The organism is Yinghuangia soli (assembly GCF_021502675.1).
In the GTDB taxonomy this organism is placed as follows: domain Bacteria; phylum Actinomycetota; class Actinomycetes; order Streptomycetales; family Streptomycetaceae; genus Yinghuangia; species Yinghuangia soli.
Genome location: NZ_JAKFHA010000019.1, coordinates 102,320 through 153,178, shown reverse-complemented (window position 1 = coordinate 153,178; position 50,859 = coordinate 102,320). Strand labels below are relative to the sequence as shown.

Here is a 50,859-nt window from a genome sequence, read left to right as displayed (position 1 = left end):
CTCGACCAAGGCCCACAACTCGTCCGAGACGACCCACGGACGCAACTCCCCTTTGCGCACGAACCGTTCAACGACCCAAGCCGCCGAACGTCACACTGCCAAAGATCGTTCTGTTAGGACCACTAAGACAGGCCCCGTCCGCGCCCACCCCCCCCGGAGGCGCGGACGGGGTACGTCGATTCGTTCGGCGGGATGTCGACTACGAACGTGCCTGGTGGCTCGTCCCCGCGTCTGCGGTGGTGCTTCGCGGCTGACCGAATACGCGCGAATATTCTGCTAGTTCCCCTTGGACCACTGGTGGGTCGTCACGTAGTTCAGCGGGGCAGAGAAAGCCGTGTGGGCGAGGGAGGCCTCCAGGCGCTCCCAGCCCGCGAGGGTGAAGTGGCCCAGCAGCCAGAACACCAGGAAGCGGTCGTCGCACTGCCAGATCGGGCGGGGGCCGCGAAGGGTGGCGAACGTATGGGCCTGGGGAGCCTCGCCGCGGGCCATCCGCGCAGCGTCCTCGGGGCAGCACAGCACCGGCCGCGGGAGCAGGTCCGGGGACGGCTGCCACAGTGCGCTGACGGTCGCCGGACCGTGGTGCGGGTCGAACAGGCACGGTGCGGTGTACCGGCCCGAGGCGTCCGGGCCGAAGCCCTGGCCCGGTCCGGCGGGCAGGCATGCGGAGGCCTGGGCGAGCTGCGCGGTGAACCAGCCGACCGGAGTGGGGTCCAGGAAGAGATCGGTCGGATCGCCGGCCCGCAATCCGTCGCGGATGCGTGCGGCGTCCGCGGTACGGGCCACCGCGGCGGCCGGCGAGCCCGCCCTCGCCACGCGCTCCTCGACGGCGGCCAACTCGGCGTCGAAGCCGTCGAATATGCGGAGCAGCACGCCACGGGTCTGCGCTGCTTCTCGGTCATGCGAGGGCACGGCACGGTCTCCTTCGGGGGGCAGGCACGGCAAGCGGGCGAAAGCCCGAAGTGATCATGCCGTGCGCCCGTGCCTCGCGGGGTGACTTTGCCGTGGTCAGTGCGTCCTGCTGCGGTGCCGCGGACCGGGCCGTCCGGTGCGCTTGCGGTAGCGGCGCGAAGGTCGGCCGGTGGATCCGCGGCGGCAAGCCTGCTTCGTCTTGCCGGACACCGTCAGGGCGGTGGCGGCTCGTTCCGGCGTGTGAGGTGGGACTCCGCGGTCGGCCGCAGCACGCAGGTTCACGTCACCGGGGCTGCGGCAGGGCCTCCTGACGCGGTCAGAAATCTCGGCGTGAGCCGGCCTCGGTCGCGGAAGGCGTTCACGACCGCGGCCCGGATGCCGGGGAGCAGCGATCCCGGGACGAACGCCGCGACTGCCGAGCCTCCGCCGCCTGCCAGTCGGGCGCCCACCGCGCCGGCCAACTTCACGGCGTCGACCGTGGCATCGGCTTCGGCCCAGCCGGTGCCGTACCCGGGTACCCGGGAGAGGTGGGAGGCGGTCAGCAGGCTTAGGCCGCGGGGGAGTTCGCGATCCCGTAGGAACGCTTCCATGCGTTGGGCGCGTTCCGTCTCGTCGCGGGCACCGCGCAGGGATTCCACGACGGAGGCCATCGGGGTGTGGGGTACGCCCTTGTCGCGGGGGATCACCAGCATCACGCGCAGGCCTGCGGCGTTCAGTTCGAGGGGGACCTCGCCCGTGGGGCCGGCCGGGCCGACCAGGAGGGCACGCTCGTCGCCGCCGTACAGCACCGCGCTGCGCAAGGCGTCCGCGTCGGCGGTGTCGGACGGGGGCGGCACCACGTTCCGCAGCAGGGCGTCGAGTGCGGCGACCGCGAGTTGCGGGCCGTGGAACGCCGTCCACGCCAGCGCGGTGGCGCAGGACAGCGGTGCCGACGGGGCCAGACCGGCAGCCTCGGGCAGGTCGGCGTGCAGGACGATGTCGATGCCCGCTTGCGGTCCGGCGACGCGCCCGAGGGCGTGTGCGGTGTCGACGATGGGCGCTGCCCAGGACGGTACTTCGTGGCCCGTCTCGTGGATCGCGATCTCGACCGCGTCGCCCGGCCGGTTCAGTGAGCCGACGCGCAGCAGCCCGTCGGTGCGCGGGGCGGCGGCGATCACCGCCTGCCAGCCGACCGCGGTGACGATCCCGTTGCGGCCGGGCACCCCCGACAAGCGCAGCGCGTACGGCGCGGCCCAGACGCCCGCAGGGGCGTACCCGAACGCCTGCGCGAAGGTGTACGGCACCACTCTCAAGACCGGTGCTGCGTCGCGCTGGTCCATCAAGGACATCAGGGACGTTCCTCTCGTGGGGAGGGATGGGTGGGTCGACAGATGGAGTCGGACCGGGTGAAGGCCGATACGGACTCGCCTGGAAGGGCTTGCTCTTGCTCGCGCAGACCTGGCACGTGCCGGTGGGGCGGCCGAGCTTGTCCCGGGTCCATGCCGGCTCGGTTCGTTTCGGTCGGGCCGGGCCCGGCTGGAGCCCATGCCGACTCGGGTCGCGCCGCTGCAGCCCGGCTCAGCCCGGGTCCTTGCGGGCCAACAAGCGGTACGCGTCACTGCCGCCCGCCCGGCCGAAGCGGCCCGCGACCTTCCCGCCGACCGCATCCAGCACCGCGGCGGCGATGTACGCCGGGATCAGCAGCACGATGACGCCCACCCGCCGGGTCCGTCCGAGCACCCCGGCCGGTCGCGGCCGCCACGGGGCCTGCGGGTCCGGGGCCAGGCCGGTGGCCACATGGGTGAGCGCGGCGGTGAGCAGCCCGCCCTGGTGGGACGGGCCGCGTTCGACCTCGACCACCGTGAACCCGCGTGCCGCCAGCGCGTCGCTCAGGTTTCCGACCGGGATGAAGTGCTGGTGCTGAGGCTGGAACCACGGGTGCCAGTGCCGGCCCAGCAGCCTGGCGTACCAGCACTCCGGGTCGGGGATCTCGACCAGCAGGTGCCCGCCCGGCTGCACGACCTTCGCGGCCGCGTCGAGTTCCGCGAACGGGTCGCGGGCGTGCTCCAGGTAGTGGTTCATGCTCACCACGTCGTACGCCCCGGCCAAGGTGTCCGCGTGGTCCGGGAATTGCCCCACGTACGCATGGTCGACCCAGCCGCGCCGGGCCGCCTCTTCGACGCCCGCCCCCAGGTCCAGGCCGTCGAAGACGGTGTCGGGCAGGGCCGACTTCCCGATCAGGCACATGTGCGCGTGCCCAGTGCCCACGTCGAGCCAACGCCCGGGCGACGCATGCCGCTTCACCAGCGTGGTACGCCCGTTGTACTGGCGCCGCATGGTGGCGAACATCGCCTCCGCGCCCCGCGCGCCGTACCCGTCGTAGAAGTCCCGGTAGTAGTAATCGAGTCCGGCAAGCGACAGCCGCGGGTTCTGGAAGATGTGCCCGCACGTGCGGCACTGCTCCAGGGAGAACCGGCCCGGCTTCGCCTGCAGGCGGTCCCTGAGGCGCACCCGTACGCGCAGATCCCCGGACCCGCACCAGGGGCAGTCGTCGCGGCGCTCCTCGAAGAAGTGCTCGATCCCGCCCGCCACCGCCTCGGCGTACCCCGCGCGCTTCACGGCCAATTCGGCCTTGTCCATCGCGGGCGGCGCGGCCGGACCGGAGACCGCCCGCACCCAACGCCACACCGCCAGGAACGGCCGTAGCAGCGTCGAGAAATGCGCCCCGCGCGGCCGGACTGCAGTCTGCCCGGTGAGGACGGCGTACGGCTGCAGCCACCACGTTGCCAAGGCCAGCAGGCCCCAGAACGGCGTCGTGTACGTCGCGCCCGCAAACGCGCCCGCCTCGCCGACGTACCCGGCCAGCACCGCGGCCGGCGGAGCGCCCAGCGCCCGCATCCGGGCCTTCACCATGCGCGGGTCGGGCGCGATCGCCGCGAGTCCGGGGGCCACCGCGTGGCCCGTCCCGCGCGCTGCGTACCGCTTCAACTTCGCTGTCATGGCGATCAGTTCGACGGTCGAGAGGCCTTCAAGGCGGTCGACCTCGGCCCGCGCCAAGACGCTCTCGTGCACCAGCAGCGCATGCCCCGCCCCGCGCCCCGCCGCGACCGGATCCGTGCGGAAGGCCACCGGATCCACATCGTGCAGCAGGTCCATGAGCGGCTCGACCGGCATATCTCCCGGCACCAGGTCGAGGACGAGCAGTCCCTCGCGCCGCGCGTACGCAGCCGCGGCGCCGACGAGTTCCGCCTCCAACCGCACCCCGACGGCGGTCACGGCACGGAATTCCGAGGAATCACCGTCGGCCGGCGCAGCGGAAACGGAGAGCACAGGCAGCCGACGCAGCCGCCCCCGCGACTTCAAGCTGCCGAAGAACAGCACCAGCAGCACGATCAGCGCCAGCCACGGGAAGGGCGTGAAACCAAAGCTCATGACGCCTCCAGCCATTCCAGCGCGTTCGCCGCCGCAGTCGCGCCGCCGGCCGCCGCGAACGAATCGCGCACCCGCAACGCCCCCGCGCGGTAATCCGGCTGATCCAGGACCGCGGTGATGGCGTCCCGGATCTCCGGCACGCTGGCCCGCCCGAACCGCACCCGTACGCCCGCCCCGACCGCCACCACCTGCTGGGCCACCAGCGGCTGGTCGTCCCGGATCGGCGCGACCACCAGCGGCAGCCCGAACGCCAGCGCCTCGCACACGGTGTTGTGCCCGCCGTGTGTGACCACCGCGTCCAGGTGCGGCAGCAGGTCGAGTTGCGGCACGAACTCACGTGCCAGCACATGCTCGTCGCCGGACCCGACCAGGTGTTCCGGGGCCGCCAGGACCACCTGCACGCGGTCCGCCAGCTCCCGGGTCGCCGCCACCACCGCCGGGTAGAACCGCGTCCCGGCCTCTCTGTTGAGGGTGCCCAGAGAGACCAGGACGCGGCGGCGGTCGGCGGCGAGCCGCTCCCAGGGGAAGTGGACGGGAGCGGGCCGCGCGCCGAACGCCGGACCCACGTACCGGTGGTGCGCCGGCGGTTCGGACTCCGTGCCGGCCAGGACCGGCGTGGAGAAGATCAGCACCAAGTGCCGGGAGAAGCGCGGGTCCCAGCCGTCGTCGAGACCGGCGTCGGCAGCCACCGCGCAGATCCGGTCGCGCACCCACGCATGCACCTTCGGGAAGCCCTCGAAGGGACGGCTGAACTCCACCGACGTGGTCGCCGACGTGGCCCAGGGCAGCCCGTGCAGCTCCGCCCCGATCGCGCCCGCGAACGCCTGCTGGTCGCTCAGCACCACATGCGGGCGCACCGCCTGGATCGCGTCGTCCACGCCCACCCGCATCGAGTACGCGAGCGGCACCAGGACGTCCTCCACCAGGAAGCGCAGCGCGGCCACCCCGCGCAGCCCCTGCCACCGGGCGTGCAGCGCACCGAACCCGCCGTCCGGCGCCTCCGCGGTCGGATGCAGGACGGCGTCCGGCGGCAGCAGCCGGCGTACCTCGGGCGGGCCGCACCAGGCCACCGTGTGGCCCCGCGCGGTCAGTTCGGCGGCCACCGCGACCGCGGGGTTCACGTGCCCCGCGAACGGCGGCACGACGAACAGGCATCTCACGGGGCGCCCTCGCCGCCGGACGCGGGCAGCCGGTAGCCCCCCGCACTGCCGGTGAACTGCGGCGCCGCGGGGGAGTGCGTCTCCAGCCACCGCAGCACCGACGCCAGCAGCTCCTTGGGCGCGTCGCGCAGCAGCGCGTGCGCCGCCCCCGGGAAGATCTCCAGGGTGCAGTCCGGCAGTTGCCCGGCCAGCATCGGCCCCGAGTCGACCAGGTCGGACGCCCCGCCGTACAGCGCGAGCGTCGGGCACTTCACCTGCGCCAGCTCGCCCGGGGTGAGCAGCCGTACGGTCGAGATGTCCTCGATGAGCGTCGTCTGGTTGAGCAGCGTGTCCGCGCCCGCCCGCATGCGGGCCGCCTTGCGCGCGCCGCGCGACCCCAGGTCGCCGCCCAGCGGGTTGCACTCCAGGCCGATCGCGATCAGGTTCAAGGTGTTGGCGACGTCCTCCACCCAGCCGCCCGGGTACCCGCCGGCCGCGGGCCGCAGCCCGCTGTGCGCCGGGTCCAGGCACTGCCCTTCCACCAGGATCAGGCTGGCCACCGACTCCGGGTGCAGGTACGCCGCATGCAGCGCGATCAGGCCGCCGTAGCTGTTGCCCAGCAGGTGCACCGGCCCGGTGACCCCGCAGGCTTTGAGCACCGCGGCCAGGTCGTCGACCGCGGTGTCCACGTCGTACCCGGTCGGCGCGCCGTCCGACATGCCGTGCCCGCGCTGGTCGTACAGCAGGACGTCGAAGCCGGCGCGCGCGATCGGCGGGGCGAGCGTGTAGTAGAGGCTGGACAGGTTGTCGAGGACCAGCCCGTGCAGCAGCACCACGGTCGGCCGGTCGGTCGACGCGCGGCCGCCGCGCAGGTGCTGGACGTGGAAGCGCAGGCCGTTCGCCTGGACGTCGGCCATCTCAGACCTCCCCGCCCGGTTCGCCGGCCGGCTGCGCGGCGATGTAGTCGACGAGCGTGCCCACCGTCATGGTGAGGATCTCGTCCATCTCCATCTCGGAGAGGAACGCCATGAAGTCCACCCGCGCGCCGTAGCGCGCCTCCAACTTCTCGGCCAGCGCCACGAACTCGATGCTCTCCACAGCCAGGTCCTCGTTGAACGACGAGTCCCGGTCGATCTCGGTGGCGATGAGGATCTCGTCCCCGACGACCTCGACGAGCAGGCCGACCACCTCGGTGAGCACGGCGTCGGCGGCGTACGCCGCGGTCGGGGGTACTGCGGTCTCGGCGGTCACGGCGACTCCAGGGGGCTCGGGGGGACGGTGACAGAGGAGGGGATCGTCAGGTGGCCGCCCGCGGCCGGCGGGGCGGACGGGGACGAGGCCGGGGAGGAGGACGTCCAGGCGACGACGTAGCGGTCCGCGCCGTCGGCGACGGTCCTGGTCCGCACCTCGCGGTCCGGGCCGCCGGGCACCGCGACGACCAGGCCGTCCTCGTCGGCGCGCACGACCCGGCGCTGCGCCGGCCGGCCGGCCAGCCCGGTGCCGTCCGCCTTGCCGGCGGCTTCCTTGGCGCACCAGAACCGGACCAGCCATTCCTGCCGGGCGTCCGGGTCCCCGGCGGCCAGCCGGTCCAGGAGGCTGCGCTCGTCCGGGGCCAGCGCCACCTGCTCCAGGGACTCCGGATGCCCGGTCAGCGCCTCGATGTCGATGCCGACCGGCACCCGGTCCGCGAACGCCACCGCGAGGCGGTGCTTGTGCGCGAGCGACACGTGCAGTTTGTCCCGGCGGACCGGGAACTCCTCGCCGGGGAAAACGCGTTCCGCGAGCGGACGCCCGTTCTCGTCGTTGGCCACGCGCACCTCCGCCGGATAGATCGGCCCTTCGCCGCGGGCCCAGAGCGCGCGCCGCACCGCGTCCTTGACCGCGATGCGGCCCAGCAGCCACCCCGACCGGGTACGCGGCGGCCGGGTCGCGAACTCGGCCCGCTCGGCGGCACCCAGATAGCGGCGCATCACCAGCTCCTGCGAAGCGGCGTCCGGCCAGCGGGTGCGCACGAGCACCCAGCCCTCCGGCTGCGGCTCGCCCACACCGGTGGTGTGCGGGGTGAACTTCATCGGCCACACGCGCTCGTCCGCCGCGAAGCGCCGGTACGTCCAGCCGAGGAGCCGGGCCCGGACCATCCCGTCCCGGGCATCGCACAGCTCGACGTCGCCGCGCACGGTCGTGGCCGTCACGTGCCGGATCCGGGCGGTGGCCAGCAGCCGGTCGCCGTTGCGCGGTGGCGGCCCGTACAAGCGCACTCGGTCGACCGACACCGGGAACACCAGCCGGTCCGTGGGCAGCCGCAACTGCATCCAGTGGCCGAAGAGTTGGCCCGCGGCATCGAGCAGCGCGCCGGGCGCCGGCAGCGTGCGCAGCACACCGCGGATCCCGTCGTCGCCGACCGCGGTCACCTCGTCGACCCCCGCGAACCCCGGGCCGTGGAACATCCAGCGGTCCGCGTACAGCGCCGCGGCCCGCACCGGGGCCGGCACCTCGCCGGTCAGCGGGGTCCGGTCCGGTTTCGGCGGTGCTTCGGCGGCCTCGGCGAGGCGGACCACCGTGGACGTGAACCCGGCGATCTCCACCCGCACCCGGTCCGCGTCCAGCCGCGTCGCGGTCATCTCGGCATCGGTCGCGGGTGCGACCGGCAGCCAGCGCAGCGCGCGGACCTCGTCGTACCCGGACACCACGCGCCCGGGCACCAGCGCACGGGCTGCCTCGCCGGTCAGATCGAGCAGCGTGGTCATCGGGACCACCGGGAACCGGTCGGAGTCGTCCGCCCAGTCGTCATGCTGCTCGTAGATGCAGTGGTCGGCTACGTAGGGGAGATTGCGGAGCGAGAACTCGCGGCGCTGCGACAAGCGCAGCGGCGGCTCCTCTGCGGCGGCCGGCTGCGGCGACGCCGCACCCGCCCCGGCGGCTGCCCCCGGCAAAGGCAAAGCCAAAGGCGCGGGCGCGGGTACGGCTGCGGCTCCCGGGCCGGCGAGCTGCCACGCGTCCATCGTCCGCGCCGCCGCATCGCCGGCCTCGTCCAGGATCGCCGCGAACGCCGCGAGCACCGGGCTCGGTGTTGGGAATCCGCGCAGGTCCGGCACGGACCGCAGCACCGGCGCGGAGGCCGGGGGAGCGGCCGGAACCGCGTCGGCGTCCAGGCGCACGATCGGCGACCCGAGGTCGAGCCGCACCGCCGGACCGGTACGCCGGACCGGAGCCTTGCCGCCGCCGCCCGGAGCGGAACTGCCGCTGCCACCAACGGCACTGCCCCTACCGGTCTGCACCTCGGCAGGCCCGTCCGAGCCGTCCCGCTGCGAAGCCGCCGCCAGTCCTTCGGCCCACAACGCCGCCTGGACCCGCACCAGCCCCGCGAGGCCCGGCTGCCGCGCCCCGTGCGCGGCCACCGTCAGGACGTCCGCGCCGCGCAGCGCATCGTCCACGAACCCGCCCAGGCTGCCCGCGCCCACCTGCACGAAGGCGCGGACCCCGGACTCGTACAAGCGCTCCGCCAGCGCCCCGAAGCGCACCGGCTCCAGCAGGTGCCGGATGGTCAGGTCGCGCACCTCCGCGGCACCGCCCGGGTACGGGGCGACACTGGTCGCCGACCACACCGGCACCTCCGCCGCACGCAGCGGCAGCCGCCCGAACGCGTCCCTGACCTGGTCCAGGTACGGCTCCCACATCGGCGTGTGGAACCCGGACCGGAACGGGAGCTCCTGCCCCAGCACGCCGTCCGTGCGCAGTACCTCCAGCACGCGGCGCACCGCGTCCGCGGGACCGCACACCACGCACTGATGCGGGCAGTTCTCGTGCGAGACGACGACTCCGCCCACCGCTTGGCAGGCCGCGGCGGCCCGGGGCGCACCGCAGGCGACCGCGGCATACACCAGGTCGGGCACCGCGAGCGAACCCGGCCGCAGCGAGTCGAGGAAGACGTCGACCGCGCTGGTCGGGTACATGCCCGCGACCACCATTGCGGTCCACTCGCCCAGGCTGTGCCCGGCCAGGACGTCGGCACGGACGCCGAGCCGGTCGAGCGCGGCGGCCAGCAGGCGTCCGCTGCCCAGCGCTTCCAGGGCCCGTCCGACGATGTCGTTGGTGTCCTGCGCGGGCAGCCGGGCCATCCCGAACGCGTCCGCGACGTCGTGCAGCGGCGGCTGCGTCTCCGGCTCCAGGCCCGGGAAGAGGAACGCGACCCGCCCGGGAACCGCGGCATGCGGCCCGAGCAGCGGACGCGGCGTGAACCACAAGTCGCTGCGCCCGCGCCACGGTTCGCCGCGGGCCACGACCCGCGCGGCAAGTTCCAGGCGCCGCGGGGTCGGGTCGACCAGCGCGAGCCGGCACGGCCCGTCGGCCCGGCCGAGACCGGCCGCCGCGCGGACCCGGGCCGCCGGATCGCCCTCGGCAAGCCGCGGGTCGGCCAGCAGCGCCGCCATCTCGGCAGCGTCGGCCGCGGTGAGCATGAGGAGATCGGGCGACCGGACGTCGGACAGGTCGGGGACCGGCGGTTCGGACGTCGCGGTACGCGCAGGTCCGACGGCGTCGGGCGACGTATCACCCGCGGCGGCCGCCGCCGGTTCCGCCGCCAGGCCGATCCGCAGGCGGTCCACCGGCAGCGGCACCACCCTGGCCCCGACCGGCGGTTCCTCGACGATGACGTGCGTGTTCACGCCGCCGAAGCCGAAGGCGTTCACCGCCGCGCGGCGGACCTCGCCCGGCCCGGCCTCCCACGGCTCGGACTCGCCGATCAGCCGCATCCGGGTACGCGCCAGCCCCGGGTGCGGATCGTCCACGTTGAGGGTCGGCGGCAGCGTGGCGTGGTGCACCGCGTACACCGCCTTGAGCAGCCCGGCCATGCCGCTGGCCTGCATCGCGTGCCCGATCATCGACTTGACCGAACCGAGCACCACATCCGGTCCACCGCCGCCACCCGGCCCGAAGACCCTTGCCAACGTGTCGAGTTCGACCTCGTCGCCGAGCGGCGTCCCGGTCCCGTGCGCCTCCAGCAGCCCGAGCGCCCCGGCCGGGCGCGGGTCCAGGCCCGCGGCCTGCCAGGCCCGGTCGAGTGCCCGCTGCTGACCGTCCGCGAGCGGACTCATCAGGCTCGCCGCCCGGCCGTCGCTGGCCACCCCGACCCCGCGCACCACCGCGTACACCCGGTCCCCGTCGCGCAGCGCGTCCGCCCAGCGCTTCAGGACCACCGCGCCGGTGCCCTCGGAGATCAGCGTGCCGTCCGCGGCCCGGTCGAACGGCCGGATCCGCATCGCCGGGCTGAGCGCCCGCAACTGCGTGAACACGCTCCACAACGTCGCGATATGGCAGTGGTGCACGGCCCCCGCGATCACCGCATCGCAGCGCCCGGAAGCCAGTTCGGCCACCGCGTGGTCGATCGCGAGCAGCGACGTCGCACAGGCCGCGTCCACGGTGTACGCCGGCCCGCCCAGGTCCAACCGGTTCGCGATGCGCGACGCGGTGAAGCTGGGCACCAGGCCGATCGACGCGTCCGGCCGCTCCGGGCCCAGCGCCGACTGGAACGCCTCGCGGATCGCGCCGAGCCTGGCCTCGTCGAACTCCGGCGCCACCTGCCGCAGAACCGACACCAACTGATGTGCGGTACGGACGCGTTGGTCCAGCCGTGCGGTGGCCACGCCCATGTAGCCGCCGCGCCCGAACACCACCCCGATACGGCTGCGGTCCGGCAGCCGGTCCTCGCCGCCCGCGTCCGCGATCGCCTCCGCGGTGGTGCGCAGCGCGAGCAACTGGTCCGGCTCGGCGCCGTCCACCGCGGCCGGCATGATGCCGAACCGGGTCGGGTCGAACGTCGCGTACTCGTCGACGAACCCGCCCTTGCGGCAGTAGAACCGGTCGGCGTGCACCGGGCCGGTCGCCGCCTCCGGTGCGAAGTAGACGTCAGGGTCCCAGCGGTTCGGCGGGACGTCCGTGATGGCGTCCACGCCCTTCTCGATGTTGGTCCAGAACGCGGGCGCGTCGGGTGCGGACGGGAACACCGCGCCGATGCCGACGATCGCCGCATCGGTGGGCCGCGGGCCCTGGTCGCCGCCGCCGCGGCCGCTGCCGCGGGTTCCGGTCATCGCCCGGCCTCCGGAGCCGGCGCAGCGTCGCCCGCGTCGGCGGCCGCGGCGGTCCGCGGCGGGCACAGGTACACGGCCTGCGCGCCGGTGCCCGAGCCGAGCTCGGCCAGCATCGCCGCCACGCCCGCGTCCGGGGCGATCAGCGGCATGCCCAGCCGCTCGTAGTGGCGCTCCAGTTCCGCGGTCACCATCCCGCCGCCGGCCGCCGCCCAAGGACCCCAGTCCAGTCCGAGCACGCGGTCCGCGGGCGACTCCGCACCGGGCGCGTGCCGCCACAGGTGGGCCAGCGTGTCGAGGGCGTCGTTGGCGGCCGCGTAGTCGGCCTGGCCGCGGTTCCCGAACACGCCCGCGACGCTGCCGAACAGCACCATGAACCCGGGCCGCGCCGGCACCGGACGCCCCAGCACCGCATCGGCAAGCGCCTGCGCACCCACCACCTTGGTGGTGAAGACCTGCGCGAACGACTCCTCGGACTTGTCCTTCAGCAGCCGGTCGTCCAGCATCCCGGCGCCGTGCACGATGCCGTCCAGCCGCCCGTGCCGGGCGTACACATCGGCCACCACGTCCCGCACGGCCGCCGCATCGCGCACATCGGCGGCGTGGATCCGCACCGACGCGGCATGCCGGCCCAGGGCGTCGAGCGTGGCGCGGACCTCGCGCCGGGCCAGCACTTGCGCGATCTCGGCCTCGATGGCGGCCGGCTTGCGCAGCCCGGCCGCGATGAGCGCAGCCCGCAGCGCGGCCTTGTCCGTCACCGCGGCGATCGCCGGGTCCTCGGGCCCGGTGTCCGCGGTACGCCCGACCAGTTCGATGTGGCAGCCGTACGCCGCGGCCAGCCCGACCGCGATCCGCGCGGTGATCCCGCGCGCCCCGCCGGTCAGCAGCACCACCGAGTCGCGGCCCAGACCGGGCACCGGCGCCGCGGCGGGCATCTCGGTCACCCGCACGTCCAGCGCCCGGCGCACCAGGGGAGCACCGGGTGCCGCGGGCACGGCGGAACCCAGCCCGACGACCACCGGGGAGCCGTCGCCCGGCACCTCGGCCAGCATGCCGAGCAGCTGCGCGGCGATCGCGCCCGGCTCCTCCTTGGGGTCGACGTCCACGACCCGCACGACGGTGTCCGGGTACTCGTGCGCCGCGGTCCGGCCGAAGCCGGCCAGGCCGATCCCGGCGTACGCGCCCTCCGCGGTCTGCCCGGGGTCGCGGCCGAACGCGCCGCCGCAGCCGGTGGCCAGGACCAGATGCCGGGCACCGCCCGTCAAGGCATCGCGGATCAGTCCGAAGTCATCCAGCAGAACCGGGAGTTCGTCGGGACGCAGGGCACCGAGGTGCACCAGCGCATCGGCCTGCGCGTCGGGCAGCGCCTGGCCGGGCTCGGCGATGCGCACGGAGGCGCCGTGCCGCTCCAGCAGATCGGCGAGCGCGAGCGCGATGCCGTGCGCGTCGGCGATCAGGACCACCGACTTGGCGTAGACCGCCCGGGCGATCTGCTCGGCGGTGTACGGCGCGACGGTGTATTCGACGAGGTCGACGACGTGCCGCAGCGGCACCCCGTCGGGCTGCGCGGCGGCGCTGCCCGATGCGGTTATCCCGCCGAACACGGCCCGCTCCGCCGCCGCACCGACGCCCGCGCCCACGCCCACGCCCGCGCTCGCGCCCGGGTCGGCCGGTGCCCCCGCGCCCGCGTCCGGCCCGGCACCCGCACCGCGCTCGAACCAGCGGCTCCGGGAGTCCGGTTCGTCCGCGGAAACAGCCCCGGCATCGGCTGCTGCCGCGGACGCAGCCGCCGATCCGGCAACCGCTCCGCGGCCGACTGCGGACGCGTCGTCCGGGTCGGGCGTCGGCGCGGTCTCGTCGGCGCCGCCGGGGCGGGCGAACCAGCCCGACGCCGCCTCGGCCGCCTCCATCACCGCTCCGGATCCGCCGGCTTCGGACGACCCGTCCGCGGCCGGCGCCGACTCCGTTGCTTCGCCGCCGCCCGCCCGGCCCGCGGCGTGCTCCACCAGGCCCTCGACGATCGCACTGATCGTCTTGACCCGGGCCAGCCGCTCCACGAGCGCCTCGTCCAGCATGTCCAGCCGCATGGCGAGTTCGCCGATGATCTCGGTGCGCTTGATCGAGTCGATCGACAGGTCGGCCTCCAGGTCCAGGCCGGTGTCGAGCATGTCGCGCGGGTAGCCGGTGCGCGTGCCGATCACGTCCAGGACGGCATCCAGCGCGCGCTCCGCATCCAGCAACTCCACTACGGCGGCGACCGGTTCGGCCTGCGCCGCGGCCGCCTGCCGATCGGCTGCGGCCGGAGCCGCAGCCGCCGTCTGCGCTGCGGGCGCCGGAGCCTGCTGAGCCGAGTACGCGGCGGCAGGCACCGCCGGTGCCGGCACGTACTGCGGCGCCGGACCCGTCCCCAGGAACCCGAGCAGTACGTCGCGCTGCGCCGCGACCAACTCCCGTGCCCCCGCGAGGTACTGCAGTACCGCGGTCTCGCGCGGGTCCGGTGCGGTCGCCGCCGCCGCGGTCCCGCCTCCGGCGGCCTGCACGACCACCGGAGGCCGGACCGGCTCGGCGGGCCGCAGCCCGCCCGCGACCGGCGTGCCGTCGGCCATCCGGACCAGATGCCCGTCCACCTGCCACGCGGGCAGCTTGGCGGGCTGCGTGTCGGCGCTGCCGAACCGGCCCCGGGTCAGCTCGCCGACCGCCACCGGCACACCGGCGACCGCGAGTTCGGCCAGCGCCGCCAGCAGGCGGCGCAGGCCGGACTCGCCGGGCACGTCGCACGCCACCGCGGTGTGCGGGCGGTCCCCGAGGATCGCCCGGACCATCCCGGTCAGCGCCCGGCCGGGCCCCGCCTCGACGAAGACGCGGGCCCCGGCCGCGTACATCGCCTCGATCTGCTCGACGAACCGCACCGGCTCGGCCACCTGCCGGGCCAGCAGCCCGCGCACCGCTTCCGCATCGCGCGGGTAGGCCGCTGCGGTGCCGTTCGACCAGACCGGGAACTGCGGTGCGTCGACCGGGAGATCGGCCAGCACCCGGGCCAGTTCGCCGGACGCGCCGGCCACCACCGCGCTGTGGAACGCGCACGCCACCGGGAGCCGCCGGGCCTGGATGCCCTCGGCCTCCAGCGCGGCCACCGCGGCCTCCAGCGCCGGGGTCGGCCCGGAGATCACGGTCTGCGCGGGGGTGTTCAGGTTCGCCGCGACCACCCCGCCGCGCGGCCCGGAGCCGTTGCTGCCCGGCATCAGGTTGTTGTTGAGGTTGAGCAGCGTCAGCAGCGGGCCGAGCCGTTCGGCCGGAGCCGCGACCGCGGCCATCGCCCCCGGATCGGTGCCCGCGGCCCCGAGGATGGCCGCCGCGCGGGCGCTGCTCAGCCGCAGCAGCGTCGCACTGTCGTACGCACCGGCCGCCCACAGCGCGGCCAGCTCGCCGTAGCTGTGGCCCGCGGCGAGGTCGGGCCGTACGCCGAGCTTCGCCAGCAGGCGCGTCATGGCCACCTCGGCCACGCCGAGCGCGGGCTGCGCGGTGCGCGTGTCGGTGATGCGGGTGTGCGCGGCCTCGCGGTCCGCGGCGGTGAACGCGGCGGGCGGGAACATCGCCTCGACGGTCGCGGGCAGGGCCTCGCCCAGCACATCGCGCAGCCCGGGGAACGCCACGAACAGGTCGGCGAGCATGCCGGGTCGCTGGCTGCCCTGGCCCGGGTAGAGGAACGCGACCTGCCCGGGCGCCGCCCGGTCCGCGCCGGCCCCGGCCGGGCGCCGGTGGAACACCTCGCCCGCCGGGTCGTCCACGCCGTCCCGGGCCCGGGCCAGCTTGACCCGCAGGTCCTCGAGATCGGCGGCGACCAGGGCGACCTGCACGGGCGCCCCGGCCGCCGCCGCGACCGTCTCCGCCGCCAGGGCGGCGAGCCCGCGCAGGGTGCGCGGGGCACGGTCGTCCAGCAGTGCGGCGAGCTTGTCGAGCGCGCGCACCGCCTCGGTGTGGTCCTCGCCCGCGAAGCAGAACAGCTCCGCAGGCCACTCGGCCAGCGCCGCGCTGCCCAGCACGTCGGCCTCGCATTCCCGGACCGGAGCCGCGTGCCCGGCAAGCACCGCATGGAAGTTGGTGCCGCCGAACCCGAACGCGCTCACTCCCGCGCGGCGCAGCGCCGGGTCCTCCTCGGCCCACGGGCGGGCCTGACCGTCGAAGAAGAACGGGCTGGTCCCCGGGTCCCACGCGGCATTGGGCTCGCGCACGTGCAGGGTCGGCGGGCGTACGCCGTGGTGCAGCGCCAGCGTGGCCTTGATCAGCCCGGCCAGGCCCGCCGCGCACTTGGTGTGCCCGATCTGCGACTTGACCGAGCCCAGCGCGCAGCCCCCGGCCGCCGCGCCGTGCGCGGTGAACACCTCGGTCAGCGTCTCCAGTTCGGCGCGGTCGCCGACCACGGTCCCGGTGCCGTGCGCCTCCACGAGGCCGATCTGCGCGGGCGAGACGCCGGCCCGGGCGTACGCGCGTTCCAGCGCCCGGCGCTGGCCTTCGGGCCGCGGCGCGGTCAGGCCGAGCGAGCGGCCGTCGCTGGACCCGCCGACGCCCTTGACCACCGCGTACACCCGGTCGCCGTCGCGCTCCGCGTCCTCGAGGCGCTTGAGGACCAGGCAGGCGGCACCCTCGCCGAGGGCGATGCCGTCCGCCGCGGAGTCGAAGGTCGCGCACCTCCCCGACGGGGAAAGCGCGTGCACCGAGGAGAACATCAGGAAGTCGTTGATGCCGTTGTGGGTGTCCACACCGCCGCACAGCACCACGTCGCTGCTGCCCTGCACGAGCTCCTTGCAGGCCAGGTCGAGCGCGGCGAGCGAGGCCGCGCAGGCGGCGTCCACGGTGTAATTCACGCCGCCCAGGTCGAGGCGGTTGGCGATGCGCCCGGCGATGACGTTGGCCAGTACGCCGGGGAAGGAGTCCTCGGTGGGCTTGGGAAGCTGCGCGTCCAGGTCGGCGGGCAGGTCGCCGAAGTAGGCCGGGTACAGCGACCGGAAGCCGTACGCCCCGGCCAGGTCGGTGCCCGCCTCGGCGCCGAAGATGACCGAGGTGCGGCCGCGGTCGAACTCGCGGCCGTCGCCGTACCCGGCGTCGTCCAGCGCGCGCGAGGCGACGTGCAGGGCGAGCAACTGCGCGGGCTCGATCGAGGCCAGCGACGCCGGCGGGATGCCGTATGCGGGCGCGTCGAACGGGATCGGCGGGACGAACCCGCCCCACTTGGACGGCGTTTTCCCCAGCGGGTCCTTGACCGCCGCCGGATCGAAGTACTTGTCGTGGTCCCAGCGTTCCCGCGGCACCTCGGTCACCGCGTCCGCGCCGGTCACCACATTGCGCCAGAACGCCTCCAGGTCCGCGGCCCCGGGCAGCACGCACGCCATGCCCACGATCGCCACGTCCAGCGGTTCGGCCTCGGCCACCGGCTCCTCCTCCACGATCCCCAACACCTGGGCGCGCGCCGCCAGATACGCGGTCGCCCCTTCGGTCACCTCGCCGTGCAGCTCGGCCACCGTGGTCGGCGCACCCCGCAGGGCGGCGACCTGGCCGAGCATGAACATCCCTTCGCGGTGCTGCGTCTCCTCGTCGACCTGCACCAGCGCCGCACCGTCGCGCACCACGCCCTTGCTCGCGATGCGCAGCCGGCCCAGGTTCAGCTCCTCCAGCTGCGCCCACATCTCGCGGTGCGGAACGCCGCGCGCCTCCAGGTCCGCTCGGGCCTCGGCGAACGCGGACACGAACGGGGTCCCCGCGCAGCGCGTGGCGTGCCCCGGTGCGGTCTGCAGCAGCTCGGTGGCCCGGCAGTCGACCGCGGCCTGCTGGAAGCCGGGCAGGATCGCCCCGGCCGCCACGGCCTCCTCGGTGAACAGATACGCGGTCCCCATCAAAACCCCGATGCGGGCGCCCAGTTCGGCCAGCGGCGCGGCCGCGGCGGCGGCCATCGCGGCGGAGCGCGCATCGTGGATGCCGCCCGCGAACAGCACGTCGAGGTCGGACGCGCGGCCGGTGCGCCGGGCGTGTGCGAGGAGCAGGTCCACCTGCGCCTCCCACAGCGGGAAGCTGGCGCGCGGGCCGACGTGGCCGCCGCATTCGAGGCCTTCGAACACGAACCGGCGGGCCCCGGCACGCAGGAACTGGTCGAGCAGCCCGGGGGAGGGCACGTGCAGGTAGGTCCGGATGCCGGCCGCCTCCAGGGGCGCGGCCTGGTCCGGGCGGCCGCCCGCGATCAGCGCGTACGGCGGCTTGACCGCGGCGACTTCGGCGAGCTGCTCGTCGCGCAGCTCGGGCGGCGCGAAGCCCAGCAGGCCGACACCCCAGCGGCGGTCGCCGAGGCGCGCGGCGGTCTCCTCGAGGAGCTGCCGGGTCGAGGAGCCGTCCATCAGGGCGAGCGCCAGGAACGGCAGGCCGCCGCCCGCGGCGACCTCGTCGGCGAACGCCGCGCGGTCGCTGACCCGGGTCATCGGGCCCTGCACCACCGGGAGTTCGCGGTCGGTGCCGGGCATCAGCGGCCTATGCCGCACGGCCGCGGCCAGGGACGCGGTGACGGCCGACCGGACGGCCCGAACGGCCCGCCCGGTCGTGCCGTACCGCTCGGCAAAGCGTCGGGCCAGTGCTCCGTCCTGTCCCACGGGGAGCAACTGCCGGTCGAGGCCGCGCGCCCCGAGCACGGACCCGACGCCGCCGATCGCCGCCGCTGCATCCGCAAGCCGATGCAGCGGCAGATCCGGCCGGGAATACACCCGGTGTCCCTCCAGGACGGCGGTTTCCCCGCCGTCCATCGACCGCAATGCCGCGGCCACCGGGTCCGGCAGGCACGGTGCGGATTCCGCCAGCAGGGCGAGCTGGGTGTCCAGCACGATCCCGGCGGCGCCGCCCGCCACGGCCGCCGCGGCGGTGTGCGGGCCGATGCCGCCCCTGGCCCACACCGGAAGCCGCAGTCCGGCATCCGCGACCAGGTGCTGCAGCAGCACGAAGGTGGTCAAGTCGCCGATCCGGCCGCCGGCTTCGTGGCCGACCGCGATCAGGCCGTGCGCGCCGGCCGCGGCCGCCGCCCGGGCCTCCTCGGGCGAGACGACCTCGACGAGGACGCGCCGCCCGGGCCCGGCCGCGGCGACCGGCCACGGCGAACCGTGCGCCAGGACCACGACATCCGCCGCCTCGGGAAGGTCGCCGGGGGCCAGCGGGCAGCCCGGCGGCACGCGCACCCCGAAGGACCGCTCCGGGCGGCGGCTCACCTCGGCCAGTGCGGCCAAAGCCCTTGCCCGGTCCCGGCCGAGGTCGACGACGCCGAGCGCGCCGGCGCGGTGGGCGGCCACCGCAAGCGGTCCGTTCGGCTCCTCGAACGGGCCGACGGCGAGCACGAGATCGCGGCGTGCGGTGGCAGGCGGCATGGGTGCGGCTCCTTCCCGGGCATGCCCGGCAGCCGTGCGCCGGGTCCGCGGAAATGCGGCGCACGGCTACGGATCGCGGCGAGAAAAACGTCGTCCAAACAAGTCGAAACAAACACCTGGCACACTGGATAAAACACGTCACAGCAGGTGGTGCGGAATTCCTGAGTACGGCGCCGGTAAACCGGAATTGCGTTCATCGGTTCGGCTCGATGTATCGTGCGGGCGCCGTCCGGGGCTGTCAAGGGTGCCCGCCCGGGCCGGCCGCGGGACCCCGCCGGTACGGGGGCCGACCCTGCGGTCGTTGGCGGGCCGGCCCTGGTTACCCTGCCCTCACCAGGACTTTCGTAGTAGAACGCGTTCTGACCAGGGGAAACGCAAGGCTCACCATACGCATGCGTATGTGTGTGGCGTACGGGGCATACGCGCGCGAGCCGCCGCCGGACTGCAGTCCGCGTCCCGCACTCCGCGATCTATGCCTTCCGGGCATGGTTCGTTGCCGAAAATGCTGGGGGATTAACGGCACCAGTGATTACCCGGGGTCCGTCGCACACCACTGTGCGGCACGGTGCAACCGCCAGGCAAATCCGCGGTGAATTTTGTGAAACCGGTTTCCCGGGGGCCGCGAACCGTTAATCTGCGTGACGTGACTCTTCAGCAGTTGCGCTACCTCATCGCGGTCGCGGACTACGGCACGATGACCGCGGCGGCCGAAGCCCTCTACGTGGCCCAGTCGGCGCTGTCCCGCGCCCTCAAGGCACTCGAGCACGAACTCGGCGGCGAACTCCTCGTACGCGAGGGGCGCAGCGTCGGGCTCACCGCCGAAGGCAAACGCGTGGTGCGGCTCGCCCGCACCGTGCTCGACACCGTCGGGGCGATCGAGGACGTCGGCCGGGCCGCCGAGGCGGCCCGCGTCAACGGCCTCCGCATCGCCACCACGCACACCCTCGCCGTCGACCTCACCGGCCGCATCGTCCCGGCGTTCGAGGCGGAGACCCCCGAGGTCTCCGTCGACGTCGTGCGCTGCCTCAGCCGCGAGGACGTCTTCGAATCGGTGCGCAGCGGACTCACCGCGCTCGGCCTCGTCGACGCACCCGTGCCCCAGGACCTGCGCTCGCACCGGCTCGCCGAACACGAGGTCGTCCTGGTGTCGCCGCCCTCCGAAGACCTGCCCGACCCGCTGCCCTGGGCGATGCTCAACGGCCTGCGCATGGCGATGCCGACGCGCGGGAGCGGACGCCGCTCGGAAATGGAGGCCATGTTCGCCACGCTGTGGGTGCGCCCGGTCGCCGCGGTCGAGACCGACGACCGCGTGCACTGGATCGCCTCGGTGCTCAACGGCGAAGGCTCGATGCTCTGGTACCGCGACATCGCGGCCGGCGTCTTCGGCGACTCGGCGGTCATCCGGTCCTTCGACCCGCCGCTGCTGCGCGCCGTGGCCATCGTGCACGCCCCCGAGGCGGCCGGCCGCCAGGCCCGCACCTTCATGGACTTCGCGCAGCGCGGGGGAGTGCGCGAATCCGGCGAGCTCTGACCCGGTACCGGGCCGCCGGACGCGAAGACGCCCGGGTGCGGGGCCACCGACGGCCCCGCACCCGGGCGTTCGTCATGCGGCCGGACGCCGGTCGGCGTCCGGCCGGCTCAGCGGAACCAGCGCCGCGGATGCCGCGCGAACATGAAGCCGCTGATGCCGAGCAGCATCGCGACCACGCCGCCCGCCGCGGTCCACACCCAGCGGCCCGTAGTCCCGGACAGCCACGCGTCGTCGCCGGTGTCGAAGCCGGCCATGGTCACCTTGCGGGTCTCCGCGGCCTGCCCCGGCTGCAGCACCTGGCCGCCGCGCGTGATCGGCACCAGCGGCGCCTTCAGCGAGTCGTCCTGGCCCGCATCCGGACCGATGTCGCCGTCGCCGTCCGCGGTCAGCTCCAGGGTGACCTTGAGCTTGAGGCCCAAGTCCTTCTCCTGGATCTCGGTGGCCGCTATGCGCACGTAGTACGTGCCCGGCAGCGGATCCGCCGACCATGCCTCCGACCACGGGCGGATGGTCCGCGGCCCGCAGTCGATCTTCACCTCGGCGTCCGCCGCCTGCGCGGTCGCCTGCGGGCGGCCGATCGCGCACGGCTGGTGCCGCCGTATCCCGTCGAACACGTCGACGCGCCACGTGGTCGGCGCGGTACGGCCGCCCGGCAGCGTGAGCGTCACCTTCGCACTGACGTCCTGTCCGGCCAGCGCCGGGAACGACCAGTACATGTACTCACCGGTCGACGCGGTCGCGGTCGTGGAGGTCTCCGCCTCCATCTTGCCCGCGGTCAGGAACGACGTACCGGGCAGCACATTCGTCCCGGACGAGTTGCCGGCACCGGACGAACCACCCGAACCGCCCGTGGCGTTCGGGCTCGGCGTCGAGGTCGCGGCCACCGCCGGCGTCCCGGCCAGCACCGCAGCGGCGGCAAGCGCCGACGCCAAGCGCACGGCCTTGCCCCGGAAAAGAGACGACTCGCGCATCACACAGCCCTCCGCATGCCCGAGAAGAACCGGACCAGCCAACCGAACAGCAGCCCGCCCACCAGGCCGACACCGGCCAGCACGCCCAGGAAGATCCAACCGCGGCCCAGACCGTGCGTGTCCGCCGCCTGCGCGTCCGACGCCGCCACCAGGTCGACCAGCAGTTCCACCGGCATGCCCGGCGTACGCGGCACGCCCGCATTCGCGTTGAACGCCGTGCTCACCATCAGGCACACGATCTTCGCGTCCTTCGCCTCGGGCTTGTCGTCGCCCTTGGCCGGCATCGAATACCGCAGACCGGCCGACTGGCCGTCCATGCGCCCGCTGCCCGCGTCCGTGTGCCGGGCCAGGTCGCGCCCGTCCTCGGTCGTCGCGGTGATCGTCACGTCGTAGTCGCGCGCCACCGCCCGGTCGATGCCGACCGTCGCGGACGCCCGCAGCTCCTGCCCGGGCAACTGCGGCACCCGGTACCACAGGTGCTGCTCGAACTCCTCGCGGTCGTTGTACACGCCCGGACCCAGCAGGGGCGCATCCGCGCAGCCGTTCGGGCTGCCCTTGACCGTCGTCGGCGTGGTGACCTCCTCGGCCTTCACCACCGCCCGGTCCACCAACTGCGTCACACGCTCGGACAGTTCCTGCGCGTTGTTCGCCGACGTGTACGTCCCGCCGGTGGCCGCCGCGATGCAGGTCAGCTGCTTGCGGGTCTTCTCGTCCGGCACCAGGCCCAGGGTGTCCACGACCAGGTTCAGCCCCGCGGCCGCCAACTCGCGTGCCACCTCGCACGGGTCCGGCGGCGCACAAGAGTCCTCGCCGTCCGTGATGAGGATGATCCGGCGGCTGGTCCCCGGCTCGTTGCCGAGGTCCTCCGCGGCCTTCCGCAGCGTGAGGCCGATCGGCGTCCACCCGGTCGTCGGCCGCTGCGCCGCGACCGCGACCTTCATGGCCGCCTTGTCCGGCTTCCCGACCGGCGCCAGCTGCGCGGTCTCCTGGCAGCCGGCCGCCTTGTTGTTGCCGGGATTTCCCTGCCCCAGGACGCGCAGACCCACGAGCGCCTCGCTCGGCAGCGCCTCCAGGATCTCGTTGAACGCCTTCTTGGCCGCGTCGATACGCGTCTGCCCGCCCGCGTCGTTCTGGTTCATGGACCCGCTCAGGTCCAGCACCAAGTCCACCTTGGGCGGCGGCGTATTGGCCGGCCCGTTGTCCGGGTCCGCGGCGGCCGGAGTGGCCCCGCCCAGCGCCGCGGCCACGAGCAAGGCGCCTATGCCTGCCGCGATCCGTCGTTTCGTTGTTGTCATCACGGGGGAGGATCCTACGGATCATCAGGGGCGCGCCGCTGGGGCGCGCACCGCCTATTTCCGGTCGCGCCCCGATCACCCGTGCCGGTTGGCCGTTTTGCTCACCCCAGGGCGTCGCGGATCCGGGTGAGCGGATCCCCGCCGAGCGCAGCACCGCCGGGGGACCAGGGCGGGGTGCTCGCGGTCTCGCCGGGCGGCGGGTAGCGGCAGCCGGCGCCGACGGCGACACTCAGCCAATCGCCTTGCACGGTGTCGACATAGAAGCCGATGCCGTCGCCCTGCGCGCTGATTCCGCCCACTTTGGCGCCATCGCCGGTGGGATACGTCATGAAGGTGTCCACTTCGTATCCGCGGCTCAGCCAGTGGTCGCGCAGTTTGGTGAGCCGTTCCGGATGCAACGGGCGCGGCAAGGCGATGTTGTACGAGTGGAAGACCTTGTACCTGCCGTCCTTGTGGAAGGACCCATCGGACCGCTCACACGACAGCACCAGCGGATGGATGCTGTCCGTCTTCACTTTCCCGTCGACCATGTGGTCGATCTCGGCGGCGTAGCGCTTGGCCAGCGCGATGGTGTCGGCGACCGACACCACACGCAGGTCCTTGTCGCGGTTCTCCACATCGTCCTCGATTCCGCACGAGGTGAGGGCCAGGGCTGCGACGCAGAGCCAGACTCCGCACCGGAGTCGGACCCGTGCTGAGATCGCCGCATTTCGTCGGTTCATGCGGCGGCTAGGCGAGCTTGGGGTCGGGCAGCGTCTCGACCACCGGACGGTCTGCCGGATTCGGGCTGTCGTACATGCCCATGACGACGCGTCTCTGGTTGTCGAGCGAGCGATCGGGCCGACCATTGGTCTCGTCCCAGTAGCTATTGTGGCCGCCTGAGTTGGCTTCCAAGCGGACCCCGCCGAACCGCTCGTCACCGGGGATGACGCGATCCTGAGGGCGGGTGTAACTGTCGACCCCGCCGTGCGCGTAGCTGCCGAACTCCGCGATGTTGTCGTCCGGCGCCTCCAGCGCCCAGACGTGGCCCTTGCCGACCTGGAGGTCGTCCGCACTGTCCACGTGCATGCCGGGGCTGCCCTGGACGAGGATGTCGTCCACCGCGATCCCGCTTCAGCAGGTTGCTCCGCTCTCGGCCGAGTTCGTGCGACGCATTCGGCTGCGTCATCAACGGCTCGATCTCGGCCAGCCGGGTCTCCAGCGCCGCCTGGTTGGCCTGGTTGCGCACCGCGGCCGGGATGCCGTCCAGGCTGCCGATCTCCTGGGTGTACGCACCGAGGTACAAGTCCTTCTGCTGCGGCGTCAGTCCGGCCCACCACGCGGCCGTCTGCTGCGGGTTCATGCCGGCGGGATCGGCCCGGCGCCCTGCAGGCCCGCGGCCCGCCGCAGGTCGTCCTTGACGTTCTGCAGCGACGCGGCGTAGTCCGCGCCGTTGACCTCGCCGGGCAGCAATGACGCGAGGACGCCGGCGAACCGGGCGTCCGCCTCGGTGGCCTGGCGCAGGATGCCCTCGATCTCCACCCGGTAGCTGTCGAGCTTGGTCTGCACGGCGGCCGCGGCGTCGGGTGCCATCAACGGTGTCGACGAACTGGTCGCGACGGTGAACGCCTCACCTTGCGCGGTGACCGACAAGCCGTCCAATTGAGCCCTGCCCAGTACCCCGTTGAGCAGGTTCTGCAGGCGCTGGAACTCGTCCGCGACCGGCACCAGGGCGGTGTGGATGCTCTTTGCCTCGACAGCGGCGATGCCGATCCGGCCTGCCACGCGTTCCAGGGAGTCGTCCGCCACTCCTGAGGTCATGCCCGTCCATCCGGCCCGGGCGGTCTGCCGGCAGACGGCGTTGCGGTACGAGATCTCGGTGGCGCCGAGCTGGGTGAGCAGCTTGCGCCACGTCTCCAAGTGCTCGCGCATACCGTCGAAGCGGGCCATCCGCAGATCGTCGAAGGTCACCATCGCGGTCAGCCGTTCAGGGTGAACAGCTTGTCGTTCTCGCGTTCGGCCGCTTCATAGGCGCAGCGGGTGCGAAGGATCTTGTCACCGGTGGCCTGCGCCATCCTGGAGACCTCCGCCAGCTCCGCACGCCAGTCCACCGCGAGCAGGCCCATCTGGAAGTTGGTGGCGAAGCCGTATGTGCCGGGCGGCGCACCGATTTCCAGGCTGCGGGCCAGCGTCTCGAGGAACCGCGCCACTTGGAAGGCGCCGTCCTCGGCCGGCTTCAGCAGTCGGGGGTCGACGCGGTAGGCGCCGGCGCCCTTCGAGGTCGGGTTCAGTGCCCCGAGCAGATCGGGCCGGTCACGCGAGCCATCCGGAGGCAAATTGATCTGCGGGGAAGGCAATTGCTGAGTCGGCGGAGTGCCGCCCGGCGGTGTCGAACCGGAAGGTGCCTGGCCGGTCGCCGACGGTGTCGGCTCGGTCGTGGGCGGCGTGCCGGGAGTGTCGGCCAAGGTAATCGTCCCCCGATGATCGCGGTTGGCCACGGATCACGAAGGTAGCAGCCGGATTCGTCGACTTCCTTGCCAGGAAAAGGATTCGGCCAACTACTGGGCAGCGCCGGGGCGGGGTCCGGTGACCATCGGGGCGAGGAAGCGGCGGGCGAAGTCGCCGGCGGCGGACTCGTCGTCGACCGGGACGATGCTCTGCGGGGTGAGCACGAAGGAGATCGTCAGGCGGACGAAGATCTCGGCGACGCGGGCGGCTTCGTCGGCGTCCACGGCGGTGGCGTCGGGGGCGCGGACGAAGGAAGCCGCCAGGTAGTCCCGGATGACGGCGAGGAGCGGGCCGCCGCGCGTGGTGAGGTAGGGCAGCGCGGTGTCCGGCTCGAGTTCGAGGAGGCGGCCGATCAGGGCGCTGCGGGCGTCGCGCAGGGCCAGCACGAAGCCGGCCACGATGCGTTCCTCCATGGTGGGGAGGGCGGCGACTTCGGCGTCGAAGGCGGCGAGGAAGCGCCGGCATTCCCGGACGAGGACGGCTTCGACCAGGGTGTTCTTCGTGTCGAAGCGGCGGTAGACGGTCACCCGGCCGACCCCGGCTCGTCGGGCGACGTCCTCGACGGTGGAGCGGCGCAGGCCGAAGGTGGCGAACTGCTCCCGGGCCGCGTCGAGGATGCGCTCGGTGGTGGCATCGGTCGCGTCGGCGGCTCCGTCGGCGGCCAGCGCGCGGGCGAGTACGGAAGACCCCGTCGTGTTCATCGGGTCCCGATGGTACCCAGGAGTTCGAAGACGCGCGGGGCGAGGATCGCGGGTGCGCGGCGGGCCGGGGCAGGGATGAACGCGGTGGCGGTCCGGATCCGGCGGGCGGCGCGGTCGACGTCGTGCGCCTCGGCGGCGGTGAGGGCGAGGTTGCAGCGCTTGCGCAGCGTCTCGGGGAGTGCGGCCACGGTGATCAGGTAGTACATCCGGCTTGTGGGCGCGGTGAGTTCGTGCCAGCGCCGGTCGGGGAGCCGGTGCAGGGCATTCGGCTTCGCGGGGCTGCGGATGCCGTCGAGGAGTTCGCGCAGCGCGCGGGTGTCCTCCAGTACGTGCTCGACCGTGTGGTCGTGGTAGGCGAGGAACTCTGCCCAGGTAGACGGGAGATCCTGCGGGCGTACGCCGAGGACCAGGCCGAGGCGGACGCTGTCCGCGTAATAGGCGTCCAGCTCGGCCCGCGTCATGGGACGGCCGAACATCGCGTGCGCGTCGACGACCACCTTGACGAGCGTGAGGTGCACCCAGGCGTACGCTGCGGGGTCCAGCGCGTGGTACTTGCGGCCGAGTTCGTCGGTGCCGCGTATCGCGCGGTGCAGGACGCGGAGCCGCTCGGACTCGGCGGCCGCGCGGCGCGGGCCGCCGTAGACGACCGTGGTGATCGAGCGGTAGGTGCGCTTGAAGCGGCCGTACGGATCGCTCCGGTAGTCCGAGTGCTCCACGACACCCGCGCCGACCACCGGGTGCGCGACCTGCATCGCGAGCACCTGAGCGGTCAGTCCGAAGCCGCGTATGTCGCCGAACCTGCGCCACAACTCGCTGCCGCGAGGCGGCCCCGCCGGCCGTTCCCTGAGGGCCGCCGTGCTCGGCGACGTGCTCTGCATGGCCACCAACTCTCTTGTGGGACAAGCCTGCTGACGGTGTGTCCGGGGTACTTCCAGGGTCGGCATTCCGATGACACAAGTCAACGTCAAATGTATCTTTGGATCATCGCGCGACCAGTCCACCACAGCCCGGCCCGGCAACCAGCAGGGGGCGCACAGATGACACGCACGATCACCGCGGAACAGCAGGCGTTCGTCGAAGCCGTGAAGGACTTCGTACGGCGCGAATGCGGCACCCGGGAACGCCGCCTGGAACTCACCGGCGGCGGCACGCGCACCCACAGCGACGAGCTCTACCGCAAGATGGCCGGGCTCGGCTGGCTCGGCGTCGCGATCCCCGAGGAGCTCGGCGGCGCGGGCGGCGGCATGGTCGACGCCTGCCTGTTCCTGGAGGAGACTGCGTACGGCATGGCGCCCATCGGCGGCCACGGACCCGCGCGCATCACCGCCGGCGTCTACCAGCGCTTCGGCACCCCGGCGCAGCGCGAGTCCGTCCTCAAGCGCTTCTGCGAAGGCTCGGTGCTGGCCATCTCGATGTCCGAGCCCGGCGCCGGATCGGATGTCGGCGCACTCACCTGCCGCGCCGAACGCACCGCCGACGGCTGGCGCGTCAACGGCCAGAAGACCTGGTGCTCCAACGCGCACTTCGCCGACTCGATCCTGCTCATCGCGCGCACCGACAGCTCCGGCGACAAGCACCAGGGCCTCACGATGTTCCACGTCCCGGCGGGCACCGCTGGGCTGGACATCCGGCAGATCGACACCATGGGCGGCCGCGAGGTCAACGACCTGTTCTTCACCGACCTCGAACTCCCCGCGGACGCCGTGGTCGGCGAGGTCGACCACGCGTGGCGCCAGCTCATGGGCGGCCTCAACACCGAGCGCCTCATCCTCGCCGCGATGATGCTCGGCACCGCCCGCCGCGCCTTCGACGACACCCTCGCCTACATCAAGCAGCGCGAGCAGTTCGGGCAGCCCATCGGCAGCTTCCAGGCCCTCGCGCACCGCATCGCCGACCTGGCCACCGAACTCGAGTGCTGCACCCTGCTGGTCTACTCGGTCGCCGCCCAGGTCGACAGCGACCCGGCCCGGCTGCTGCCCCGCCAGGCGTCCATGGCCAAGCTCAAGGTCACCGAGACCGCCAAGCGCATCGCCCTGGAGGGCATGCAGATGATGGGCGGCTACGGCTATGCCACCGAGTACGAGATGGAACGCCACGTCCGGGCGACCGTCGTGTCCACGATCTACGGCGGCACCAGCGAGATCCAGCGCGAGATCATCGCGAAGACGTACGGCCTCTGAGGTCCGGGCATTTCGGACGCCGGTCGCCTCTGCCGTCGGCAGAGGGGCGGCCGGCGCCCGCGCATTCTGGACACTGCCCGCCGCGCCGGACGATGGCAGCCGGACCGCCCGCTTAGCGTGATCGGCAGCCGTCCGGCAACCTTCCGGCGACCGTCCCGATTGCGAGGCCCGATGTCCGACGACGTCTACTACTGGCAGGCCGCCCGCCGTGTGTGGCACCAACTGGAGCCGGTGTACGCGCCGTTCTTCTACGCCCCGGAGGTCTTCGCGGAGGCCGCCCGCCTCGGATACGCCGCGGACACCCGCTGGCCCTGGTACTTCCCGTTCCGCGCGGCCCCGCTGGGCGAAGCCGGTCCCCGCCAGGTCACCGCGGCCTTCTACAGCTTCAGCCCCGCCATGGTCGCCCGGCACATCGGCCCCGCGTGGACCGTCGCGGACGCCGGCCAGGTGCTGGAGGGCCGCCTGCGGGCCGTCGACAGCATGTACCGCACGCTCCTCGGCGACCAGCTCGGCAGCCCCGAACTCGCCGAGGCGGCCGCGCTGGTCCGCCGCGCCGCGGAGGCCGCGGACACCGTCGGCCGCCCGCTCGCCTCGGCCACCGCCGACCTGCCGTGGCCCGACGAACCGCACCTGGCCCTGTGGCAGGGCATCTCCCTGCTGCGCGAGCACCGCGGGGACGGCCACGTCGCCGCGCTGGTCACGCACGGGCTCGACGGCTGCGAGGCGCTCGTCTCGTTCGCCGCGATCGGCGCCGCCCCGGCGGAGACCTTCGCAAGCCGCGAGTGGACCGACGAGGAGTGGGCCGCGGCCACCGACCGCCTGCGCTCGCGCGGCTGGCTGGACGCGGACGGGAACGCCACCGACACCTGCCGCGAGGCCCGCGACCTGATCGAGCGGCAGACCGACCAACTGGCCTCCGGGCCTTGGCGCGCGCTGGGGGAGAAGTCCATCGACCGGCTCCTGGAGGTCAACGTCCCGCTGCTGACGGCTGCGCTGCTGTCCGGGCTGCTGCCGTCCACCAACACGCTGGGGATCGCAAACGTGCAGGCGCCGGTCTGGTAGCCACGCGGTCTTCTCGAGGGACGCGGTGCGGCGGGCGGACGGCGGAGTGATCCCGGCCGCCTGCCTGCCGCCGTCCCTTTTGTCGGTGCGTCGTCGTCTGCCCGGCCCGCTAGCCTCCCCGGCATGTTCGACGAATCCGCGCTGTGGGAACGCCTCGCCGACCACCTTCCGCGCGCCGACGCCGAAGAGATCCTGGGCTTCCGGGACATCGGCGAGCAGGAAGGCGGCATCGACCACCTCGTCGCCGCACTCGTGACGCACCAGGTCCCGATCACCGGGACCGAGCGCGCCGAGATCGCCGTACTGGCCGAGATCTGGTCGGTCCGCGAGATGGTCGAATCCCGGCTCGCTCAGTGCCTGGCGGCGGGCGAAGCCGAGCCGGGCCTCCTTGTGCTGCCTGCGGACACACCCACTTCGCCGGCGTACCCGACGGCCGGCGAACTCGTCGTCGTGCCCTGGATCACCTGCACGCGCTGCGACCGCACGTTGGTACGGGCACACCTTTACGAGGAGTGGGACGACCTGTCCTTCCTGCCCGAGTACTACGGGATCCGCGACCCGCAGCAGAGCCTGACCGCGGCGCGCTTCGGGCCGCACGACGTCAAGGCGGCGTTCTCCTGCCTTCTGGCCGTCTGCCCCCACGAACCTGCGGCATGACGACGCCTCAAATGCCTTGTGCCGATCCGCCCCTCTTTTTATAGTCACCTCGACTATTAAAGGGGGGCGGGCATGAGCCTGACCGAGATACTCGAACCACTCCAGAGACCGCTGTTCACGCTGCTCGACACGCCGTTCAGCTGGGTCGAGGTCCTGGGCTTCGGCAGCGGCGCGCTCTGCGTATGGCTCGTCGCGCGCCAGCACATCGCCAACTGGCCGATCGGCATCGCCAACAACATCTTCTTCATCCTGCTCTTCACCGACGCCGCGCTCTACGCGGACGCCGGGCTGCAGGTCGTCTTCATCGTGCTGGCCGTCTTCGGCTGGCGCGCCTGGCTGCGCGGCGGCGGCCCCGGCACCTCCGACGCCCTCGCGGTGCGCCGCACCACGCGTACCGAATGGCTGTGGCTCGCGGCCGCGGGCGCGGCCGGCACCGCCGGGATCGCGATCCTGCTCGACCGGGCCACCGATTCGCAGGTCCCGTTCTGGGACGCACTGACCACCGCGCTGTCGCTGGTCGCGACGTACGGCCAGTGCCGAAAGCTGGTCGAGTCCTGGTGGATCTGGATCGCCGCGGACATCGTCTACATCCCGCTGTACGCGTACAAGGAGCTCTACCTGACCTCGATCCTGTACGCCGGGTTCCTCGCCCTGTGCGTCGTCGGCCTGCGCAACTGGCAGCGTGCCGAGGCGGCGACCCGCCTCGATGCCGTCGCCGGCGCCCGACCGGCCCGGGAGGCTGCGGCATGACGCGCTTCGGCCACGGCCTGGTGCTCGGCAAGTTCTATCCGCCGCACGCCGGCCACCACCACCTCGTCCGCACCGCGCAGGCCCGCTGCGAGCGGCTCACCGTGCTCGTGTGCGCGGCGTCCGTCGAGTCGGTCCCGCTCGCCGACCGGGTCGCGTGGATGCGCGACGAACACCCGGACGTGCATGTCGTCGGGGCCATGGACGACCATCCCGTCGACCTGCACGACGCGGCGATCTGGGACGCCCACATGGCCGTCTTCCAGGCTGCGGTACCGGACCGCGTCGACGCCGTCTTCAGTTCCGAGGAGTACGGCGCCGAACTCGCCCGGCGCTTCGGCGCGGCCGAGGTGTGCGTCGACCTCGACCGCACCCGGTATCCGGTCTCCGGCACCGCGGTACGCAAAGACCCCGTCGGCTCCTGGGAGTTCCTCGCCCCCGCGGTCCGCGGCGCGCTCGCCCGGCGGGTGGTCGTCCTGGGCGCGGAGTCCACCGGCACCACCACGCTCTCCCTCGCGCTCGCCGCGCACTACCGGGCACGCGGCGGCGTGTGGGCGCAGACGGGGTACGTCGCCGAATACGGCCGCCGATACAGTGAACTCATGCTCGCCCGGGCCCAGGCCGAGAACCCGCAGGCCACCTGGGAGGACATCGAGTTCCGCACGGAGGAGTTCCCGGTGATCGCCCGGCAGCAGGACGCCGACGAGGAAGCCGCGGCGCGCAGCGGCTCGCCCGTCCTCTTCTGCGACACCGACTCGTTCGCCACCACCATCTGGCACGAGCGCTACATGGGCGGACGCAACCCGGAGGTCGAGGCCATCGCCGCCCGCACCCGGCGGCAGCTCTACATCCTCACCCACCACGAGGACGTGCCCTTCGAGGACGACGGACTGCGCGACGGACCCGAACTGCGGCCTTGGATGACCGGCCGCTTCCACGACGAACTGACGTCCACCGGGCGCCGGTTCATCACCGTGCGCGGAACCCGCGAGCAGCGGCTCGCCACTGCGGTCGCGGCGGTGGACGGACTGCTCGCCGAGGGCTGGCACTTCGCCGACCCGCTGCCCGAACGCCGATGAGCACGGGCAGCCCCGCGCACGACGGGTCGGCGCGGGACGTTTCGCGGGCCGGACGCTTGGCCGCCGAACGCTTGGACGTCGACCGCTTGGACACCGGACGCTTGGCCGCCGAACGCCCGGAGGGCTACGACCCCCGGGCGTTCGAACCGTTCGCGGTCACCGTCGACCTCGCGGTCTTCACCATCCGCGCCGGGCAGCTGCACACACTCCTCATCCGCCGTGGCGAACCGCCGTACGCGGGCCGCTGGGCGCTGCCCGGCGGCTTCCTGCATGCCCGCGAATCCGCGGAGGACGCGGCCCGGCGCGAACTCGCCGAGGAGACCGGGCTCCCCGACGCGCTCGTCGCAGACCTGCAGCTCGAACAACTGCGCACGTACAGCGCTCCGGACCGCGACCCGCGCATGCGCGTCGTGTCCGTGGCGTACACCGCCCTGGTCCCCGACCTGCCGGAACCGGCCGCGTCCGGTGGCGGCGACGCGGACCAGGCCCGCTGGACGCCGGTCGCCACGGTCGGCCCGCTGGCCTTCGACCACGCCGCGATCCTCGCCGATGCGCTTGACCGCACCGGAGCCAAGCTCGAATACACCTGCGTGGCAACGGCGTTCTGCCCACCGGAGTTCACCCTGGGCGAGCTGCAGCAGGTCTACGAGACCGTCTGGGGCGCGACGCTCGACCGCCCCAACTTCCGCCGCAAGGTGCTGGCCAGCCCCGGCTTCGTGACCCCGGTGCCCGGCGCGTCCCGCCTCACCGGCGGCCGCGGCAAGCCGGCGGCCCTCTACCGCCGCGGCCCGGCGACCACTCTGCACCCGCCGCTGCTGCGCCCGCGCTGACCCTGGGTACGAGCCGCACAACGGGCAATCCCCACAACGGACGAGATTCCCCGGCCGAACGATCCGCCGCCCGGTCGAAGAATCTGCGCCCCCGCGCGGCGAGGATCATGCCGTGCCCAAGATCGCCGACGCCGCCGACCCCACACCCGAATCCACCGACTCCGCGAAGCTTGCCGAGCCCGCCGACGCGGTGCCCCCAGCCCCGCGCTGGGCCGTCCACCTCGCCCACGCGATCACCCTGATCTCGCTCCCCACGTGCGTCTGGCGTCTGATGCTGGCGGCCGGCCACCAGGGCGGCTACACGGACGAGGGCTACGAGGCCCTGGGCATGGACCTCTTCGGGCGCACCTGGGTGGTGATCCTCAGCGTCGGTTCCGAACTCCTCGCCTTGGCCGCGCTGTACCTGATCAGTGAACGCCCGGTCCGCCTCCCGACCTGGCTCCCGCGCCTCGGCGGCCGAACGCTCACTCCCCGCACCGTCATCCGCCTGGGCTGGACCGTCGCCATCGCGATGACGGTCCTCGGCGGCCAGTTCGCCTTCTGGTGGGTCGTCCCGCAGGACGACATGACCGAGACCGGAAGCCTATGGGTGGGCCTGGCGTACCAGCCTTTGGTCATCTGGGGCCCGGCGATGGCAGCCCTGACCCACTCCTACAAGCTCCGCCACACGGCGAACTCGGCTGCGGTCAGTAGCGTCGTGGCATGAGCGACCACGCCGTGAAGGACGCGTAGTTCCACTCGCTGCTCGGTGACTTGGTGGCGCCGCCGACCCACAGCCCGATGCCCGCCGGGCCCGCCTCGGCGGTGAACAACGCCGTCGCACCCCGAGGTGTCTCGACATACTGCGCCTTCTGCGCCGGCCACACCGGCAGCGTGACGGCGTAACCGGTCTCGGTGTTCATGGTGTAGCCGACGGCCACCGGCCCGGTCACCGTGAACGCCACGTCCTCGAGATGCACGTGCGGATCGGCAGGAACGGCCACGGCCTGCCACTCCCGGCCGTTCCAGCGGAAGGCTGCCGGTGTGTGCGGGATGCCCAGTTCGGTGAAGAAGCCCACGGCCCAGGTTCCGTACACCCGATCGGTACGGACGGCCTCCAGCCACACGTTGCGGTCCGGGGCAGCGTCCGCACGGGTCCACGAGCGGCCGTCGTAGTGCACGGTCAGGTTGCCGACGCCGACCAGCCAGACGTCGTCGGGCGCGGCAGCGGCGACGTCCGAGACCCAGTAACCGTCCCACGGCCGGTCGCCAAGCGCGGCGCCGGTCTCCACCTCGGACCAGGCGGTCCCGTCGAAGTGCCGGACGGTGGTCTTCAGGCCGCCCGCCGCGTTGTATCCGTACCCGACGGCCCACACATCGTCCGGCCCACTTGCGGAGACCGCGGTCAACCCGCCCGCCGGCCCGAAGCCGTCGGCGTCGACGGGCTGCCACGACGTCCCGTCCCAGTGCGCGATGAACTGGCGCGGCACGCCACCGCTCGGCGTCGCGACGAACCATGTCCCGACCGCCCAGGCATCCCGCGGGCCTACCGCGGCGATTCCGTCCAGCCGGGCCTCCGTCGAACCGGGCGGCAACTGCACATGATCCGAGGCCCATTGCCTGCCATCCCAGCGGGTGGCCAGGGGGACGAAACGCGGCTCCGCGTCGGTACCCGAGTCGAAGCCCACCGAGAACGTCGTACCACCGGCACTGTCGATCGCCGAGACGCCGCCGTTGTCGGTCACCGAGGCGGGGATACGCCAGGCATCGCCTGTGCCCCCGCCTCCGCCGGGCTCCCCGGCCACCACCACATCGCCCACCGGCACCGCGATGGCACCCGGAGCCGCGGTCGGCACCGCCACCGCCGCCACCGCGAGAGCCGCTGCGACCGCGAACACGCGACGGCCGGTCTTGATCCGGGACAAGAACGCCACTTGGCCTCCTCACAAGGAACGACCGAACCTCGGCCGCCGCCCCGTACAGAGTCGAGCCGCGCCCCTTGCGTTCGCCCGCGATCAGAATTCCCGAACGACCGCCGGCCCGGTTGCCCGCAGACATCAGGGGTGGCACGCCGACGCCCGCTGAAGCCCTGTGATCGTGGGCGTTGGCGTTCAGCTGACCACGTGGCCACCGAACTCCACGATTTCGTGGCCATCGCTGTGCAACGGGATCACCATGCGGGCGCTGTCGAGCGTGATGACGAGCCCGAGGTCCAGCACCTCGTCTACATCGCGCACCGGTGCGCCGAGCAGCCGCACCAAATGCGCGGCGTAGCAGGGGTCGGACGCCTCGACGGGTTGTCCGCCGACCACTTCGATGCGCGGCAAGCGGTACGCGTTCATCGTCCCTGCGGTCCAGTGCAACTGGACGTAGTCGGCCACGAAGGTCACCGACTCCAGAAACCCGCCGCGGATGGGATCGAGCCAATGGGGTGCGTCGTATGGCTCGGGAGGGTCGACGTCCGCCAGGTCCAGGTCGGTGAACGAGGCGGTGATGAAGGCGTGGCGTGCGGCTTCCTCGCCGAAGGCGCGGCTGCCGACGGGCGGCGAACAGTCGAGGAAGTACGTCTCCTCGTCGTCGGACCGCAGCCCGGTAGCGTCCCAACGGGTGCAGCGTCGGGTCCGCAACGCCACGTCGTAGAGGTGATGCCCCCAACGCCCCCGTCCGCGGGCGGTGATCGTGTCGACCTGCTTCATGGGGCGCCCTTCCACCGGTCCGGATGAATCAGAGCTCGTGGTCCGTGGCGAGTGCGTCCCAGGGGGTGGCTTGCAGGCCGGGGGTGGCGGTTGCTTTCGTGGGGGCGTCGAGGCTGTCCTGGAACCACACGATCACCAGATGAGAGCGGTACAGCGGCTGGTCCAGTCCCTGGTCGACAGGGCGTGAGTAGAAAGTGCCTGTGCAGGTGACCGCAGGGAACCTCTCCATGGGGCCGAACGCGCCGACGAAGCCGTCCGGGTTCACGCGCGTCGGCTCGACCACGTGCACAGGCGCCGAGTGCGCGGCTTTGGTCCGCGTCACGAGGGCGTCGAGCTTCATGTCGTTCCAACGCCGGAACGGGTAGCCCTCCAGCATGCCGCCGTAGGTCGACGACATCCGCAGCTCGGACAGCGCGACTGTGCGACCGGAATCAAGGACCACCTGGGAAAGCGCCATGCGCGGGACCGTACCGAGGGCTGATGGCCGAGGGCACCCGGATATTCGGATGCCCGGCGGACGAGCCGTCCGCGGACTTCCGGGATGGTGCTCACACAGCTCCTCGCCTGGGCGGCCTCGCGTATCCGGTGGTCTCCGTCGGGGGTTGTCGGCTCCGCGGCGCGCGGGCTTGCGGTGGTGGGCTGCGTGGATGACCTGGAGGCGGGTTCACCTGATCGGGGGCCGGGGTTCGTTGTGTCCTGGGCGGGACAGGGACCCCCGGCCGCCTAGCGTTTCGGGCATGGGTCTTGGGCGGCGGAGCTTGGTGCGGGGGATTGCGGGGGCGGCGGCCGGGGTGGTGGTTGCCGGGTGTGGGGAATCGGGGGACTCAGGGGTGGGGCGGGGTGCTCCAGCGGTGAGTGCCGGGTCGGGGAAGGGGACGTCTTCGCCGGAGGCGCCTGCGTCGGGGGCGGCCAAGGCTGTGGCGCTGCCTGCGGAGGTGAGTCGGGCCGACTCGGGGCGGGCCGAGGTGGCGTTGACGTTCCATGGGCAGGGAGAGCCCGCTCAGGTAGAGCGTCTGCTGGGGGTGCTGGAGAAGGCCGGTGTGCGGGTGACCGTGCTGGCGGTGGGGACGTGGTTGGGGGAGTACCCCTCTATGGCGCGGCGCGTACTCTCCGGGGGCCACGAGCTGGGCAACCACACCGAGAACCATCTCGACATGTCGGGGATGGACGCGGCGGCGGCGTACGGCGAGATCGCCGCGTGTGCGGACCGGCTGCGGGCGTTGACCGGGTCTCAGGGGCGCTGGTTCCGGCCGTCGCAGACGCAGTACGCGACGGACGTGGTCAAGGAGCAGGCGGTGCGGGCGGGCTACCCGACCTGCCTGTCGTTCAGTCTCGACTCGCGGGACCACACCGAGCCGGGGCCGCCCGTCGTGGTCCGCAATGTGCTCGGCAAGGTCCGGGCGGGCGATGTCGTCAGTCTGCACTTCGGGCATGACGGGACGACGGTCGCGATGCCGCGGATCCTGGCCGGGCTGCAGGACAAGGGGCTGCGGCCGGTGACCGCCGGGGAGCTGTTCGGGCCGGCCGGCGGCTGACGGGCCCACTCGCGCGGCTGTCGACCTCGGCCGCGCAGCGGTTGTCTCCACCCGCGTGGCGGTCGTCCCTGCCCGCGCACAGGTCCTCCTCACCCGCGCAGCGGTCATCGCGCGCGGTCCCGGCCGGGTGGCCGTTCACTGGATGCAAGGGCGTGCGCACGCTCGGTCGATCTTTCGGCAGGGCGAAGCCGCCTTGCCGCCGAACGGGCCTCTTGGCAGGAGAATTGTTCGTTTGGATCTCTTGTGACCGAAGAATCTTTCGTTTTACGATGTCTTAACGAGAATCTATCGGCTTCCTTGCGAGGGGTTATGGCAACACGTACTCCCGTCCGCCCCGCGCACGTGGGCGCCACCGCGGACCATCCCGCGTGGCTGCGGCTCAAGGCCGCGGTCGCCGAACTGCGTCCCCTGCAGTCCGCGGACGGCTCGATCGACGGCAGCGTGCAGGACCTCGGGCGGGCCCGCGAGCTCGTCGCCGAGATCGCCGCGTCGGTCGGCGACATGGCCCGGGTGCTGCCGCACGACGCCGAGTACCTGGAGGCCGTGGTCCGCGACTTCGGCCGCTGGGTGGACGGCGGCTTCGCGGTCCCCGACTTCCTCGATGCGCTGCTCGCGTTCCGCCCCGAGCTGGCCCGCCGGGACGGTCTGGAGCACCTCGTCGTGTTCCCGATGTACACCCAGAACGGCAACACCTCGCGCAACTTCGAGGCCGTGCTGATCCGCGTGGTGTGGCCGGAATGGATCGCCGAGCTGGAGGCCGGCCGGTACGACAACCCGATGTTCGTGCCCATCGCGTTCTCCGACTTCACCGCCGGGTACGACACCGACTCGGCCGTGCTCTTCCCCGAGACCGTCGCGGTCCGCGAGGTGCCGCGCTTTACGTGGGGCGGCATCTTCTGCGACCGCGAGGCGGCCCGCTTCCGCATGGTCACCAAGGAAGCCGCCGACAGCCTCGGCCTGGATCTCCCCGCCGACCTCCGCGCCCTGCTGGAAAGCCAGGAGCGCACGCAGGACGCGTTCGTGCTGTGGGACCTGATCCACGACCGCACGCACAGCCGCGGGCACCTGCCCTTCGACCCGTTCATGATCAAGCAGCGCATGCCGTACTGGATGTACGCGCTCGAGGAGCTGCGCTGCGACCTGACCGCGTTCCGCGAGGCCGTCGACCTGGAGAAGCAGGGCATCGAGGCGGCCCGCCACGTGCAGTACGCGGTGCTGTGCGACCGGCTGTTCCGCTTCCCGGTCACCGGCGGCCGGGTGCGCAACTACGACGGGCTCGGCGGCCAGCTGCTGTTCGCCTTCCTGCACCGCGCAGGCGTCCTCGAATGGCACGACGGCAAACTCTCGGTCGACTGGGACCGCGTCGCGGACGCCGTGATCGCGCTCGGCGCCGAGGTCGACGAGCTGTACCGGCAGGGCGTGGACCGCTCGCGCGTCGCGCACTGGATGGCCGCGTACGCCCTGGTCACCTCGTTCGTCCCGGCCCACCCCGCATCCGTGTGGGCCAAGGGCCCGGACGCGCTGCCGCTGGACGGCCCGCCCAAGCACCTCGTGGACGCCGTGCTGCCCGACGAGTTCCCGCTCAGCATGTTCTACGAAGGCCTCAACCGCCGACTGTCCGGCGTCATCGCATCCACTCGGGGCATCGTGGGAGGTACCGGCCGATGAGCCCCGAAGGATTCCGCCTGCTCCCCGAAGGCTCCGTGATCGCCGTGGCCGGGGCCGGCGGCCCCGCCGGCCAGGCGGTGCTCGCCCGGCTGGCGGGCGCGGGCGCGGTCGTCGAGGCCGCGGACGCCGACCAGGCCCGGCTCGACGAGTCCGTCGCGCTCGCCCCGCAGGGCTTCGCCCGCGGCACGCGCCTCGACCTCACCGACCCGGCCGCCACGCGCGCCTGGGCCGACGAGATCGAGGACCGGCACGGCCGCGTCGACGGCGTCGTCCACCTCGTCGGCGGCTGGCGCGGCGGCAAGGTGTTCGCCGACAACACCGCCGAGGACTGGGCCTTCCTGCACAACCTGCTCATCCGCACGGTGCAGAACACCTCGCTGGCCTTCCACGACGCGCTCGCCCGCGCCCAGCACGGCCGGTTCGTGCTCATCTCGGCGACCGCCGCGGCCAAGCCGACTGCGGGCAACGCCGGGTACGCCGCCGCCAAATCGGCCGCCGAGGCCTGGACGCTGGCCATGGCCGACTCCTTCCGCAAGCTCCGCAAGGAAGCCGCGGAGAAGGCCGCCGCGTCCGGATCCGAGACCGCCGCATCGGACGGCCCCGCCGCCGCCATCCTGGTGGTCAAGGCGCTGGTGTGGCCGCAGCTGCGGACCGAGCGCCCGGAAGCCAAGTTCCCCGGCTACACCGACGTGGCCGACCTTGCCGAAGAGATCGCCGCCCTCTGGGACCGGCCGACCGACGACGTGAACGGACAGCGACTGTGCCTCACGCAGTGACCCCTGCGAACCCCCTGAACACCCCTGCCGGCCAGGCCACTTCGGCCCAGCGCCGGCACGACCCGCAGACGCGCGGGTTCGCCAGCGACAACTACGCCGGCATCCACCCGGAGATCCTCGCGGCCATCGCGCTCGCCAACGACGGCCACCAGGTCTCGTACGGCGAGGACGTCTACACCGCGCACCTCCAGGAGGTCTTCCAGGCGCACTTCGGCCCGCGCGCCCAGGTGTACCCGGTCTTCAACGGCACCGGTGCGAACGTCGTCGCGCTGCAATCGGTCACCCAGCGCTGGGAATCGGTCATCTGCGCCGAGACCGCGCACATCCACGTCGACGAATGCGGCGCCCCCGAGAAGGTCGGCGGCCTCAAGCTGCTCACCGTCCCGACCCCGGACGGGCGGCTCACCCCCGAGCTCATCGACACCCAGGCCTGGGGCTGGGGCGACCAGCACCGCGCCCAGCCGCGCGTCGTCTCGATCGCGGAGAGCACCGAACTGGGTACCGTCTACACGCCCGAGGAGATCGCCGACATCTGCCGGCACGCGCACGACCACGGCATGGTCGTGCACCTCGACGGCGCCCGGCTGGCCAACGCGGCCGCCACGCTCGGCGTACCGCTGCGCGCGCTCAGCACCGACGCGGGCGTCGACATCCTGTCGTACGGCGGCACCAAGAACGGCCTGATGTTCGGCGAGGCCGTGGTCGTGCTCAACCCGGACGTCGTGCGCGGCATGGACTACCTGCGCAAGCTGTCGATGCAGCTGACCTCGAAGATGCGCTTCCTTTCGGTGCAGTTCGAGGCGCTCCTCGCCGGCGACCTGTGGCTGCGCAACGCCTCGCACGCCAACGCGATGGCCACCCGCCTCGCCGAGGCCGTGCGCGGCATCCCCGGCCTGGAGATCACCCGGCCGGTACAGTCCAACGCGGTCTTCGCGGTCCTGCCCGCGGAGGCCACCGAGCGCCTGCAGAAGCGCTTCCGCTTCTACACCTGGAACGAGGGCACCGGCGAGGTCCGCTGGATGACCTCGTTCGACACCACCGAGGCGGACATCGACACGTTCGCCGCCGCGGTCCGCGAGGAACTCGCGCACCTGGCCTGACCGGCCGGGCACCCCGCGGGCGCCGTCAGGGCACGGCCGCCGGTCCGCATCCGCTGCGGGCCGGCGGCCGTCGGCGTCCTCCGGCCGGGCGATTGCCGGACTGCCGACGGACGATCGCCGGGGCATTGCCGGGCGGTCGCCGCGTCGGTCAGGCGGCCGGGCCGCCGCGTCGCCGCCGGGTCAGCCGGTCGGCGTGAGTTCCAGTCCGACCGTGCCGGTCCGCCCGCGGCGCAGGACGCTGGCCTGCACGGTCAGCCACCCGGTCACGCCGTACTTCTTCTTGATCAGTTTCCGCACCCGCTCGGTCGCGTCCGCGTCGTCCAGCACGCGCCCGGTGCCGGCCACGCCGGACCCCAGCGGGGCGCCCTTGAACGTGCACTCCGCCAGCTCGACCCGCGGGTCGCGGCGCAGCCGCCGCACCTTCGCGGACGTGGTGACGGTCCACACCACCAGGGAGTCGCCGTCCCGCGCGACCCACACCGGGGTGGGCACCGCGCTGCCGTCCTTGCGATAGGTCGTCACGAGCAGGTACTTCGCCGCGCCGAGCCGCGCCAGCGCGTGTTCGGTCTCCGCCGGGTCCAAAGCCATGGGCGAACCTTACGCCGTACGCTCGGTGCATGGACCCTTCCGTGATCTACAAACTGCTCACCGGTGAAGAGTGGGAATCTGCCGAAGCGGAAGGCGTGTTCGCCGGATCCGCGGCGGACCGCGCGGACGGGTACATCCACTTCTCGACCGCCGCGCAGGTCGCCGAGACCGCCCGCCGGCACTTCGCGGGCGTACCGGGCCTGACGCTGCTCGCCGTGGACGCCGGCGCGCTCGGCGACGACCTGCGCTGGGAACCCTCGCGCGGCGGCGACCTGTTCCCGCACCTGTACGCGGACCTGCCGACCTCCGCGGTCACCTGGGTCGCGGAGCTGCCCGATCCACAGGACCTCGAGGCGGACGGCAGTACGGACGGTGATGCGGACCGTGACGCGGACGGCGCCGAGGACCCCGGCGACGCGGTCGCCCGCGCGGTGACCGAGGCACTCGCCCGCATGTGACGCCTTGCGGCCGACGGCAGTGAAGTACGGGGGAGTGGGCCACGCTTCCCTGAGGCCTGGCCTTAGGCCAGTCGGGTGCAGCGGCGTCCCGGACCGTTTCGCGGGGCCGTGGGTGTGGCACGGCATGCGCATGAGTCCGACCTTGACCCGGCCTGCCCAGGTGTCCGCGTCCATGCCGACCGCGACGCGGCCGCGCCTGCGTCCGTGCCCGCTGCCGGGCGCAGTGCGGCCCGCCGCCACCGCCGTCCGCGGGGGGCGTTGAGCATGCCCAGGGACCTCGACCGGCTCATCGCCGACACCGTCGCGCACGTGGCGTCCCGCTGCCCGCGCCCGGCACCGCACCCGGCCGCCGACGCCGTCGCCATGGAGGCCCGGACCTGGGCCCGACGCACCGGCCTGTCCGCGGCCGCCGAGGGCGGAGCCGTGGACCGCACCCACCCGGTCGCCCCGGTCGCCGAGGCGATGCACGATGCACCGGTCGGCGCGCTGCGCATCACCGGGCTGTTCGCCACCTGGCTCGCGGTCCTCGAGGACCGCGGCGAGGCGGTCGGCTGGGACCCGGCGTACGCCGCCTCACTGGTCGGCATCCTGCGCGACGGCCACAGCACCGGCGCGGACGCACTCCACTTCGCGCTGACCGACCTGCGCGAGCGCATCACCGCGGCCGGCGGCGCCGCGCTGCTGCCGGACCTCGCCGACGCCCTCGCCCGGCACGCCGCGGCCGCGCACCGCGAACAGGATTGGCTGGCCGCGGAGGCGCCTCCGGCGCTCCCGGAGTTCCTGGACAACCGGGTCGACCGCACCGGCGTCCCGCTGTTCACCCTGCTGCACCGCCTCGACCCGGCCCTCGGCGCCCCCGGCGGCCCGCCCGCGGAGGGCGTCCCGCCGCTGACCGAACTGGCCGGCCTGCTGGTCGGCGTCGCCGAGGACCTCACCGGCTACCCGCGCGCGATGCAGACCGGCACGCGCCTGACCCTGGTGCCGGTCCTGATGCGCGAGTACGGCCACTCCGTCCCGACCGCCTTCCAGAGCGCCACCGTGCTCTACGGCGCCTGGCGCACCCAACTGGACCACGGCGTACGCGCGTTGCGCAGCCTGCCAGGCGTCTCCGCTGCGACGGTGCGCCAGGCCCAGTCCACCGAACTCTGGGCCGCAGCCCTGAACCGCCACGACATCACCCGCGGATTCGCCGTACACCCGCTGCCGGTCGGCTGACCCCCGCAGGGGCCGGAAGACCGACCACCCCAAGACCGACCCGAAGCCACCCGGCCCCCTGGGCGCGTCCCCGCCCTGCCGGGCGGGGACGCAAGGCAAGGGATAGGGCAGGAACGGACGGGGGTGGACGGACGAGTGCGGATCCCGCCGGGCACAGCCCGGTGGGGGCGGGGGGACCCGGGGCCAAGCAGGGGGGCGGAGTGGGGCAGGAGCCCGGCGGTCATGGACTCCGCTATGGGCCCACCAAACCCACATGCTGGGCCAGCCACGGCAAGTTCTGCTGCAAAGCCGGGCGCCAGACCTGCCAGGAGTGGCCGCCGGGGTATTCCTGGTAGATCACGTCCATGCCGGCCGCCTTGGCTGCGGCGAAGGCCTTCTGTTGCTGCGGGCCGTACTCGCCGTCGCCGGAGCCCACGGCGAATACGCCGGCGAGCTGCGGGAACTGCTGGGTCTGCATGATGTCGAGCGGGTTGACCTTCGTGAACGCCGCGGCATCGCCGCCGAATGCCTTGTCGACCGTCTCCTCCCGGGTGCCCAGCGTCGGCTCGTCCTGCCCCGAGATGTCGATGAACGCGTGGAACAGGTCCGGCTTGCGGACCGACAGCTGCAGCGAGCACGTGCCGCCGTGCGAGAGGCCCGCAATGGCCCAGCCGCGCGGTGCGGGCGCCACCTGGAGGTTCGCGCGGATCCAGTCCGGCACGTCCTTGGTCAGGTACGTCTCGGCGTTGCCGAGCTTGGAGTCCATGCACAGCGGGTTGGCGAACGTCGAGCCCAGGTCGTCGGGCATCACCACGATCGGGGCGAGGCCCCCGTGCGCGGCCGCGAAGTCATCCATCATGCCGACCACTTGGCCCGCGTCGATCCAGTCGCGCGGGGTGCCGGGCTGGCCGGCCAGCAGGATCAGCACCGGGAGTTCGGCGCGCGGCGTGGCCAGGTAGGCGGGCGGCAGGTAGACCCAGCCGTTCCGGGCCTTGAACTTGGAAGCGGTCCCGGGGATGGGGACCTCCGAGAGCGTTCCGTTCTTCGGCATGCTCGCGGGCGGCTGCCACACCTGGCTCAGCCAGCCGCCCTCCGGGGCCGCCACGGTCTGGCGGTGGCCGCCCCTGGCCTTGTCGAAGTCGTCCGAAGAGCCGATCCACGGCCCCAGCGCGGCCCGCAGCGTCGGGTACTGGTGGTAGTACGCGTTGATCTGACTCGCACTCATGGCCAGCACCAGCAGCGCCAGGACGACCGCCACCGCGCGCCGCGGCCAAGTGAGCGACTTCATCCGCGCCCCGGCCAGCGCGAAGGCGAAGACCGCCACCGCGATCCACTCGAGGATCCGGCGGGGAAGCGGATCGGGGAACGGCTTCCACCAGTCGTCGACGATCACCCCGATCAGCAGGGCCGCACCGATCGACAGCAGTGCCATGGCAGGCACCCACACGAGCCACCAGCGCCGGTCCAGGCGCGCCAGCAGCACCGCGAGCGCGAGCCAGCCGAGGACGAGGAGGACCACCTGCAAGGGGCCGTCGTACAGCTGCCAGTCCAAGGGGTTCACGCGCTTGCCACCACCGCTCGGCAGTGCCGCGGGCGGCGGTAGGCCGCGGCATCCGGGGGCAGGAAATCGCCCGAATTCGGGTTATTCGCGGTCGAATCACAGAGCAGGTCGCCATACTGCAACCCGAGCGAGGAGGCCGCGTGGACATCGTCACAGCGGACGGGCGCGTCACTCTGCTGTGGATGCTGGGCACGTTCGTCGCGACCTTCGGCATCACCCGCGGCATCGTCCTGCTCATCCGCTCCGGCCGCGGTCCGTTCCGCAACGTGGCGGTGGGCAGCGTGCACGTGCACCACCTGGTGCCGGGCATCTTTCTCATGCTCATCGCGTCCGCGCTGGAATTCACACTCGTCCCGGACGGCACCTGGCGGATCGTGCTCGCCTGCGTCTTCGCCGTCGGTGCGGCGCTCACCCTGGACGAGTTCGCCCTGTGGCTGCACCTGGACGACGTCTACTGGGCCGAGGAAGGCCGCAAGTCCGTGGACGCCGTCGTCTACGCGGCCGGCACCGGGCTGCTCCTGCTCGCCGCGTCCAACCCGTTCGCCGCCCAACAGGGCGAGAGCCGGATCTTCTGGGCCGCCTCGATCTGCCTCAACCTGTGCCTGGCGCTCGTCGCGGTCCTGAAAGGACGCTACTTCCTGGGCGTCGCGGGCGTGGTCATCCCGTTCCTGGCGCTGTTCGGCGTGCTGCGCCTCGGGCACGCCGGATCGCCGTGGTTCCGCTGGTTCTACAAGCCGGGCAGCGCCAAACGGGCGCGCGCCGAGCGCCGCGCCCGCGAACGCCGCCGGCGGCGCAGCGAACGCATGAAGAACGCCATCGCCGGCACGCCCGCGGCCGAGCGCCGCACCCCGCGCCGCACTCCGCCCGGGTCCGCGCCCGGACCCGGACCCGGCGCTTCCAGTGGCACCGGTGCCTCCGGCGGCCCGCACTAGCCGACCAGCTTGCGGCTCAGGCGCAGCATCTGCGCCGCGGAGGTGTGCGGGAGATAGGCCCGGCCGATCGCGTTCGCGATGGACGGCAGCGCGGCCGGGTCCGGATACGTCATGTACAGCGGCTGGTACTGCGGCTGGAACTTCGCCTTGAACGCGAGCAGTGAGCGGAAGCCGTACACCGGTTCGAGCGCACGGCCCGCCACGTCCAGTACGCCCTGCAGGCGCTCCGGCTGTTCCCCGCGGTCGATGCGCGCCAGCGGCGCGCCCGACAGGCTCAGGAACTGCGCGCCCTCCTCCTTGAAGCCCAGCGCCGCCGAGGCGATCAGGAACTCCATGATGCCCTTGAACTCGGTGTCGCCGCGGCGCATGAAGTCGAGCGTCCAGCCGATCGGTTCGCCGTCCAGATAGCTCGGCATCCAGCTGGTGATGCCGTGCACCCGGCCTTCCTCGTCGACCGCGACCAGGCAGCGCACCCGCGGGTCGTCGAGCTCGTCCAGGCCGCCGAGCGTGAAGCCCATCTCGGGCAGGCCCTTGTCGGCCACCCACTCCTCGGAGATCTCCCGGACCTGCTCCTGCACGGTCAGCGGCGCCTCCGGGAAGGCCCACCACTGCGCGGTCAGCCCGGCCTTGCCGGCCTTGTTGAGCGCGGTCCGGACGTCCTGCCACTTCTTGCCCTTGAACTCCAGATCGGGCAGCGGCACCACGGTGTCCTCGGCGACCTGCAGCGTCTTCCAGCCGAGCCGCTCGGCGGCCTCGCGGCCTTCCTCGGTGACGCTGTAGAAGCACGGCGTCCAGCCCTGCCGGTCGCAGAACGCGGCGAACCCGCCCACCGCGGCCGCGCGTTCGGACGACTCGCCGAAGGGGTCGCCGGTGGTCACCGCGACGTTGCCGATCACCCGGTAGGCCACCCCGGTCTTGCCGTCCTCGGACAGCCAGTAGGTGTTGCCGGGCCAGGTCGTCATGTACGACAGCGTCGAACCGCCGTACTGCGTCAGGATGTCGCGGGCCTTCGCCGCCGCCCCGCTCTTGCGGTGCTCGATGGCCCGCCACAGCATGAACCACAGGCCGCCCAGCGCGACCAGCCAGAACGCCGGCCCGGCCAGGACGAACAGCACCTTGGCGGTGCCGCCGACCGGGATGAATTCGGCGTCCGGCACTTCGAACAGCGCCAGGTAGATCGGCGGCACCAGGCGCTTGGGGAAGTCCGCGGCGACCTGGTCGAAGTCCGGCACCGGATCGAACTGGTCGCGCACCTGGTAGCCGAACTTGATGTAGATCGCGCCGACGATGACGAACGTGCCGGCCACCACCGCGAGCAGCTTCCACGCCGTCCACTTGGGCGTGCGCAGCGCGAAGTACTTGCGGGTGAGCAGCAGCATCACCAGCACCGCCACCGGGATGGCGATGACCGCGACCGAGTAGCGGATGATCAGGCCGCGGGTGGAGCCGTCGTCGGTCGGATCGTCGTGGATCACGTCCAGGACGTAGGTCATGTACCGGACCGTGACCACGACGATGCCGATCTCCAGCAGCACCGCCGACCACCACGCCATCCGGCGGCCCCGGCGCAGCCCGCTCGCCACGATGACCAGCAGGATCGACACGACGTACAGCAGCACCACGGACGGGCTGCCGGCCAGCAGGTGCTCCACCCGCGCCTCCAGGCACGGGCTCGCAGTGCGGCTCACCCCCTCGCAGGACTCCTGGATCGTGAACGCGTCCGGGCCCTCGCCGACGAACAGGTCGGCGTAGATCGCCAGCGGGCCGTACGGCTCGGTGATCCGCGCGATCGCCGGACCGAGCGCGGACGTCGCGACCAGCAGCGCGATCAGCACCCGGGTCTCGGAGTGGGACGGGGGAGTCTTGAGGCGGACCGCGCCGGTACGCCGGTACATCCACTCGCCGGCCACCAGGCCGGCCAGGCCGCCCATCAGGCGCATGATGTCCTGCGTGTTGCCGCTGTAGAGCGCGAACAGCAGCAGCGCGACGAGGATCAGCAGCCGCCAGCGCCGCCGCCACAGGGTGGACAGGAACGCGGTCAGCGCGAGCGCCACGCCCATCACGCCGGTGAGCGGCCCGACGGCCGGGACGTACTCGTAGAGGCCCTGCAGCCAGTCCTCGCGCAGCGCGGCGCCGATCGCCACCACCGCGGAGCCGAGCAGCGAGCCGGCGATCTGGCAGCCGATCAGCAGCACCGCGGTCTTGCGCCATCCGAAGTACCGCTCCGCGGGGACCATGATGGCCAGGATCAGGACGGTCGCGGTCACGAACGGCGCGAGGTGCTCCGCCCAGAGCCCGGAACTGAGGGGGGTCCACCAACGGCCTTGCACGAGCTGCGCGGGGCCGCCGCCGACCTTCTCCATCAACGAGGCACTCGGCCCGCCGCCCACCGACCCGGTGGCAATCGCCACCACCCAGAGCACGGCGAGCAGCACGAGCGTGAGCCGCGCCCGCTTCGCCAACGAGAAGAAGCGCAGGAAGCGCGCCCCGACTTGCCGCAACCGCCCCGGCGCAACGGGCGCCTCCGGCGGCGGCGGGACGGAGTGCTCGGCCTGTGACGCCTGCCCACCGGAAGAACCACCAGACGCGCGCGCCGACCCCTGCGATTTGCGCGGCGCAGTCGGAGGCGGCTGCTTCGCGGAGTGGTCCGGCGGCGTGCCATCGGGAGCGGCATGCGCGGCGGGCGGGGGCTGTGCCGCGGACCGCTTCGGCGTAGCGCCTTGGCCCTCGGCGTCGCTCGAGTGCGCGGCCTGTTCCGCGGCCGGGGCATCGGCCGGCCGCGGCGCCGCGGACTGCTCCCGCGACGCACCCGGCGCTTGCCCGCCTGCCTTTGCGGCGTCGCCGTCCTGCGCTCCCTCGTCCGTGGCCACCAGCGTCCGCCTCCCTGCGCCCACGCCGCGATAGGAACCGACTATTGGGGCAAATCGACTCTAGGAGGGGCGTGATGCTCCGGCACGCCGAGGCGCAGGCGCAATCGCCCGACAGGGTGACGCGCAATCAGGGGGAACGCCCCCGACGCCACGCGGCGGCAGGGGTGCCGTCGCAGTCGGCACGCCGGTCGCCCTGGGCTCTTGCGGAGTCGGGGCGCCGAGGCTGTGGAAGGACGGGCGTGGGCGTCGCGCTCGTGGCACCGGGCGGCAGTGGGTGTGGCAGCGGACCGGCCGTCTCCGCCGGGCGGGTGGAGGGCGGCGGGTGCCCTGCGGTGGGCACGCGTCGCAGTCGGCACGCCGAGGCGCAGGCGCAATCGCCCGACAGGGTGACGCGCAATCAGCGCGGGAACGCGCCCGACGCCTCGCGGCGGCAGGGGTGCGGTGCCGACGGCCCGTCGCAGTCGGCACGCCGGCCCCCTGGGCTCTTGCGGAGTCTGGGCACCGGGCGGCAGCGCAGCGGCGAACGGACTGTCTCCGCCGGGCGGGTGGAAGGCGGCGGGTGCTCTGCGGTGGGCACGCGTCGCGGTCGGTGTGCCGGTTGCCCTGGGCTCGTGCCCGAGCCCACGCGCAGGTCAGCGGGTGCCCGACGGCAGCGGAGCGGCGTGCTGCGGCGGACCGGCTATCCCCTCTGGCCCGTGCTCACGTTGCCGGAGGGACCCCGTACGCGGCCAGGAAGACGTCCACGCCGGATTCGACCTGGTGGGCCAGTACCTCGGCGGGTACTGCCAGGTCGGGGCGGAAGGTGCGCTGCAGTTGCGGGACGCCCACGGTCAGGGCGGTCAGTTGGCGGGCGGCCACGTCCAGGTCGTCCATGCGGAGGCGGCCTTGCTCGACCAGGTCGGCGAACGCGGCGACGACCTCGGTGTTGAACCAGGCCGGGCCCAGCCGCAGCCACAGGTCGCCCAGTTGCGGGAAGCGGTCCACCTCGCCGATCACCAGGCGGCGCAGGCGCATGACCTCGTCGTCGGTGACCGCCTCGGCCATCGCGCGGCCCAGCTTCAGGAAGCCCTCGCGCAGGTCGGTGCACTCGCGCAGTTCGGCGACCGGGCCGGTCAGGTGCGAGAAAGCGGTCGGCAGCGTGCCGGCGACGACCGCGAGGAACAGGCGCTCCTTGTTGCCGAAATGGTTGTAGATGGTCGGCTTCGAGACGCCCGCGCGGGCCGCGATCGCGTCGACCGAGGCCGCCGAGTAGCCCTCCTCGGCGAACACCGCGAGCGCGGCCGCGATGATCGCGTCGCGCTTGCGCTGCGAGTTGCCGGCCGGTACGGCCAGGTCGGCGAGCACGGGAAAGCCGAACTCGTCGACGGCCTCGTGCCCGGGGCCGCCGACCGGGTGCGCGGGACGGCGCGCTGCGGGGGACATGCCCCCCACTATAAACTGAACGGTGTGGTTTACGTAGCCGCCCCGCGCGGCCGTGCCGCGGCCGGGGTCAGACCTGGGTGACGGTCATGTCCCCGTTGGCGTGCGCGGTGATGCTGCACGACTGGTCGAGACCGAGCACCTGCATGAACTTGCCCATCGCCAGGTACTTGCCCAGGACGAGCGTCAGGTCCACGATCTGGGCCGGCTCGAAGTGCTTGCCGAGGCGCTCCAGCAGATCGTCGTCGATCCCCGCGGAGTGCACCGCGAAGCGCTCCGCGTACTCCAGGGCGACCTTCTCCGTGTCGGAGAACAGCGGGCTGCCGGCGAAGTCGGGGACCGCAGCGTAGTCCTCCTCGCTGACGCCCCAGGCCTCGTTGCGCCAGTTGCGGCACACCGCGCACTCGTTGATGTACGCGATGCGCATGCGGACGAGCTCGTGCAGCCGGCGGTCGAGGGGGCTCGCCGCGACGGCCTCCTCGTACTTCATGGCCACCTCGGCGAAGTGCGGGGCGAGCTGCAGCGCCGCCATCACTTCCATTCCCTCGTCTTCCGGGATTTCGATCCTTGCCATGCCCGTCTCCTCAAGGTTGCGCAAACCTGCCCGGAAGGTAGGTGACGGGACGTCAGATTTCAAGCACGCGGGGGCGCCCCAGGCGGACCTGGGACGCCCCGGGACAGTTGTCCGTCGTGCGCCTGGCGGACCGGCTACACCGTGCGCGGTGGTGGCAGCCGGTCCAGGAACACTTCGAAGGATGTGGGTTCGACCTTCGTCACCCCGTCGAACGGGAAGTCCATTTCCCTGATCACCAGCAGCGACACCACCACCAGGCCGGTGAGCATCAGGACCATCAGCGTGTGCGTGAACGTGTTGGACAGGCCGAACAGGAACGTGAAGCCCACGGTCAGCACCGCACCCGCGATCAGCGCGAACCACAGCAGCGAGGGCACGTCCTCGTCCACCTGGCTCAGCCGCTCGCGGCGTGCGGACGCCATGTTCTCCAGGTGGCTCACCGCGCGCTCGGCGAGCATCTCCTCGCGCGGGCCGCCGGGCTGGTAGCCCATGACCCCGGCGCGCAGCTTGTAGACCAGCTGGGTGGCCTCCGGGCTGCTGTGCTGCTCGGCCATCAGCGGCCATTCCTTGTGCATGACCGTTTTTGCATATTCGAGCGTCTGCTTCTCCAACTCGGCGCCCAGCGGCAGCGGAAGCTCCCGGGACACCCAGTACAGGCCGGCCAGCTCGTCGGCTTCCTTGAAGGTGGTCTCGCGCGCCGAGGCGTGGTTCTCCCACACCGCGATCACCACGAAGGCCAGCAGCACCGCGTACAGCACGCCGACCGCGGCGAAGATGAACCCCGCGACGTCGTTGTGCTGTTCGCGCAGCGGATGGGGGACGAAGCGTTGCACCACGTAGATGCAGCCGGTGACACCCAGCAGTGTCCCGACGAGGATGAGGATTCCGGACCAGCTCATGTGACGGCCCCTCTTGTGCGTGTTCTAAATAGGGGTCGGACGAGATGTCGTGCCAGGGGTGGGGGGGGCGGGGGGGGGGGCCCCCCCCCCCCCCCGGGGGGGGCCCGCCCCGCGGCGGGGGGGGGCGGGCC

General features: G+C 72.8%; 40 protein-coding genes. 15 read left to right on the top strand and 25 right to left on the bottom strand.

The window, feature by feature from the left end:
* Nucleotides 1-276 precede the first annotated feature (276 nt).
* The 8 genes from LZ495_RS27635 to LZ495_RS27590 all read right to left on the bottom strand — a co-directional run bounded on the left by LZ495_RS27635 (nucleotide 277) and on the right by LZ495_RS27590 (nucleotide 18,939).
* Nucleotides 277-909 (bottom strand): hypothetical protein, encoded by a 633-nt coding sequence (locus LZ495_RS27635; RefSeq protein ID WP_235055626.1) that lies wholly within the window; start codon nucleotides 907-909, stop codon nucleotides 277-279.
* A gap of 278 nt (nucleotides 910-1,187) precedes the next feature.
* On the bottom strand, nucleotides 1,188-2,237 hold the full coding sequence (locus LZ495_RS27630; RefSeq protein ID WP_235055625.1) for a GHMP family kinase ATP-binding protein: 1,050 nt from the start codon (nucleotides 2,235-2,237) through the stop codon (nucleotides 1,188-1,190).
* Between the two features lie 229 nt (nucleotides 2,238-2,466).
* Nucleotides 2,467-4,320: a class I SAM-dependent methyltransferase gene (locus LZ495_RS27625; protein ID WP_235055624.1), complete on the bottom strand. Its 1,854-nt coding sequence runs from the start codon at nucleotides 4,318-4,320 to the stop codon at nucleotides 2,467-2,469.
* Nucleotides 4,317-5,480: a glycosyltransferase gene (locus tag LZ495_RS27620; RefSeq protein ID WP_235055623.1), complete on the bottom strand. Its 1,164-nt coding sequence runs from the start codon at nucleotides 5,478-5,480 to the stop codon at nucleotides 4,317-4,319. Before LZ495_RS27620 ends, LZ495_RS27625 begins: the two co-directional genes overlap by 4 nt.
* Nucleotides 5,477-6,376 (bottom strand): alpha/beta fold hydrolase, encoded by a 900-nt coding sequence (locus LZ495_RS27615; protein ID WP_235055622.1) that lies wholly within the window; start codon nucleotides 6,374-6,376, stop codon nucleotides 5,477-5,479. Before LZ495_RS27615 ends, LZ495_RS27620 begins: the two co-directional genes overlap by 4 nt.
* 1 nt (nucleotide 6,377) lies before the next feature.
* Nucleotides 6,378-6,710, bottom strand: coding sequence for a phosphopantetheine-binding protein (locus LZ495_RS27610; protein ID WP_235055621.1), 333 nt, complete (start codon nucleotides 6,708-6,710; stop codon nucleotides 6,378-6,380).
* A complete protein-coding gene (locus LZ495_RS44220; protein WP_268823411.1) occupies nucleotides 6,707-11,545 on the bottom strand; it encodes a type I polyketide synthase in 4,839 nt (1,612 codons plus the stop codon). The genes LZ495_RS27610 and LZ495_RS44220 overlap by 4 nt, the downstream gene beginning before the upstream one ends.
* Entirely contained in the window at nucleotides 11,542-18,939 is a 7,398-nt protein-coding gene (locus LZ495_RS27590) for a type I polyketide synthase (protein WP_235055620.1), read from the bottom strand. The genes LZ495_RS44220 and LZ495_RS27590 overlap by 4 nt, the downstream gene beginning before the upstream one ends.
* Nucleotides 18,940-19,582: 643 nt before the next feature.
* Here LZ495_RS27590 and LZ495_RS27585 point away from each other — a divergent pair.
* Nucleotides 19,583-20,470, top strand: a complete 888-nt coding sequence (locus LZ495_RS27585) for a LysR family transcriptional regulator (RefSeq protein WP_235055619.1) — start codon at nucleotides 19,583-19,585, stop codon at nucleotides 20,468-20,470.
* 107 nt (nucleotides 20,471-20,577) lie between these two features.
* Here LZ495_RS27585 and LZ495_RS27580 read toward each other — a convergent pair whose 3' ends face one another.
* The 8 genes from LZ495_RS27580 to LZ495_RS27545 form a co-directional block, all read right to left on the bottom strand.
* Nucleotides 20,578-21,441: a peptidase gene (locus tag LZ495_RS27580; RefSeq protein WP_235055618.1), complete on the bottom strand. Its 864-nt coding sequence runs from the start codon at nucleotides 21,439-21,441 to the stop codon at nucleotides 20,578-20,580.
* Complete coding sequence (locus tag LZ495_RS27575; RefSeq protein ID WP_235055617.1) at nucleotides 21,441-22,736, bottom strand: VWA domain-containing protein; 1,296 nt, start codon at nucleotides 22,734-22,736, stop codon at nucleotides 21,441-21,443. The genes LZ495_RS27580 and LZ495_RS27575 overlap by 1 nt, the downstream gene beginning before the upstream one ends.
* Nucleotides 22,737-22,837: 101 nt before the next feature.
* On the bottom strand, nucleotides 22,838-23,458 hold the full coding sequence (locus LZ495_RS27570) for a hypothetical protein (RefSeq protein WP_235055616.1): 621 nt from the start codon (nucleotides 23,456-23,458) through the stop codon (nucleotides 22,838-22,840).
* A gap of 7 nt (nucleotides 23,459-23,465) precedes the next feature.
* Nucleotides 23,466-23,837, bottom strand: a complete 372-nt coding sequence (locus LZ495_RS27565) for an alpha/beta hydrolase (RefSeq protein WP_235055615.1) — start codon at nucleotides 23,835-23,837, stop codon at nucleotides 23,466-23,468.
* Between the two features lie 237 nt (nucleotides 23,838-24,074).
* A complete protein-coding gene (locus LZ495_RS27560; protein WP_235055614.1) occupies nucleotides 24,075-24,665 on the bottom strand; it encodes a hypothetical protein in 591 nt (196 codons plus the stop codon).
* Between the two features lie 29 nt (nucleotides 24,666-24,694).
* Complete coding sequence (locus LZ495_RS27555; protein WP_235055613.1) at nucleotides 24,695-25,213, bottom strand: hypothetical protein; 519 nt, start codon at nucleotides 25,211-25,213, stop codon at nucleotides 24,695-24,697.
* Nucleotides 25,214-25,273: 60 nt separating this feature from the next.
* Nucleotides 25,274-25,924, bottom strand: a complete 651-nt coding sequence (locus tag LZ495_RS27550) for a TetR/AcrR family transcriptional regulator (protein ID WP_235055612.1) — start codon at nucleotides 25,922-25,924, stop codon at nucleotides 25,274-25,276.
* A complete protein-coding gene (locus LZ495_RS27545; RefSeq protein ID WP_235055611.1) occupies nucleotides 25,921-26,802 on the bottom strand; it encodes an oxygenase MpaB family protein in 882 nt (293 codons plus the stop codon). The genes LZ495_RS27550 and LZ495_RS27545 overlap by 4 nt, the downstream gene beginning before the upstream one ends.
* 159 nt (nucleotides 26,803-26,961) lie before the next feature.
* Here LZ495_RS27545 and LZ495_RS27540 point away from each other — a divergent pair, with 159 nt between their 5' ends.
* The 7 genes from LZ495_RS27540 (at nucleotide 26,962) to LZ495_RS27510 (ending at nucleotide 33,185) form a co-directional block, all read left to right on the top strand.
* On the top strand, nucleotides 26,962-28,104 hold the full coding sequence (locus tag LZ495_RS27540; RefSeq protein WP_235055610.1) for an acyl-CoA dehydrogenase family protein: 1,143 nt from the start codon (nucleotides 26,962-26,964) through the stop codon (nucleotides 28,102-28,104).
* 171 nt (nucleotides 28,105-28,275) lie between these two features.
* The gene (locus LZ495_RS27535; RefSeq protein ID WP_235055609.1) at nucleotides 28,276-29,166 is read left to right on the top strand and encodes an SCO6745 family protein; all 891 of its coding nucleotides are present in this window, start codon (nucleotides 28,276-28,278) and stop codon (nucleotides 29,164-29,166) included.
* Nucleotides 29,167-29,289: 123 nt separating this feature from the next.
* Complete coding sequence (locus tag LZ495_RS27530; protein WP_235055608.1) at nucleotides 29,290-29,823, top strand: hypothetical protein; 534 nt, start codon at nucleotides 29,290-29,292, stop codon at nucleotides 29,821-29,823.
* A 72-nt stretch (nucleotides 29,824-29,895) separates the two neighbouring features.
* Nucleotides 29,896-30,573, top strand: a complete 678-nt coding sequence (gene pnuC, locus LZ495_RS27525; protein WP_235055607.1) for a nicotinamide riboside transporter PnuC — start codon at nucleotides 29,896-29,898, stop codon at nucleotides 30,571-30,573.
* A complete protein-coding gene (locus LZ495_RS27520) occupies nucleotides 30,570-31,649 on the top strand; it encodes an AAA family ATPase (RefSeq protein ID WP_235055606.1) in 1,080 nt (359 codons plus the stop codon). The genes pnuC and LZ495_RS27520 overlap by 4 nt, the downstream gene beginning before the upstream one ends.
* 101 nt (nucleotides 31,650-31,750) lie before the next feature.
* Nucleotides 31,751-32,479, top strand: a complete 729-nt coding sequence (locus tag LZ495_RS27515; RefSeq protein WP_235055629.1) for an NUDIX hydrolase — start codon at nucleotides 31,751-31,753, stop codon at nucleotides 32,477-32,479.
* A gap of 112 nt (nucleotides 32,480-32,591) precedes the next feature.
* Nucleotides 32,592-33,185: a hypothetical protein gene (locus LZ495_RS27510; protein ID WP_235055605.1), complete on the top strand. Its 594-nt coding sequence runs from the start codon at nucleotides 32,592-32,594 to the stop codon at nucleotides 33,183-33,185.
* Here the strand turns inward: LZ495_RS27510 and LZ495_RS27505 are convergent.
* From LZ495_RS27505 to LZ495_RS27495, 3 genes are all read right to left on the bottom strand, one after another.
* On the bottom strand, nucleotides 33,166-34,392 hold the full coding sequence (locus tag LZ495_RS27505) for a beta propeller repeat protein (RefSeq protein ID WP_235055604.1): 1,227 nt from the start codon (nucleotides 34,390-34,392) through the stop codon (nucleotides 33,166-33,168). The two genes, LZ495_RS27510 and LZ495_RS27505, sit on opposite strands and share 20 nt — an antisense overlap.
* Nucleotides 34,393-34,569: 177 nt before the next feature.
* Nucleotides 34,570-35,154 (bottom strand): hypothetical protein, encoded by a 585-nt coding sequence (locus tag LZ495_RS27500; RefSeq protein ID WP_235055603.1) that lies wholly within the window; start codon nucleotides 35,152-35,154, stop codon nucleotides 34,570-34,572.
* Nucleotides 35,155-35,182: 28 nt separating this feature from the next.
* Nucleotides 35,183-35,611: a hypothetical protein gene (locus LZ495_RS27495; RefSeq protein WP_235055602.1), complete on the bottom strand. Its 429-nt coding sequence runs from the start codon at nucleotides 35,609-35,611 to the stop codon at nucleotides 35,183-35,185.
* Nucleotides 35,612-36,089: 478 nt separating this feature from the next.
* Between LZ495_RS27495 and LZ495_RS27490 the strand changes: the two genes are divergently transcribed.
* The 4 genes from LZ495_RS27490 (at nucleotide 36,090) to LZ495_RS27475 (ending at nucleotide 40,233) form a co-directional block, all read left to right on the top strand.
* Entirely contained in the window at nucleotides 36,090-36,689 is a 600-nt protein-coding gene (locus LZ495_RS27490) for a polysaccharide deacetylase family protein (protein ID WP_308268651.1), read from the top strand.
* 309 nt (nucleotides 36,690-36,998) lie between these two features.
* Nucleotides 36,999-38,357 carry a DUF6421 family protein gene (locus LZ495_RS27485; RefSeq protein ID WP_235055600.1) on the top strand — a complete coding sequence of 453 codons (1,359 nt, stop codon included), beginning with the start codon at nucleotides 36,999-37,001 and terminating at the stop codon, nucleotides 38,355-38,357.
* Nucleotides 38,354-39,133 carry an SDR family NAD(P)-dependent oxidoreductase gene (locus LZ495_RS27480; RefSeq protein WP_235055599.1) on the top strand — a complete coding sequence of 260 codons (780 nt, stop codon included), beginning with the start codon at nucleotides 38,354-38,356 and terminating at the stop codon, nucleotides 39,131-39,133. Before LZ495_RS27485 ends, LZ495_RS27480 begins: the two co-directional genes overlap by 4 nt.
* The gene (locus LZ495_RS27475; RefSeq protein WP_235055598.1) at nucleotides 39,130-40,233 is read left to right on the top strand and encodes a threonine aldolase family protein; all 1,104 of its coding nucleotides are present in this window, start codon (nucleotides 39,130-39,132) and stop codon (nucleotides 40,231-40,233) included. The genes LZ495_RS27480 and LZ495_RS27475 overlap by 4 nt, the downstream gene beginning before the upstream one ends.
* A 180-nt stretch (nucleotides 40,234-40,413) precedes the next feature.
* Here the strand turns inward: LZ495_RS27475 and LZ495_RS27470 are convergent, their stop codons facing one another.
* Nucleotides 40,414-40,821: a PPOX class F420-dependent oxidoreductase gene (locus LZ495_RS27470; protein WP_235055597.1), complete on the bottom strand. Its 408-nt coding sequence runs from the start codon at nucleotides 40,819-40,821 to the stop codon at nucleotides 40,414-40,416.
* Nucleotides 40,822-40,850: 29 nt separating this feature from the next.
* Between LZ495_RS27470 and LZ495_RS27465 the strand changes: the two genes are divergently transcribed.
* Nucleotides 40,851-41,279 carry a DUF952 domain-containing protein gene (locus tag LZ495_RS27465; RefSeq protein ID WP_235055596.1) on the top strand — a complete coding sequence of 143 codons (429 nt, stop codon included), beginning with the start codon at nucleotides 40,851-40,853 and terminating at the stop codon, nucleotides 41,277-41,279.
* Nucleotides 41,280-41,543: 264 nt separating this feature from the next.
* Nucleotides 41,544-42,494, top strand: a complete 951-nt coding sequence (locus LZ495_RS27460) for a terpene synthase family protein (protein ID WP_235055595.1) — start codon at nucleotides 41,544-41,546, stop codon at nucleotides 42,492-42,494.
* Between the two features lie 232 nt (nucleotides 42,495-42,726).
* On the opposite strand, the gene LZ495_RS27455 is transcribed toward LZ495_RS27460, so the two are convergent.
* A complete protein-coding gene (locus LZ495_RS27455; protein WP_235055594.1) occupies nucleotides 42,727-44,034 on the bottom strand; it encodes an alpha/beta hydrolase in 1,308 nt (435 codons plus the stop codon).
* Between the two features lie 140 nt (nucleotides 44,035-44,174).
* On the opposite strand from LZ495_RS27455, the gene LZ495_RS27450 reads away from it, so the two are divergent.
* Entirely contained in the window at nucleotides 44,175-44,966 is a 792-nt protein-coding gene (locus LZ495_RS27450) for a hypothetical protein (RefSeq protein WP_235055593.1), read from the top strand.
* Here LZ495_RS27450 and LZ495_RS27445 read toward each other — a convergent pair.
* The 4 genes from LZ495_RS27445 to LZ495_RS27430 all read right to left on the bottom strand — a co-directional run bounded on the left by LZ495_RS27445 (nucleotide 44,963) and on the right by LZ495_RS27430 (nucleotide 50,728).
* On the bottom strand, nucleotides 44,963-47,467 hold the full coding sequence (locus LZ495_RS27445) for a bifunctional lysylphosphatidylglycerol flippase/synthetase MprF (RefSeq protein ID WP_235055592.1): 2,505 nt from the start codon (nucleotides 47,465-47,467) through the stop codon (nucleotides 44,963-44,965). The two genes, LZ495_RS27450 and LZ495_RS27445, sit on opposite strands and share 4 nt — an antisense overlap.
* A 1,068-nt stretch (nucleotides 47,468-48,535) precedes the next feature.
* Nucleotides 48,536-49,258 (bottom strand): TetR/AcrR family transcriptional regulator, encoded by a 723-nt coding sequence (locus LZ495_RS27440; RefSeq protein WP_235055591.1) that lies wholly within the window; start codon nucleotides 49,256-49,258, stop codon nucleotides 48,536-48,538.
* Nucleotides 49,259-49,325: 67 nt separating this feature from the next.
* Nucleotides 49,326-49,829 (bottom strand): carboxymuconolactone decarboxylase family protein, encoded by a 504-nt coding sequence (locus LZ495_RS27435; RefSeq protein WP_235055590.1) that lies wholly within the window; start codon nucleotides 49,827-49,829, stop codon nucleotides 49,326-49,328.
* Nucleotides 49,830-49,963: 134 nt separating this feature from the next.
* Nucleotides 49,964-50,728 carry a bestrophin-like domain gene (locus LZ495_RS27430; protein ID WP_235055589.1) on the bottom strand — a complete coding sequence of 255 codons (765 nt, stop codon included), beginning with the start codon at nucleotides 50,726-50,728 and terminating at the stop codon, nucleotides 49,964-49,966.
* Nucleotides 50,729-50,859: the final 131 nt, after the last annotated feature.

Bases quoted from the DNA above. Each gene is read 5' to 3' on its own strand.
- LZ495_RS27630 (WP_235055625.1), bottom strand. From the start codon at position 2,237: ATGTCCTTGATGGACCAGCGCGACGCAGCACCGGTCTTGAGAGTGGTG.
- LZ495_RS27625 (WP_235055624.1), bottom strand. From the start codon at position 4,320: ATGAGCTTTGGTTTCACGCCCTTCCCGTGGCTGGCGCTGATCGTGCTG.
- LZ495_RS27615 (WP_235055622.1), bottom strand. From the start codon at position 6,376: ATGGCCGACGTCCAGGCGAACGGCCTGCGCTTCCACGTCCAGCACCTG.
- LZ495_RS44220 (WP_268823411.1), bottom strand. From the start codon at position 11,545: ATGACCGGAACCCGCGGCAGCGGCCGCGGCGGCGGCGACCAGGGCCCG.
- LZ495_RS27590 (WP_235055620.1), bottom strand. From the start codon at position 18,939: ATGCCGCCTGCCACCGCACGCCGCGATCTCGTGCTCGCCGTCGGCCCG.
- LZ495_RS27580 (WP_235055618.1), bottom strand. From the start codon at position 21,441: ATGCGCGAGTCGTCTCTTTTCCGGGGCAAGGCCGTGCGCTTGGCGTCG.
- LZ495_RS27575 (WP_235055617.1), bottom strand. From the start codon at position 22,736: ATGACAACAACGAAACGACGGATCGCGGCAGGCATAGGCGCCTTGCTC.
- LZ495_RS27570 (WP_235055616.1), bottom strand. From the start codon at position 23,458: ATGAACCGACGAAATGCGGCGATCTCAGCACGGGTCCGACTCCGGTGC.
- LZ495_RS27560 (WP_235055614.1), bottom strand. From the start codon at position 24,665: ATGGCCCGCTTCGACGGTATGCGCGAGCACTTGGAGACGTGGCGCAAG.
- LZ495_RS27550 (WP_235055612.1), bottom strand. From the start codon at position 25,924: ATGAACACGACGGGGTCTTCCGTACTCGCCCGCGCGCTGGCCGCCGAC.
- LZ495_RS27545 (WP_235055611.1), bottom strand. From the start codon at position 26,802: ATGCAGAGCACGTCGCCGAGCACGGCGGCCCTCAGGGAACGGCCGGCG.
- LZ495_RS27540 (WP_235055610.1), top strand. From the start codon at position 26,962: ATGACACGCACGATCACCGCGGAACAGCAGGCGTTCGTCGAAGCCGTG.
- LZ495_RS27535 (WP_235055609.1), top strand. From the start codon at position 28,276: ATGTCCGACGACGTCTACTACTGGCAGGCCGCCCGCCGTGTGTGGCAC.
- LZ495_RS27530 (WP_235055608.1), top strand. From the start codon at position 29,290: ATGTTCGACGAATCCGCGCTGTGGGAACGCCTCGCCGACCACCTTCCG.
- pnuC (WP_235055607.1), top strand. From the start codon at position 29,896: ATGAGCCTGACCGAGATACTCGAACCACTCCAGAGACCGCTGTTCACG.
- LZ495_RS27520 (WP_235055606.1), top strand. From the start codon at position 30,570: ATGACGCGCTTCGGCCACGGCCTGGTGCTCGGCAAGTTCTATCCGCCG.
- LZ495_RS27500 (WP_235055603.1), bottom strand. From the start codon at position 35,154: ATGAAGCAGGTCGACACGATCACCGCCCGCGGACGGGGGCGTTGGGGG.
- LZ495_RS27495 (WP_235055602.1), bottom strand. From the start codon at position 35,611: ATGGCGCTTTCCCAGGTGGTCCTTGATTCCGGTCGCACAGTCGCGCTG.
- LZ495_RS27485 (WP_235055600.1), top strand. From the start codon at position 36,999: ATGGCAACACGTACTCCCGTCCGCCCCGCGCACGTGGGCGCCACCGCG.
- LZ495_RS27480 (WP_235055599.1), top strand. From the start codon at position 38,354: ATGAGCCCCGAAGGATTCCGCCTGCTCCCCGAAGGCTCCGTGATCGCC.
- LZ495_RS27470 (WP_235055597.1), bottom strand. From the start codon at position 40,821: ATGGCTTTGGACCCGGCGGAGACCGAACACGCGCTGGCGCGGCTCGGC.
- LZ495_RS27465 (WP_235055596.1), top strand. From the start codon at position 40,851: ATGGACCCTTCCGTGATCTACAAACTGCTCACCGGTGAAGAGTGGGAA.
- LZ495_RS27460 (WP_235055595.1), top strand. From the start codon at position 41,544: ATGCCCAGGGACCTCGACCGGCTCATCGCCGACACCGTCGCGCACGTG.
- LZ495_RS27440 (WP_235055591.1), bottom strand. From the start codon at position 49,258: ATGTCCCCCGCAGCGCGCCGTCCCGCGCACCCGGTCGGCGGCCCCGGG.
- LZ495_RS27435 (WP_235055590.1), bottom strand. From the start codon at position 49,829: ATGGCAAGGATCGAAATCCCGGAAGACGAGGGAATGGAAGTGATGGCG.
- LZ495_RS27430 (WP_235055589.1), bottom strand. From the start codon at position 50,728: ATGAGCTGGTCCGGAATCCTCATCCTCGTCGGGACACTGCTGGGTGTC.